Below are 57,671 nucleotides of genomic sequence, written 5' to 3'. Positions count from 1 at the left end.
TGACGATGTGCGTCAGCGCGTTGAACGCGAAGTTGGCCACGACAACAGTCACGACGAACTGGACGAAGCGCGGCGCAAGCTCGGGCATCCGCCACCAATCGGCAGCGCCGCCCCCAACAGCGCCGGCCTCCACATCCCGCTGACCAGTCACGATCGCCTCGCACCGCCGGGCGCGGTATCCGGTCTCCGCGCTGACCGCATCCTAGCCAGGACGGTTCCAGCCAGGCTCCAGCGCGCATTCCTAACGTCCGGGCCATGACTGCCGACGCAGCGACAGACGAGGTCGCAACCGCGATCACCCCGTTCCGGATCGACGTCCCACAGCAGGCGCTCGACGACCTGCGCGCCAGGCTGGCCAACACCCGGTGGCCCGGCGAGCCCGCCGGCAACGGGTGGTCACGCGGGGTCCCGCTCGATTACCTGCGCGAGCTGGCCGAGTACTGGCGCAGCGGTTTCGACTGGCGCGCGCACGAGGCGCGCATCAACACGTTTCCCCAGTTCACGACGTCGATCGACGGGCAGACGTTCCACTTCCTGCACGTGCGCTCCCCCGAGCCGGACGCGCTGCCGTTGCTGCTGACGCACGGCTGGCCGAGCGGCCCGGTCGAGTACCTGGACGTGATCGGCGAGCTCACCGATCCCCGCGCCCACGGCGCGCCCGACGCACGCGCGTTCCACCTGGTCATCCCGTCGCTGCCGGGCTTCGGGTTCTCCCAGCCGGTCGACGGACCGGGCTGGGGCGGCCTCTTCCGGGTGGCCGGGGCGCTCGACGAGCTGATGCGCAGGCTCGGCTACGACCGCTACGCCGCCCACGGCAGCGACATGGGCGCCGGGATCGTCGGCATGCTGGGGATGCTCGCGCCGCACCGGCTCGTCGGGTCGCACGTGGCCGGGCCCGGCCCGTTCCCGCTCGGACCGGCCCTCGACCTCGACGGGCTCTCCGAGAGCGACCGCGAGCGTGCCGAGCGGTTCAACACCTTCCGCGAGTTCGGCACCGGCTACCTGCAGATCCAGTCGACGCGACCGCAGACCATCGGCTACGCGCTGAACGACTCCCCCGTCGGGCAGCTGGCGTGGATCACCGAGAAGTTCCAGGAGTGGACCGACCCCACGAAGGCCCTCCCCGAGGACGCCGTCGACCGCGACCGGCTGCTCACCACCGTCAGCATCTTCTGGTTCACCGGCAGTGGCGCGGCGACTGCGCACATCCTCTATGAGGGCATGCAGGACTACCGGCAGTTCGCCGCGCAGGCGGCGTCGGGCTGGGGTGAGAGCACGTCGGACGCCCCGCCGGCGCCGCCCGGCCCGCCGTCGGGCGTCGCGGTGTTCGCCGCCGACCACAGCATCCGCTCCGTGATCGACCCTGGCGGCCAGCACTCGCACTGGGCGGAGTACGACTCCGGCGGCCACTTCCCGGCGATGGAGACCCCCGAACTCCTGGTCGGGGAGCTCCGCACCTTCTTCGGCCCGCTCGCCTGAACCGCCTCCGACGGGCCTGGCGGTCGGGGTGCCTGGAAAGCCACTTTCCCGGCCCCACACGCCGGGAACGTGGCGTTCCCGGCATCGTGTGCGTCCCGCACGCGAGGGCACGGTGGGTTTGCTGAACCTCTGTGCCACCCGCCAGGTGGCGGAGGGAACGCCCCGGACCGGGTCGGCACGGCGGTCGCGGCGTGGGGTCGGGTGGGAGCAACATCGATGTTGTCCCCGCCGCCCACCGCCACGGAGCTGCAGATGACCTCGATCGACTCCCCGCCGACCATCCCGCTCGACCCCGAGCTGGCCGCAATGGCGCCCGTCCTGCTCGAACGGTTCGCCGCGATCCAGAACGCGGACCTCGCCGAGACGCGAGTGCTCATGGAGCAGTTCCGCGTCGAACGATCGGCCGACCTCGACACATCGGGCGTCGAGATCGAGGAGCTGACCGCGCCAGGGCCCGCGGGCGATCCCGACATCGCGCTCACGGTCGTCCGGCCCCGCAAGCGCGCCGCCGGCGCACCGGGCATCTACTCGATCCACGGCGGCGGGATGATCATCGGGTCGCGGCTCGACTCCGTGCCCGAGCTGGTGCAGTTCGCGACGGAGCACGGCGTGGTGGGGGTGTCGGTCGAGTACCGGCTCGCCCCGGAGCACCCGGACCCGGCGCCCGTCGAGGACAGCTACGCCGGGCTCGTCTGGACCGCGGCGCACGCGGCGGATCTCGGCATCGACCCCGAACGACTGATCGTCATGGGCGCCAGCGCGGGCGGCGGGATCGCCGCCGGGGTCACGCTGCTCGCGCGCGATCGCGGCGGCCCGCACCTCGCCGGATCGGTGCTGATCTGCCCCATGATCGACGACCGGGACGCGACGCTGTCGACCCGGCAGCACGAGCAGGCCGTCGTCTGGGACCGCACGGCGAACCGCGGCGGGTGGGACGCGCTGCTCGGCGACCGGCGCGGCGGCCCGGACGTCTCGATCTACGCCGCGCCGGCCCGCGCTACCGACCTCTCCGGCCTGCCGCCGACGTTCCTCGACACCGGGTCCGCCGAGGTGTTCCGCGACGAGGTCGTCGAGTACGCGTCGAAGATCTGGGCCGCGGGCGGCCGTGCCGAGCTGCACGTCTGGGCGGGCGGCTTCCACGGCTTCGACGGGCTCGCCGCGCCGGCGGCGATCTCCACCGCGGCTCGCGAGGCCCGCGAGGCATGGATCCGCCGTACGCTCGGACTCTAGGACGACCCGGGAGGGCTCATGCGGGAGCTCGTCGGGCGGCTCTCGGGGCTCGACCCGACCGCCACCGAGACGCTGCGGGTGATCGAGTACTTCGACACGCTCGTCGAGGGGCACGTCGGGCTCGAGGCCTTCCTCCGCGGCGCGGCGGTGCTCAGCGGCGCGCCGGCCGGGCTCGTCGTGCCGGAGCGCAGGCTCGCGCTGCGGGTCGACGCCGGCGGCCGCCGGACCGGAGCGCGCACCACGGCCCTCGACGGGTGGTCGTCGCACCCGATCGGCGCAGGGGGCACGGTGTGGATCGAGCGCGACGGGCCTGCCCACGCCAACGACCGGATGGTGCTCGAACGGCTCGCGATGGGTGTCGCGGTCACGCTGGACCGGACGTCCCTCGCGGACGCCGACGTCGGCGGCTGCATCGAGCAGCTGATCGACATCCGGGTGCGGCTCGACGAGCGGCTCCGCGCCGCCGACCGCCTGCACCTGCACCGTCCGGTCCGGGTGATCGCCGCGGCGCCCGACGACCCCATCGCCCGCCGGGCGAAGCGGTCGACGCTGGTCAGCACGGTCGCCGGGGTGGTCTTCGCCGTGCTGGACGACGCGGAGCAGCCAGCACCTGAACGAGCCGGCATCGGACGGACGGTGCCGCCGACGGAGGTGGCAGCGGCCTGGACCGAGGCGCTGGTGGCGTTGCGCCTCACCAGCGCCCGTCGCCCGGTTGTCGCCGCCGACGAGCTGGGGGCGCTCACCGTGCTGGCGGCGGGCGTCGACGCGGGCGCGGCGGAGCCCCCGGACGTCGTGGCGCTCGGCCGGCTCGTCGCGGGCAACCCGGCACTGCTCGACACCCTCGACGAGCTCGCGGCGCACGAGAGCGTGCGCGGGGCGGCCGCCGCGCTCGGCGTGCACCACTCGACCCTCCAACACCGGATCGCCGCGGTCCGCGCCGAGCTGGGCTACGACCCCGGTGAGCACGGCGGCCGGCAGCGGATGGCGCTCGCGCTCGCCGTCCACCGGCTGACGCACACCCGCTTCGACTCCTGATAAACGTTCGGTAAGATCTCCTACCGGGCACTCGGGATCAGTCGCTTTGACATTTCAGGAGCATCATGTCGATCGTTCTGCGGGCAATGGCTTCCACGGGCGTCACCGTCGCTTTCATGGTCGGCGGCATCGTCGGTGTGACCGGATCGGCCGCAGCCGGGGAGGTGGGGGCGGCCGCAACTTGCGCCACTCAGCTCACCAGCCCGAACAGCTATCGGGTGAACTGCACCGGGATGGGCCCTGGCGTCAAGGTCCGCGCATGGGTCAGGTGCGGCAACGAGAACTACAAGGCCGTCGGCCCGTGGCGGGGTAATGGCGAGACCAGCGAAGCCTATTGCAACTGGGACGACGAGCTCCGCTCGAAGGGGCAGGAGTTCGCCCAGTTCTGAGCAACGATCGACGAGCGACCCCCGGGCGGAAAACCGCGCGGGGGTCGCCCGCTTTCGAGCGAACCGACCAGCGGAGAGTACTGGACCGTCCAGTTCCGCCCCTCTACAGTACTGGACGGACCAGTACTGAGGAGGCCGGCATGAAGATCACGTCGAAGGACGGGACGACGCTCGCCGTCGAGCGGTCGGGCAGCGGACCGGCGCTCGTGATGATCGACCCGGCGTTGGGGTTCTCCGGCTTCGACAACATCCGCAGACTCGGCGAGCTGCTGGCGGCGGACTTCACCGTCCACACCTACGACCGGCGCGGGCGCGGGAGCAGCGGCGACACCACGCCGTACGCCGTCGAGCGCGAGATCGACGACCTCGCGGCGATCATCGAGGCCGCCGGCGGCAGCGCGCACGTCTACGGCTTCTCCTCGGGCGCGCTGCTGGCGTTGCACGCCGCGGCGGCCGGCGTGCCGATCGAGCGGATGGCGCTGTTCGAGCCACCGGTCCGCGCGGAGGGCGAGCCGCCCGACACGGCGTTCACCGCGGGGATCGCCGAGCTGCTCGCGGCCGGCGACCGCGACGGCGCCGTGCGCACGTTCCTCACCGCGATCGGCGTGCCCGCCGAGATCCTCGCGGAGATGGCGCCGTTGCTGCCAGCGCTCGCACCGGTCGCGCCGACGCTGCTCTACGACTGCGCGATCTCCGACACGCTCACGTTCGACACGCTGCGCGCCGTACCGACGTCGACCGTGGTGCTCGACAGCACCGGCACCACCGAGGACATCACCAGCGGCACCGCGGCCGTCGCGCGAGCTTTGCCGGCCGGCATCCTCCGTCGCCTCGCCGGCGGCTGGCACGGTGTGCCGCCCGAGGCGCTCGCGCCCGTGGTCGCGGAGTTCCTGCTGAGCCCTGGTTGATCCGCAGCGCGACGACGCCCCGGTTGAGGCCCGCTGCCGTGATCGCGAGAGGATCCGGCTGAGCGACAGGCGACGGAACGGGGTCGAGGTGCGGGGGATCTTCATCGCTGCCGGCATCGCGTTGGCACTGTCCATCCTGCTGACCCCGTACGTGATCAGGTTCTTCGCGCGGCGGGGCTTCGGGCAGGAGATCCGCAGCGACGGCCCGGAGAGCCACCTGGGCAAGCGGGGGACGCCCACGATGGGCGGCGTCGGGATCGTGCTCGCGCTCTGGGCCGGCTACGCGGGCGCGCACCTCGTCACCGGCACGCCGATGACCTGGTCGGCGATCCTCGTGCTGCTGCTGACCACCGCGCTCGGCGCGGTCGGGTTCGCCGACGACTTCCTCAAGCTGCGCCGCAAGCACAACACCGGGCTCGGCGTGACGTCCAAGCTGGTCGGGCAGACGCTGACGGCAACGGTGTTCGGTGTGCTCGCGCTGCGCATCGCCGACGGCGGCGGGCTCACCCCGGCCTCCACCGCGATCTCGTTCGTCCGCGACATCCCCATGCTCACGCTCGGCGCGATCGGCTTCGTCCTGCTCTGCAACCTGATCGTCGCGACCTGGTCGAACGCGGTGAACCTCACCGACGGGCTCGACGGACTCGCAGCGGGCATCTCGGCGATGGCGCTGGGCAGCTACGTGATCATCGGGTTCTGGCAGTACCGCAACCTGTGCTCCCTGGTCGAAGCCCCAAGCTGCTACGAGGTGCGCGACCCGCTCGACATCGCCGTCGTGGCCGCCGCCGCGATGGGCGCCTGCATCGGGTTCCTCTGGTGGAACGCCGCCCCCGCCAAGATCTTCATGGGCGACACGGGCTCGCTCGCGCTCGGCGGGTTGCTCGCCGGGATCTGCATCGTCACCCGCACCGAGCTGTTGCTGCTCGTGATCGGCGGGGTGCTCGTCGCCGAGACGCTCTCCGTCGCGATCCAGGTGGTGATGTTCAAGAGCACCGGGCGGCGGATGTTCCGGATGGCGCCGTTCCACCACCACTTCGAGCTCGCCGGATGGGCCGAGACGACCGTCATCATCCGCTTCTGGCTCATGGCGGCGATCTGCGCGGCGCTGGGGCTCGGCCTGTTCTACAGCGAGTGGCTCGGCCTCGTCAGGTAGAAGTTCCCCACCGTTTTGGGTGGATGCGCGCCGAAAACGCGCGCAAGTGCACAAAACGGTGGGGAAGTTGGCGTCAGCGGTCAGCGGTCAGCGGTGACGGTGGTGCTGCGGCCGGCGACGAAGCCGGAGACGAGCTGCGCGGCGACGACGGCGAGCAGCGCGACCAGCGCCCACTGCCAGCTCCGGGTGGCGCTGTGCACGAGCCCGACGCCCAACGCGACGGCGGCGGCGATCGCGTAGCCGACGCCCTGCACGACCGACGAGAGTCCGGCACCGACGTCCCGGTCGCCGCCGCAGCGGATCGTGATCACCGTGAGGGCGAGCGCGACCGAACCCATCCCGATGCCCTGCAGGACCGTCCACAACCAGGGCAACTCGCTCGGCAGCACGAGCATCCCGACCACACCCAGCGCCGCGACCACGGCGAACCCGGCCATGTACCCGACCTGGTCACGGGCCCGCTTCGCGAGGATCGGCACCGCGAGCGACACCGGGATGCCGAGCACCATCACGACGGCGAAGTGCAGGTTCGCGATCCCGGCCGGCAGGCCCGCCCGGTCCTGCAGGATGCCGGTGAGCCAACCCATCAGCGTGAACGTCACCCCGGACAGCGCCCCGAAGTGCAGGGTCAGCGCGACAACCGTGCCGCGTGGGCGCAACGCGCGCGGACCGACGGTGGAGCCTGCGCGCGGGACGTCGTGCGGGTTGACCGCCTCGGCCGAGATCCGCCAGACGACCCAGCCGGCTGCGGCGAGCAGGGCCCAGCACGCGGCGCCCGTCTGCCAGCTGCTCTGTGCCGCGACCACGGGCGTCACCAGCGCGCCGGCCGAGCTCCCGACGCCCAGCGCGGTGGTCAGGCAGACCATGCGGGTCCCGCGCTCCTGTGGCGCGCCGGCCTGCACGATCACCGGCAGCAGCGCACCGAGCACGGAGATCGCCACGCAGGCGAGCACGGACCCGCCGAGCAAGAGCAACGGGCCTCCCGCAACACGCACGGCGAGCGCGACGGCGAGCGCCGCCAACGCGCCGCCGACCACCGGGTTCGTCCCCCACCGCGCACGCAGCCCCCATGCCAGGCTGCCGCCGACCGCGAAGCACCACAGCGGCGCCGAGACGAGCACGGCGTACGCCGCGGGTGACATCCCGGGCGCCGCCTGTATCTGCATGCCGACCGATCCGACGGACGTGATCGCCGGGCGCAGGTTCACGCTGAGCAACACCACCGTCGCGGCGCCCGTGATCGATACGTACACCCCGGAACGGACGAGCTGACCTGCCCCAGTCATTGGAAGCCCCCTATCCGGGACACGGGCATGAAACGCCCTAGTCAGAAGTTGCGGAATATGCACCGGATACCGAACGGCCCGGATGCGTGCGAAGGCTAACGATCAGCCGGGGGGCAACTCTGAACAGTTCCTATAAGCCACCTGACAGGTCCCTAGCGTTCTAGACCCGTGTCTGACCAGGCACGATGTGTCACTACAGGACAGCCACAGGCAAGTGTCTGGATCAAGTGCGGGTGGTTGCGCCCGCGGAAACGTACGCACCGCCTGGCTCATGGAGCAGTCCGAAAGGACAGCTCGTAGGATCGGTCGGCGCTGACGCAGAACAACGAAGGAGAACATCGCCGTGGGCCGTGCACGAGCAATTCCGATCGCGTCGACGCTCGTGGCGGCGCTGCTGCTCGCGGCCTGCACGACGCAGGTCGCCGGGCAGCCGGCCGCGACGGGGAGTGACCCCGCGTCGCCGTCGTCCGTCACCACCAAACCGGTCGAGTCGGTGCTGGTCGCGCTGCGCGCCGCCGACTACGAGTGCGGACCGAGCTCGCTCGAGCCCACCCCGGTGTGGCAGTGCTTCGCCCGGCTGAGCGGCGGGGTCTCGCACACCATCACGCTGCAGGAGCGGCCCGACGGCAGCACCGGCGGCATGATCGTCAACGTCTCCCCGACCGAGACGGACGGCGAAGGCCTGACCAAGCAGGCGATCGACGAGGTGATCTCCGGGATGCTCGCGAAGACGCTCGACGAGCCGCAGCTGGGTGCGGTGCAGGGCTGGGTGCGGCAGGACGCCACGCCGGACGCGACCGTCGAGGGATTGGCGCTGACCTACGCCCCGACGTTCGGGAAGGGCGGCAAGTTCGAGATGGTGGCGCCCGACGTGAAGGCGCTGACCATCTTCGACGCCACCGCCGCGATCACCACGACCATGCCGAAGGTGCAGATCTCGTCCATCAAGGCCTTCGCCGAGGCCAACGACATGACGTGCGAGGACAGCGAGAGCAAGTCGACCAGCTGCGCGCAGAAGCCGCTCTACTTCCGGTCGATCAACGCCTCACCGGTGATCGGCGGCGACCTGAGCAAGGGCACTTCCCTCGCGACGTTCCGCTTCCGCACCCCCGACCGGGCGGAGGCGGTCGAGCTGTTCGGCAAGTTCGCTGCCGTCATCTCGCCGGATGGCGCGAAGGACGTCTCCGCGTGGATCAGCCGCAAGCTCGGGAAGCCCGGCGAGCACAACACCGCGGCACCCGAGCGCGTGACGTTCACCCTCGAGATCAGCGACGGCGACGGCGCCGGGCGGGGTGTCGAGTACCAGATCGGGGCCGCCCCGTCGCTCTTCTGACCGAACTTCCCCACCGTTTTGCCAACCTGCACACCGTTTTGCCCATGCAAGTTGGCAAAACGGTGGGGGGCTTGCTGTCCGGTGTCCAGGATCTCCCCACCGTTTTGGGTGGATGCGCGCCAGATCGGCGCGCATGTGCCCAAAACGGTGGGGAAGTTGACGGGCGGCTAGAGGAAGTACTCGGGCGACTCGGAGTGGAAGGCGCCGAGCCGGTCGAGCAGGACGGGCGCGAGCGCCGCGGTGAGTGCTGGCGGCGCGTCGATGGTGCCGGTCCGCAGGCCGTCGGCGAGCGAGGCCACCCACGCCGCCGCCTGCTGGGGTGCCGGGAGCAGCCGGTCGGCCGGATCGTCGGCCGCCAGGTAGGCGGTGGGCCGCAGCAGCGGGCGGCCGAGCGCGAAGTCGAGGTAGTACCAACCGGTGTCGATCCGCCACACGACGAGCAGGTCGGGCGCACCGACGACCCGCAGGCCGATCTGGGTGGCGCCGAGATCGTGCTCCGCCCGGACGAGCCGGCCCGAGCGGTCGAGCCGCGCACAGACGGCTCTGCGGTAGGCGTGGATGGCGTCGCGGCCACCGTCGGGCAACTCCTGCAACAGCCGTGCCGCGGTCACGGACTCGTGTCCCTTGAGCCCGATCCGCTTGCTCACAACGCCACTTGCCATCACGTACTCCCGCGTCCTCGAGGGTCGGAACGTGTGGCTGTTCGCTCAACCAGCAACTGCCGACATCGTCCGCCTCGACCTTATTCACCGCAAGAGCACACCGTTGCGGCAGGGCCACTGCGCGTGAACGAACACAACGTGTACAGCTGATCCGAACGGGAAAGGATCAGACATGCGCATCGGCGACATCGACCTGCACCCCGTGGCCGACGGAACCTTCGTCGCCGCGCCGGGTTACTTCGGCACGCACGTCGGCGCCGACGCCCACCCGGAGCTCTTCGACCGCGACGGGACGGCCTGGCTGCCGATCGGCTGCTTCCTGGTCCGATCCGGCGACCGGGTCGTGCTCGTCGACGCCGGGATGGGCCCGCAGGCCGAGGACCTGCCGCTGGGCATGCGGCTGCTCGGCGGCCAGCTGCTGACGGGCCTGCGCGCGCTCGGCGTCACGACCGCCGACATCACCGACGTGATCTGCACGCACCTGCACACCGACCACGTCGGCTGGCTCTTCGACCTCGCCGGCACGCCGGTCTTCCCGCGAGCGACGATCTGGTTCGGCGCCGGCGACCACGCCCACTTCGTCGACGGCAGCGGCCACATGGTCCCGCACATCCGGAAGGGTTTTCTGCAGCACACCTCGCGGCTGCGGCCGATCGACCACAACCGGGCCGTCGCGCCGGGGATCACCGCGCAGCTCACGCCGGGCCACACGCCGGGCCACCTCTGCGTTGTCGTTTCGTCCGGCCAGGAACGGGCGCTGCTGCTCGGCGACGCCGTGACCTGCCCCGTCCAACTGGACGAGCCGACCTGGCACTCGCTCGCCGACGTCGACACCGCGCTCGCCGACCGCACCCGCGAGCTGCTCTGGCGGGAGCTGGAGCAGCCCGGCGTCGTCGGGGTGGGCGCGCACTTCCCCGAGCTGCGGTTCGGCCGGCTGCTGCGCGGCAACGGGCGCCAGTGGCACATCACCCCCTGACGGCCCGAACTTCCCCACCGTTTTGGGCACATGCGCGCCGATCTGGCGCGCATCCACCCAAAACGGTGGGGAGATCCTGGACACCGGGCAGCAAGGCCCCCACCGTTTTGCCAACTTGCACGGGCAAAACGGTGTGCAGGTTGGCAAACGGTGGGGAAGTTGGCCACCTGATCCGGCGATCTTGCGTGACAACGGCTCCGCGGGCGCTCTTGACTGCCACCCATGTCGTCGCAGCTGATCCCGGCCTTGCTCGCGGTGTTCGGCGGGACGCTGCTCGCCGTGCTGCTGCTCGTCCCGTTCGTCTTCCGCAGCTACCGCACCCGCGGGGAGGTCGGGTTCGGGCCGGCGCTCGTCGCGTTCGGGTTCGTGGTCTACGGGCTGGCGATCCTCACCTACACACTGCTCCCGCTCCCCCAGCTCGACGAGGCGTGGTGCGCGGCCCACCCCGCGCTGCGCCACCCGCAGCTCGACCCGCTGCGGTTCCTCGCAGACATCCGCAAGGAGCAGGCCGCCCCGGGCATCCACGGGCTGCTGGTGAACCCGGCCGTCCAGCAGGCGGTGTTCAACGTCGCGCTGTTCGTGCCGCTCGGCGCCTACCTGCGGCACTGGTTCGGGCGCGGGGTCGCGGCGACCGTCGCGATCGGGTTCGGCGTCTCGCTGCTCGTCGAGTTCACGCAGCTGACGGGCAACTGGTTCCTCTTCCCGTGCCCCTACCGGGTCTTCGACGTCGACGACCTGATCGCCAACACGCTCGGCACGGTCGTCGGGATCGTGCTGGCCCCGTTGCTCGGCCTGCTCACCCGCCGCCACCACCGGTTGCCGGCCGACGCGCCGCGGCCCGTCACCGCGGGTCGCCGCCTGCTCGGCATGGTCGTCGACATGATGTCGGTCGGGCTGCTCGGCGGTGTCCTCGTAGCGCTCACGAACGCCATCGCCCTGGTCTTCGGCGGGCCGGAGACCTGGCAGGAGCCGTACGACGCCCCGATCGCCGCAGTGCTCGGCTCATGGGTGCCGGCCGTGCTGCTGCTGGCAGTCCCGATGCTCACACCCGGCGCAGCGACGATCGGCCAGCGAGCCGTCCGGCTGCGCTGGACCCGGCTCGACGCCTCCCCGCCGGGCGCCCGCGCGGTGACGGCGCTGCTGTTCGGGTCGTTCGGCTACTTCCTGCTCAGCGGCCTCAACACGTTCGTGCCGGCCGCAGGCGGGTTCGCCGGCCTGCTGCTCTTCGTGAGCCCGCTCGCGGTGTTCTGGTCGCGCGGGCACCGCGGCCTCTCGGGCCGGGTGGCCGGTCTGCTGCTGGTCGACTCCCGCGCGCCCGACCCGCCGACGGCGCCCCCGCGCGAGCGGCGCGCCCCCGCGGGTTCCTACCGCCGCACCACGCCGAGAACACCCTCGATGGGGAAGTAGCCGAGCTGGCGGGAATCGCTGCTGGCCGCGGCGTTGTCACCGGCGACGACGAGCATGCCGCACGGCACGACGGTGTCACGGGCGGCGGACCTCGCCGGCACGGATCCGGGCGGCACCCGGTCGCCTGCGACCGCTACCACCCGTTTGATCATCCAGTACGCCGTGGACCGGTTCGTGGCGCGACCCGGTTCCAGTACGACGATGTCGCCCACCCGGACGGCGCTCATGTCTGCGCGGTCGGCCAGCACGCGATCACCGTGGCGGAGTGCCGGCTCCATGCTGTCGCCGCGAACGGTGACCACCACGAATCGCCGTCTCAGCCGGCCGACCAGCGCGGCAAGGGCAACGCACGCGACCGCGCCGACGGCCGGCCCGAGGCATGATCGGCGACTACGCCCGCGATCATCCCCGGCCGGGCTGTTCGGCGTGAACAGCGCTTCTGCTCGCCGCGTGCGTTTGAAGGTGCCGTTCACCCCGTTCCCTGAGGGTCTTCAGCAGGTCATTTGTCCACGCAGTAGCCGCAGTACGTCCCAGGAACGAGACTCCACGGCTCGCAAACCCCGCGAATGCAGTCGCGGTGGACGAGCCAGCCCTCACCGTAGTCGGAACACCGGACACAATTGACCTGGTAAGCGGCGCGTGCCGACAACCTCGGCGCCACGACGGCGACCAGCCTGTCGGCCAGTCGCCCCACAACTCCAGTCACTTCACGACCCCTTCTCATCCGGAAATCCGTTCTCAGGAATCCTCATGGAAGAAGCACCGCCTTCATGTCGGGCGAATGCCGGACAGGTCGCGGTGACTGCCTGACAGCAGCAGCGCGACGGCGGGAGCAGCAGCCGCACGGCCGCCGCCGCTGCGACGCACAACATGGTGACCAGCCCGAACACCGCGTGGTACCCGGCTGCCTCGCCCAGCAGGTTCCCGACGGGAACGCCGAGGACCAGCGAGGAGGCGAACCCGCCGAACACGATCGCGACCGCGCGGCCGTGCCGGTCCGGGCCGAGCAACCGGCTCGCGACGAGTGTCACGGCCGGGAGGTAACCCACGGCGCCGAGCGCGGTGACGGCCCGGCCGACGAGCAACAGGGCGTAGTCGGTGGCGAGCGCCGCGAGCACGTTGCCGGCGGGCCGCGGTCAGCAACGAGACCAGCAGTCGGTCATGTCGCCGAACTCGCTTCCCTCGGGCTCACCGCGACCGCCGGGTGCGCCGCCGCACCGTCCCGAACGGCCACCACAGCGCCGCGGAGGCGGCGACGGCGTGCGCGTCACGCCGATCCCGCGATCAGCGCGACGATCGCGACCACCACGAGCACGACCAGCACGACGCGAACCCCGCCACGCCACGGCAACGCCGCCAGCACCCGCCGCACGACGTCCCAGCCGGCCGGCGGCGCGCGGCCCGTCGTCGCTCCGGGCAGGGCGGCCAGGTAGGTGCGGATCTCCTGCGCGCGGCGCTGGTTCTCGACGATCGCCGCACGGACCCGGTCGCGAGCCCGCTCCAGGCGCGCCGCCCGCCGTGCCTCGACGAGGGTCAGCGCCCGGTCGAGCGCCGCCACGCGCAGCCGCGTCGCCACCCGTCGGGCGGGACCGGGGACGTACGGCCGCGCCAGCTTCTGCTCGAGCTCGCCGGCTCGCAGCAGCTCCACTTCGATCCGGCGCAGCAGCCGTCCGGCGTGCTTCGTGCGGTGTCGATCGGCCCGGTCGGCGTGCCACGCTCGCGCCCGCCCTCGGTACCGCGCCGGCAGCGCCCGGCCGATCAGTCGTCCCACCGCCGACAGGGCCCGCCGCACCACCCGTTCCGGGCCTTGGAAGAAGTCGATCCGGCGTTCCCGCCCCAGCACCCGCACGACCGCTGTCCGCAGCGAGCGTCGGAACTCCACCATCGGACCGTCCACCAGCCCGATGCCGAGACCCGACTGCCAGAACGGGTAGCCGTTGACCGTCTTGGTCGACCAGCCCCAGTCGTAGGAGAGCACCCAGCCGACGAACCGGCGCACGGGGTGGAAGCCGCTCACCTTCGGCGCCGCGACACCCGCCACCGGCGCGAGGTTGACCCCAACAAGGGTGAACTCCTGCACGAACAGCGCGATCCGGACGACACCGAACACGATCAGCGTCAGCGACACCCTGTGCACCGGGAGCACCGCGGCCGGCCACTTGCTGCGCACGTGCTCCCGCAACCCGATCGACTCCGAGTCGCCGACGTGGCCGAGCAGCAGATCACCGGACCCACTGATCTCCAGCTCCAGGATCGGGCCCAGCCGCACCCGCACCGCCGCCACCTTCCACAACGGCATCGACCAGGCGATCGCGCCACCACGCTCCCACCGCAGCTGCCGCACGTACCGCCAGGCCCGCTTCGGCCACGAGCCCGCCCTCAGCACGCCGTCCGGGCGCGGCAGCTTCCAGTGCGGGAACAGGAACACCAGGGGCAGGACGGCCGCCGCGGCAACAGGGCCGAAGAGCGTCCCGACGCCCAGAACGACAAGCGTCTGCAGGACGGGGAAGTAGGCCCGGCGCTCGTACTCGAACGTCAGCCAGCCCGGATGCCCGATGCCGGAGGCCACCAGCCGGCGTCCACCACGCTGCACCGCGCGCGGCAGCGCCACCCACATCCGCGCCGCCCACACGCGTGCCCGGGTGCCGCGCAGCCGGTCGGCGATCCTCGCGATCGGTCCGGTCCGGGCGGCCGGTCCCGCGGCCGCATCCCGCAACCCGGCGACGACGGCCGCGGCCAGCTCGTCCACCGGCAGCTCGCCGAGGTCGGGCCGGCCGAGCACCGCGGCCGGGTTGCGCACCAGCGCGGCCACGAACTCGGGCGGCGCGCGGGCCAGCAGGGCACGCAGCATGCGGGACGGCACGGCCACCCGGCCCTGCGCGTCCGACCGCACCGCGATCAGCCCGACGGCCGCCCACTCCCCGACCAGCCGGCCCAGCTCGCCGGCCGGCGAACCAGCCAGGTGCGTCGCCAGTGCGGCCAGCCGCGGTGACCCCGCGATCCGGGCCGGCACCCCACGCCGCGGGTCGCCGTCCAGCGCGAGCCCGGCGCCTCGGGCCAGGTGGACCGCCAGCACCGCACGCAGCACCAGGTCGAGCCCGCCCGGCGCCTCGGGCGTCCGGGCCGCCCGCTTCCAAGCCCGCCGCTGCCGCACCCCCGGCCACCACCCGGACGGCAGACCGAGCGGCCCAGCCACCGGCTGCCGACCGAGTCGCACCGTCGGCGCGCGCGGGTCCACCTCGCCCCGCAGACCCGGTGGGCCCAGCCTCAGCAGGTTCGCCTCGCCGGCTCCGGCCGAGGCCGTCAACGCCTGCGGCTGGTCCACCGGGCTCGCAGAGCCGTCCGGTTCCACCCGCACCCAACCACCGGCCGTCTCGACGGAAGCAACCCCGTGCTCGTCCGGGGCGGACACCCACACCTCGTCCGTCGGTGCGATGACCGGAACCCCGAAGACGGACGCCAGCGACCGTGCGGCCACGTCGATGTCCGCGCCGGCGGAACAACCGCACACCACCAACGCCCCGCCTGCGGCTTCCGGCTCCTCCCGCTGCTCGCCCCACCACCAGATCTCCGGTCGCGCCCCCAGCAGGTTCGCCACCTGCTCCGGGCTCACCCGCACCTGTCCGTCGCGCGCAGGCCAGAAGAACCCGTCCTCGTCGGCGTGCATGACCAGCGTCAGGTCGTCGCGGTGTCCCCGCAGGTCGAGCGCGTAGCCGCGCGCGGGGTCGTCCGCAGGCAGGATGATCACGCCGAGCCCGTCGGGGTGCACAACCATCTCGGCCCGGATCCGCGCGAGGTCGGCAGGAGTCGCGGACCACCTTCCCCGCGCGCCCGTGGAGGACGGGACCTCGCTCGGACCGGAGCCCAACGCCCCAGCGGCGACGTCCAGCCCGCTGGCTGCCAGGAAAGCGCGCACAGCACGAACACCCACCGCCGCGACGAACCGCTGCTCACCGAAGGGGTAGCCGAGAACGTCCTCGCCCCAGTAGACGCCGACGAGATGCTCGCGCGGCCCGTCGGCCCCGTCGACGCGGGCGATGACCGCACCGCCGGAGTTGCCCTCGACCGCCCAGGGGTTGCCCGTGGCGTAGAGGTTCAGACGGTGCACGGGCTCCCGAGCGGCCGTGTCCCTGCCGGCTTCGACGACACCGCCGGCGACGACGAGCTGCCGGCCACGGGTGCGGACGTGCTCCACTCCACCCCGATCCCCGACGACCGGGATTGTGGTGCTCGGGAAGCCCAGGAAGGTCAGCCGGGTGCCCGCCGCCGGCGTGTCCCCCAAAACCAGTGGCGTGAGGTCGAGCGCGGCCAGGTCCGGGTGCTCGATGCGCAGGAGCGCGAGGTCGACCTGGGCCGCGGCCCGCCCGACCTCGTGGCCGTACAGCTCGGTCAGGCCCTCCGCGCCTTCGGCGGCGCCCACGACCCGGACCGCCCCGCTCGTGACGAGCGCGTCGGCCAGCGTCGTCAGCGCGGGGCGGTCCACGGCCACCGCGGGGACCGCGATGATCCCGTCCGGACCCGCCAGCTCGACGAACAGGGCGTCGACCCGCTCGCTCGGGTCCGGTGTCGCGACGTGCTGGTTGGTGAGGACGTAGCCGCGCGAGCCCGCGACCGCGACCAGGAAGCCGGACCCGGTCCCGACGACCGCATGCCTCCGTCCGTCCATGCGGTGCCCTGTCACCCGGACGACGCGGCCGACGCCGTCCGGAGCGCGCTCCCCCAGATCGGGCGCCATCCAGCCATCGGGCCAGTTCGAGGACAGCGGTACGAAGGTGCGTGCGGCTCTGGCCCGGTGCAGCTCGGCGAGCAGGGCCTCGGCCTGCGCCCGCCGGTCGCGCTCGGTGCCCCTGCCCTCCACCCGGAAGGTGCGTTCGAACGCGAGCACCCGCTCCAGGAAGTCGGGGGCCAACCCGAATGCTTGCAGCTCGCGGATCTCGTCGTACACCTCGGCGAACATCACGACGACCGGCCTGCCGCCGCCGTGCCAGGTGTAGGCCACCACACCGGGCTCATCCGGGAAGGCGGCTCTGAAGGCCAGCACCAGGGGTGGGCCGCGCGCGCCGAACGGCTGCGCGCCGACGTCCAGCCGCAAGCCGGACGCGGTCCAGGCCCTCAGCCTGCGCTCGAACCTGCGTTTCGACCGTCCCGTGAGCTCGAAGCCCTTGACGTCGGCCAGCGATCCGCTGTTCGGTCCCTGCCGACGGCGGAGCCATCCGCCTGCCGTCCTGCGCCGAGGACCGTCAAGAGCGTTCGCGGTGACGTCCGCGCCGAGGCGGACGATCTCGCGCGAGAGCGGCGCGTACTGCGGGTGCTCGGCCAGCCACTGGAGGAACTCCGACCAGCTCGCGCCGCGCCCCGAAGAGCGCGTGTGCTCGACCGACGCCGCTGCCAGCCCGAGCGCGGCCTGCACCTGCTGCCGGTCCAGCGTGCTCGCGAAGACCCGCAGCTCGAACGTGTCGGCGTTCTGGCTGTTGATCCCCCGGTTCCGGGTCGACGCCCAGACGCTCACCCCTTCGGTCTCGGTGAGCCTCGCGTACCGGTCCGACGTGCGTCGCGCCAGCCTGGTCAGCTGGTCCCGGTTGCCGAGCAGCAGTGCGAACCAGCGGTCGACGTGCTCCGGCGAGTCGAACGCCGCGCGGCTGATGTGGACGTGCATCCCGAGGCCGGCGCCGCCTGCGCCCATCCGCTCCAGCTCGGGGAGCACGGCCCACGGGAAGTTCGCCAGCGCCCAGGAGTACGACATGGGGTGCGTGACGATCTCGAAGCCCTCGCCGACGGCGTCGATGGAGGCGTCGCGCTTGAGGTAGGCCAGATCACCGAGGTGGCTGGCGGCGAGTGTGCTGGCGCCGGGCACCGAGCCCGGTCGGGTCGTGATCTCCAGTTCTAGGCCGAGGTACAACGGGCCGGTGCCGTGGAACACCGGCACGGGCTTGTGGTCGTGGTGATGCACGACGGGCAGGCGAAGGCCGGGCCGCCATGCGGAACCCAGCACGGTGTCGCCCGTTCCGAGGAGCCGGCCGACCAGACGTGCGACGTCCGCGTCGTGCACGTCCTCGCGGTGGGCACGGCCGGACAGATGGAACCGGTTCTCGTGCCGCAACAGCTCGGCCCACCACGACCGGGTGAGCTGTCCGGCCCCGATCCGCCGGTCGATCTCGGCCAGGGTGTCGTCGAAGACGAGCACGACGCCGCCCTCGTACCAGCCGAACGCCAGCACGCCCTCCGCACCGGCGGAGCGCATCGCCGCCGGAACCACGACGATCGACGCGTCGGGGACTCCCGGCGGGCCGCGCGGCAGGTGTCGGAACCGCGCCCGGTTCAGCGGCACCCCGGCGGCCCGCAGCGCCGCGGCGTCCGCCGCCATCACCCGCGCGGCTCGGCGACCGTCACCGATCGCGGCGGTCCCGCTGGTCGAGTCGCCGCTGCCACCAGGCCCGAGAGCGATGACGGCGGCAACCGTGTGGTCGTCGCGGCCGCCGGCGGACCGGACGGCGTCGGCGAGCTGGCCGGCGGCTTCGACCGGCGTGGTGGACGCGCCATCGGACAGCGCTCCGACGAGGTCGCCCGGAGTGCGCAGGTGGCGCCACAGCCCGTCCGTCGCAATCACCAGCAGCCCCTGCTGCGACGCCGCGAACTCGGTGACGGCGGGGTCTGGCTGGAAGTCGCTTGCCGCCCACCGGGTCATGACGCCGCCGTCGGTGATGTCCCCGCCGCGGGTGTGGTCGGCCGTCAGCTCTCGGCCGCCGGCCGGGTCGTCGGTCAGGAAGTAGGCGCGCGCGGTACCGGCGTGGATGGTCGTCACGGCGTTGTCGGTGCCGACGTACGCGGCCAGGTAGGCCACGGCGGCGTGGCCTCGTTCCTCCGTGTACCGGCTGGTCATCGCCGCCAGTGCGGCCTCGTGCGCGGCGCGCAGCGCCTGCCGGGGCGTGCGGCCCGCCACGGCCGGGTTCGTGATCTCGGCCCGGAAGGCTGCAGCGAACCGGGTGGCGGCGCCGTCCGAATCGGGGTAGCTGGAGACGCCGTCGACGACGATCGCGAACCGGCTACCGTCCGGCAGGGTCGCCAGCGCCGCGGCGTCCTGGTTGGCCCGCCTGCCCAGACCGCGCCGGGAGGTCGCGGCCATGCCCGGCTCGGACCGGGTCACATCGCCGGCCGGCAGTGCGCCCGGCCGGAACAGGTCGGCGTTCGCGGCTCGTAGCTTGCGGGCCGCCTTCCGGGCCGCCTCCATGATCAGCCAACCGCCGAGGTCGCGGTTGAGCTTGGCGTCCCAAGCCCGGTCCTGCAGCAGATCGTGGCGTTCGAGCAGCACCCTGGCCGCCACCAGCATCGCGCCCCGGTCCGCACCGGGCCGCAGGTGGGCGAGACGGCGGCGGGCGGAGCCGAGCTCGCGGGTGCTCTCCCGCAGCGCCTGCGCGACGGTCGGCGGCAGCGGGTCGGCTCCCGGGGCGTGTTGGAGCGCCGCGTTCGCGCCGTGCAGCGCCCCGCTGATCTGGTGCGGGTACGAGCCGACCTCCACCATCTCGGCCACGGCAGCCGCCCTGGCCTCGGCGAGCCGGGCGTACGCCTCGACCTGCCCGAGCCGGGCGGACTCCAGCGCCTCGCGCTCCGCTGCCGCACGCAGCGCCACGACGTAGCCGCGGTCCGCCGCAATCGTCGCCCGCACCAGCGCATGCAGCCGGAGCTGCCACCGGCCGGGCACCACCGCGTGGCGCCACCGCTGCCGGGCTACCTCGCCGATGGCGACGGCCATGCGGATCGGTGCCGCGGCCTGATCGGCGGGCCGGGGCCAGCTGCGCCGGCCGGCCGAGTGCAGGAACACGTATCCCAGCCCACGAACGCGGCGCCAGGCGATCCCGGCGTCGTCGACCCAGCCGTCCCGCCAGTGCCGGAACGCCAGGTCGCCGGCGCGCAGGAGATCCTTGAGCCCGTCGACGTCCTTGCCGGTCAGCGGCGCGCCGCCGGGCAGCAGCAGAGCGTTCGACCGGATCGCGTGCCGCAGCCGCGGCTGCGCCGTCCGCCACAGCTCCACCAGCACGGGGTCGGCGCGGTAGCCGACGGTCGGATTGCCGACCGCCGCCTCGGTCGCGGCGAGCGCGGCGAGCGATCCCGCCCAGTCCGTGCCGCCGTGGCGGTCGGCCAGCTCGGTCGGGGTGAGCGCGCGCTGCTGGCCGGCCAGCAGCAGCAACCGCTCCAGCAGCGTGCCCGGCTGTGAGCTCGGGGCCGTCCTGACGGCCGCGCTCATCGCCTCCCGCCACCGTTCGCGCAACTCCCGTCGCTGACGCCGGCTGAGCTCGACCTCCTTCACGAGCAGCGCCGCCGAGACCAGCAACCGCATCCCGGCCGCGAGCGGCCTCGCACCCGGCCACGCCGCCGAGTTGCCGTCGATGCTGCGCGCATGCTGCGCGGCCAGCTGGGCGACCGCCTCCAGCGGATCGGACCGCGGCCTGTCCCGGCCCCGCATCTCAGGGTTCAGCACGCGCAGCGCGATGCGGGCCCGTTCCAGGTTCGGGTGCGTGTGTTGATCGGTGTCCAGGTAGTGCCGCTTCAGCACCACCAGCAGCGCCCGCCACGGGCCGGCGAGGTGGTCCGCACGCAGTTGCTGCCGTTCGGCGAGCTTTGCCACCAGCCGCTCCCACCAGATGCGGCTCGACGCCGGATCGGCACCGTCGAACCGCTTCCACAGCTCCTCGCCGAACATCCGCTGGAAGTCGACGATCTCGGCGTCGCCCGGCCGCCCCTCCCGCCGCAGGTGCTCGGCCAGCAGCGCCAACGCCGCGGGATCCGCGGCCAGCACCGGCACCACCCGGACGATCGTCTCGACGTGCTGCTCCCGACGAACTCTCGCCGCGGCCCGCTCCCGCTCCACGGCACGCCGGATCTGCGACGCATCCGGGAGCGGCTCCCACTTGCTCGCCGGCTCCGCCAGCTCGGCCGTCATCGACGCCCACAGCGCCGCGGCCAGCCGGGCGGCAAGGTCCCGGTCGAGGCCGCCGGTGATGCCGGTGGCCGCCAGCAGCGCGTCCAGGGCTTCGGCGTACGCGACGACACGCTGGTGCAGCCGGTCGCCGCGCCACCACAGCCACCGCGACGGGCGGTCCGGCTGCCGCAGCTGCCGGGTGCTCTTGAAGCCGTAGAACCCGGCACGGACCTCGTCCGGGTCCCGGACCAGCTTGTTGATGGCCAAGACGCTCACCGCGACCGCCGTGAACCGCAGCAGCACGGCCGTCCACGACTCGTGCGCCACGGCGTCCGGATGCAGCCACGCCAGGTTGATCACGACCAGGGAGAGCCGCGACAGCACCGAGTCGAGCCCCTTGCGCCACAGCAACCGGGTGTCGATGGGCGGGAACGCCCGCCACTCGACCCACGCGACCAACGCGCTACGCAACTGGTCACCGGCCCCGGTCCGTTCCGCCCGGTCGGCGTTGCGGCGGCTGACCCGCTCCCCGATCGGGCCGACCGCGCTGTTGACGTACTCCGCGAGAACGGTCGGAGACGCCGCCGCCATGGCGACCGCGGAGACCGCGGCCGCCTCGATGAGCGCACCCCAAGCGCCCGGCCCGGCCGTACCGCCGAGCCACCCGGCCACAACCACGACCACCGCCGCCTGCGCACCCGACACGACCGACTTGATCCCCCGCGTGCGGCCGATGTCCTTGCTCTGCACGCCGGCGACCGCGATCCCCACCACGACCGGGACCAGCCACGGGATCATCGGCGCCAGCCACGCCGGCACGAACGACCAGCCGAACGCGGTCGCAACGCCGTACGCGGCGGTGATCAGGTACACCGCGGCGGCCGACTTCCACGCCGCCCACCGCGGCCGGGTCTGCATGCCGTCGGCCTGGTTCGCGTGCTGGCGGCGCAGCACATACCGGTACACCAGCCCGGCCGGGATCAGTGGGTAGAGCAGCGCCTTCAGCCCGGTCAGACCCGACTGCCCGGCCAGTACCGGCCCGGCCCGGCCTGCGACGTCCCACGCGGCGAGTGCGCCCAGCACGGCGGCGAACCCGACGGCCGCCCACAACGCGAACGGCGGCGCCCGCGGCCGCCACGGTGTCCGCGCCGGCCGCACCGCGGCCAACACGGCGGTCGCCGCCACGACCGCACCCGCCAGCACCGCCGACCCCGGGGATCCGAATATCCCCGACAACCCACCGGTCAGCAGTCCGGTGCCCGCCCCCGCGACGAGCCCACCGATCCGGCCGCCACTGCCCGGCCCCGCAGGCGATCGGCGTGCGCGGTTGCGCAGCGCCTGGACGCCCGCGAACGCGGCCGCCAGCAGGAGCGGTCCGGCGAACCCGGCGAGGCCACCAGCGGCCGACCCGACCGGCTGCTCGTCCGCATCGGTCGCCGATGTCCCGCCGGTCGGCTCCTCGATGGCCGGTGTCCAGGTGTGCGGCAACGGGGTCTCTGCGACAGTTGCCGCGGATTCGGCCGGCGCCGGCGCCACCCGGTGCTCGTCGTCGGGGCGGATCAGCTCCGGGTCGGCGTCCCGGCGCAGTGCCAGCTCGTAGCCGGTCGGGTCGGCGAACCGCTCGACGTAGATCCGCCAGTAGGAGTCACCCGGCTGCGTGATCCACACGCCGGACCAGCTCGCCGGCGCAACCAGCGACTGGCCGCCGATCTGCTCGTCCGGCCCGCTGAACCGGCCGTCGTTCGCGGCGTCGAGCTCCGCGAAGCTGACCCCGAGCCCGGCGGCTTCCACACCTGCCGTGGTGTTCGCGGGCGCCGTGAACTCAGGCCCGACGGCGCCATCGGCGTGCGCGGGCGCGCCGACGGCCAGCACCGCGACCAGCAGCGCTGCCCCGACAGCGATTCCCACGGCCCGCGCGGCCCTGCCCCAGAGCCCGATCCAGGTGCGGACGACCGCCGGCGGGCCGCGCGGCACCTCCGGGCGCCACAGCCGGCCGGTCGCGCTGCGCGGCGTCGCCACCCGTAGCAGCGGCCCTTCCGGCGCGGCTCCCCCGCGAACGCCCCCGTCGGTGGCGGGCCCGCCCGTCGAGCCGCGCGCCGGGCCGCTGCCCGACGGCGGGCCGGCCCCGGTCCGTCCACCGCGGGTGGCGGCGACCCGAGTCGCCTCCCGCACGAGCGGGCCGTACTCGGGCCGTTCGCGCAGCCAGGACAGGAACGCCGGCCACTGCCAGCCCTGGCGGTGCACGATGTCCGCGACCGACAGCTCCCGCGTGTACTCGACCGACGCCGCCGCCAGCCCCAACGCGGCCTGCACCTGCTGCGGGTCCAGCGAGGCGGCGAAGATCCGCAGCTCGAACGTGTCGCGGTTGTTCGTGTTGATCGCCCGGTGGCGTTTGGGGCCGCGCAGACCCTCGGCGTAGGCCTTGACGTTGCGCCGGGCCTCAGGGTCGAACTTCGCGTAGTCGGAGCGCCGCCGAGCCAGTCGGATCAGCTCGTGCTCGTTGCGATACAGGAGCTTCATCCACCGGTGGACGTGGGCCGGGGAGTCGAACCCGGCACGGCTGAGGTGGACGTGCAGCCCGACACCACTCGCGTCGCCCCCCAGCTGGGCCAGCTCGATGAGGACGTCCCACGGGAGGTGCTCCATCGCCCAGTCGTAGGTCATCGGGTGCGTGACGATCTCGAAGCCGCGCCGGATGGAGGAGTCGTGCTTGAGGTAGGCGAGTTCACCGAATCGCCGGAGCGCGTGGGTGGCGGCCGTGCGGCGGGAGCCCCGCCGGGTGTTCATCTCCAGCTCCAGGCCCAGGTGGAGCCGGCCCACACCGTGGAAGACGGGCGTGGGCTTGTACGTGTACGGGTGCACGAGGGGCCGCCACAGCCCGATGACGATCCCGCCCGCGGTGCCCGCGACGACCGCCGTCCCGACCGACCACACCAGTGTTGCCGTCTCCGACGACGCATTGGCCGACGTCACCCACACCACCGATGCGATCAGCAGCGTCGCGACGGAGACGCCCACGACCCACGCCGCGATCCGCAGCGGCCACGGCAGCGGCGCGTCCAGCTCGTCCGCGCGCCCAGCACGGCGCTGCTCAGCACGGCGCTGCTCAGCCGCCGCTCTGTCAGCCGCCGTCCCGGTCGTCCGGGTTCCGACGGTCCGGGCGGCCGCTCCCGACTGCCTGTCCGGGGCGGACGCCCGACCGCCCCCGGGTGGGCCACGGGGCCCGCGGTCGCCGTCATGGGACGCACCGGACGGTTCGTCGCTCATCGGCCAGAGCGCGGTCAGGCCGAACAGCGCCATCAGCTGAACGACGCGGATCTCCTCGGGGAGCACGTACATGCTCGCCGCCAACGTCGCAGGTCCGACCAGCGCGGCGATCACCCGCAACGCCGGGCCCACCCGGGGCGCCGACGGATGTCCCGTCCAGGCCAGCATCGTGAGCCCGACTGCGAAGGCGAGCTCGCTGACGCTGGTGTAGCCCCCCAGGAAACCGATGTGGTACCAGTTCGGGCCGTCCAGCAGACCGGTCGCAATGCCGTGCAGCCACGCGCCGACCCCGCCGGCCGCCAGCCCCGTTCCCACCAGCCGGGACCATGCGGGTACGCCCTCGCCCTGGAATCCCTTCACGTGCAGCGCCACGACCGCGGCCGACGACAGCAGCACCACCGTCCAGAGCAACGGCAGGAACACCCCGACGTCGACCCACACCACACCGACCACGCCGGCCTTGGCCACGAGATCGACGAGCACGACGATCATGGTGATCAGCAGCGCGACACCGGTACCCAGTATCGACCGGACGTTGGTTTCCGACGCCGTCGAATCGGTCCGCCGCGCCGTTGGGGCGGGCGGGCCGCCCGGCTCGCGCGCGGATGTCACCGCCTCCCGATCCCGATCTCCTCGGACCGGCGCTGTCCGGGCCGGGCGCCGCGCCCCGGTGGCTGGGCCGGTCAGCTCGCCCCGCGCCGACCGCCCCGAACTGACCGCGGCCAGCACGCCGCCGGCCACGACGCTGTAGACGAGGTCCAGCGGGTCCGGCGTGCCGGGAATCAGGCCGATCGCATCGAGGAGGCCCGCCCCCCACCGGGTCTCGGTCATCGCGTTGATCGCGGCGGTGACCACCATGACCGGCGGGACCCAGATCCCCGCGCCCGACGACAGCGACCACCTGGTCCGGATCCGGTACGCCGCGTAGGCCACGACCAGGCCACCGATGAGGTTCCCGGCATGGGAGAACAGGTCGAACGGCTCCGGCAGCAGGCCGCGCAGCTCCGGGTTGATGCCGACCAGCCCCTTGAGGAACACCACGACGAAAGCGCCGACCGCAAGGCCGGTCGGCCAGCCGCGGCGCAGCTCGTCGAGGATCGCGGCGGCGTGCCTGTCGTGCGCACGCCGGTCGGACTGGGTGTTCGGGTCGAGGTGGAACGTCCGCGCGTGCTCGACGGCGCGCCCCAGCAGGCCCCGCCGAAGCAGCTCGTCCAGCCGGTGCACCGGAACGACGATCACGCCGATCCCGGTCGCCGCGTCCCGCCAGGAGAACTCCACGAGGCGACGCGCGAGATCGGCCGCCCGCTTGGCCGGCACACCGCTGCTGCGCAGCTGCGCGACGATCTCGGCGACCGGCAGCACGACGAGTTCCTCGTCGTCGCGCAGCCCCGCCTCCGGCGGGCCCCTGGTGTGCTCCGGCCCGCCGCCCCGACGCTCGAGCCGCGCCTGCCACAGTGCCCGCAACGCCCCGCCCACCAGGCGGTTGTCCCCCGGGCTGTATCCCCTCTCGGCGATCGGGCCACCCGCGACACCGCCGCCGCCCGTCGTACCGCCGACGTGCATCGTGACACCCGGCCCGAACATCGCGACCGGCCAGGTCACCTCGGGCGCGGTCAGGGTGTGGCCTGCGGCGGCGAGCCGATCACGGACAGCGGCGGCGAGCGTCCCGCCCGCGGGCACGGACGCGAACAGCGCGCGCAGATCGAGGCGATGGCTGTCAGCGGCGGCGAGCAGTTCCGGCGGGAGCGTCGCCAGCGCCGCGGCGTAGCCGCCGTCGCGGTCACCGTGCAGGGTGCCGTCCGGCTCGACGAGCATGCGGTCGGTGCCGCGCGGGGTGGACAGCTCAAGGACGATCGGGCGGCCCAGCTCCCGTGCGATCAGCCGGACGCGGGTGATCACCGCGTTCGTGCGGCCGTCGGTGGCAGCCGCGGTCACGACGGGCCGGGCCGCAGTCAGTTCCGAGGCCATCGCCCGGTGCTGGTCGAGCGTGAAGCCGACCGGGTCGATCCGCTCGGTGGCCGCGGCCAGCTCCACCAGCCCGATCGCCTGCCCGCCTGCCCACGCCGCGAACGGCAGGCCGGCCCCACGCCCGGAGAGCAGCCAGCCGCGGTCGTGCGCAGCCGGGATCTCCTGCGCCGCCTTGGCGGCCGCGAGATCGCGGTCCCACAGGGTGAGGTAGGCGGTGCCGGACGCGCGCACCGTACGGGTCCGGCGGACCCGCAACGTGCCGTCGGCGCGCAGCCGTCCACGGCGCAGCTCCACGTCGAAGACCATGTCGGTCGCGATCGTGGCGCCGTTGCCGGCCACGTAGAGCGTGGTCTCGGTGCGGGCACCCGCGGTGCCGCCGATGCGGTGGGCCACCTGCTCGCCGCCGGACAGGGCGACGTTGACGCCCGACCCGGCATGTGAGCCGCCGGCGCCGCGCCCGAGTGCCAAGAGTTGCGCGTCGGACAGGCCGAGGGTGATCCGGTTCTCCGTGCGGTTGATCGTGCGCAGTTCCAGCGGGCGGCCCTCCACGAGCGGCCGCGTGCCGGACGGGCTTGCCGACACCACGACGTCGATGTACTGGCTGCCGCGGACCGGGATGCGCAGCACCTCGTGGTCGCCGGCGGTCATGCCGCGCAGGAACGCGCTGCGCGCGTGGGCCGCGAGCGCGTGGGCGATGTCGGCGCGGGCCTGCTCGCCGCGGCTGCCCAGCAGCCCCCACCGGCGCAGGCCCGCGACCACGGTGTCGACGAGCGTGTCAGCGACGGTGGTCTCGACGCTGAACTCGGTCGGCAGCGGCAGCGTGCGCGGGTCGGCGGGCCCGGCCGGGCGCGCGCCGCCGGGCTGCAGCAGCCTGGTCAGCCCGTCCGGCAGGAGGCGCACCGCGGTGCCCTCCAACACGATCGGGCTCGCCGCAGCCGCTCGTTGGCCCGGACCAGCCTCACGCCATGCCTGGACGGTGATCCGCACGCCCTGGCCGATCCGGTCGGCGCCGTCGAAGGAGGCGGTGCCGTCGACGTGGGTCCGCTGCCGCACAGCACCGCCGGAACCGCCGCGGGAGTGGTCCGTCCCGGAGTTGGCGGCACCGCTTGCGACCGGCCAGCCGGCACTGCCGTTGGCCCCGCCCGAACCGGTGACGCCGGTGCCGGCACCGCGCTCGCCCTGGCCGTAGCCGTAGTCCTGGATGATCTGGACCACGGTGTCGGTCTCGTCCAGCCGCACCGGGTCGTCGGCCAGTCGAGCCGCGATCCGCACCGTCACCCACGTGATCCGGGCACCGCCGGGGAACCAGCGCCAGGTGCGGACGGGGATCCGGACCTCGACGCCGCCGCGGTCCAGCATCGGGTCGAGCTTGCCCCACCAGCGCTTGCCGGCCAGGTCGTTGGCCAGCCGATGCCACAGCACCGGATCACGGTCCAGCGCACCCGGTACGACCTGCTCGACCGCCCGCCGGGCGGCGTCGAACACCCGCAACGCCATCCCGTCCCGCCCGGTGACCGACTCGATCGCCGACTGGCCCAGCCCGACGCGCAGGTGTTCGGGCATCTCGACGTACTGCGGCCGCGCGGCCCGCGCCACGCCGGAGGCGATCCGCGCATCCAGCGAGCCCCGCTCGCCGGCGGCCGCATAGCCGGGCCGGTCGCCGAACAACGTGTCCAGCCGCGTCGCCAGCGCCCTCGCCTCGCCCCGCTCCCACGGCGTGCCGCGCTCGTCGCGGTGGCGCTGCAGCAGCCGGTGGGCGAGCGCGTCGTCGAGCAGGAGCGTCCCCTCGCGGAAGCGGGTCACGACGTCGGCGACCAGCGCCTGCGGCAGGTCCATGGTCCCGCGGGCGTACAGATCGATCGCGTCGCGCTCGGGCAGCGCGTACACCACGGTCGCGCCCGCGGCGCCGGCCTTCCTGCCGGCCTGCACCTCGACATCGAGCGGCATCGAGAACAGGTAGTGAGGCCCGACCTCGATGGTCAGCCGCTCCCGGCCCCAGATCCGCAGCCACGACCGGCTGAACCCGGTGTTGCGCGCCCACCCCGCGCCGCCGCCCGCCCCTCCGGCCGGCACGGCATCCTGCCGCCACCCGAACGACCCGTTCACCGAGGCGGACAGTCCGCGCGAGACCGAGGCGTCGGCGCCGTGGCTGCCCAACGTCAGGTTGATGTCGCCGGTCACCGGGTCCGCCACGGTCAGGAACGTCGACGCGTGCGGGGTGGCGGACATCCGCAGCTGCGTGCGCCTCGACCCGCCCTGGCGGTCGCGGACGGCCAGTGAGGTGCGGTAGCCGTCCTGGATCAGGTCCAGCAGGTGCGCCCGCACCCCGTCCACGCCGACCAGCTCGCGCAGGTGCTGCCCCGCCGGGGAGTCCGGGCGCATCCCTCGCGGTGCCAACCCGGCGACGACGTCGGCGAGGTCGCCGGTGTCCAGCGCCAGCGCGGTCATCCGGTGCACCACCGCGTCGGTCGTCGCCACCGGCGGGCCGCGGATCGGGTTGGCGTCGGGCAGCCAGTCGGCCGGCAGCAGCAGCCGCGCCGTGCCACCGGCCCGACCCAGCTCCACCCACCCGCCGCGCGCGGTCCCCCGCTCGACCACGATCGTGTGCCGCACGAGGAACTCGGCCGTTGTGGACGTGCCCTCGACCAGCGTGACCTGGTTGACGGTGTCACCGGCCGAGCTGCCCCAGCCGCGACCGAACCCGGCCCTGCCCTCGACACCGCCACCGACGACGCGGTTGCCCTGCACACCATCCGCGAGCGGGTCGCCGTCCGCGCCGATCGCGACCGACAACCCGCCACCGGCGGTCACACCCCAGTTGCGCGAGTGCGACTGGGAACGGCCGGAGGTGTTGGAACCGATGTCGAGCCCGACGACCGTCCATTCGGTGCCGTGGCCCTGGTAGGCGAGGTGGTCCCAGTCCGCCTCCACCCGCACCCTGATCGTGACGTGCCGCGGTGGGTGGAAGCGGCGGTAGCGCACCAGCGACAGCACCAGCCCCTGCTGCGCCGCCTGGTCGTAGGAGGCCGCGATCCGCGTCGGCGAGAGCAGCTCCGCGATCTCGCGGGCGTTGGCCCACTGCGCGGCCAGCTGCAGCCGGTCACCCGACCAGTCCTGCGGGTCGAGCGGCGGGAGCAGGCCCTCGTCGCGCAGCTTCGTCGCCACCGTGTCTCGCAACCTGCTCAGCTCGCCGACGTCGCGCACCAGGCCGTGCCCGACGCCGCGGACCTGGCCCGGCTTCGACCCGATGAATGTGGGCTGCTTCGCCAGCCTGCCGTGCGGTGCGGCGGTGGCGATGTCGTCGCGCAGCATCGTCGTGCCGTCGGCGGCGAAACCGGTGACCGCATTCGCGTCCACCGCCAGCCCGTAGCGGTAGGCGGCGGACTCCGACATCCGCACCAGCGCCGTACCCGTGCCGGCCACCGACTCCATGGCCCGGCCGGGCTCGTTCAGCCACCGGATCCGCACCTGGTGGTCGAACGCCAGCAGCTGGCCCTGCGTGTGGCCGGAGAACCGGTGCACCCCCGGATGGATCGCCACGCTGCTCGCCGAGGAGCCCACCGTGCGGGAGAACCCGGCCGAGACCGACAGTCCCAGCGTGGCGGTGAGCCGCCGCCACGTCCCCTTCGGGATCAGCCCGCCCACATCCAGCCCGAACCCGAACGAACGCCCCGCCGAGGTCGACCCCGACACCGCCGAGAACGCCACGTGCAGGTCCTCGATGTGCTCCTTCGCGCTGGCGGTGCCCAGCAGCTCGCCGCCGGTCACCGTCGAGGAGATGGTCAGAACCGCCAGCGGCCGGCCGCCACGATCGGTCACCACCCGCTCCAGCCCGCCCGGCTCCGCCGCCGCGGAGAAGCGCGCGGGCAGGTCGTGGGCGAGCAGGGCGCGCAGCTGTTCGCGGGTGAGCGAGCCGGGCGGCGCCCGCTTGCCGAGCGTGGCGGCGACGGCGTCGACCAGCTCCTGCAGACCGGTCGTGGCGATCACCGCGTGGTTCGGCAGCGCGCCGGTCGGACCGCCGTCCCCGATGGTGATCGTCGCCGGCGGTGCCCGCGCGGCGTAGGTGTGCGGCACCCACAACCGCAACCCCTCCTCCGGCGAGCCGGTGACCTCCACCGGGGCACCCCATGCCGGCTGCTTCCGCGTCCGGACGGACACGGCCCAGGTGGTCCCGACCTCCAGCAGCACCGAGTCGCCCCGGTTGTCCACCACGCCACCACCGACCGCGTAGCCCGCGGTGCCTCCGGTCGTCGCCGCGGAGCGGCCGATGTTCGTGGTGACCTTGATCCCCGGCGCCCCCAGCTGCAGCCCGCCCGAGAGACTCAGGCTGCGCAGCACCGCGGCCGAGACCGACGTACCGCCCTGCGGCAGGCTGCCGATCATCACCTCGGTGGCCTTCTCCTGCGGGACCACGTCCTCGACCGCCGCTCCGGCCCGCCACCGGATGCGCAGCTCCGCAGGCCGATGCCGCGTCCCGACGCCGAGCACCAGACCGTCCTCGGACGCGACGGCACGGAACTCGGCGCCGATGGTGTCGGCCAGCTCCAGCTCGGTGAACCGCCTGCGCACCCCGTTCTCTGCCAGCTGCTGGTCGACGGTCGCGGTCAGCTGCGCGAGGTACGGCAGCACGCCGGTCGGCACGCCGGCCGGAAACGCCTCGACCGGGGGCAACGCCAGCGCCTGCGCCTCCCGGTAGGCATCGACGGCGGCCGTCGCCGCGGCTGCGGCCCGCTCCACGGCGTTGGTCCAACGGCCGTCCGCCGGATCTGCCGGCGGACGCGCCAGCAGATCCGCCAACACCGCTACCCGTCGCTGCGCGGTGCCGGCGCGACGCGCGGCCTGCCGGTAGGCGTCGCGGCTGCGGGCCAGCCGGAGCCGCTTCTCCACGGAGATCGCCGCGTCCCCACCGGCCTTGCGGGCCCGCTCGGCCGTACCCCGGTCGGTCCGGCGGCCTTCCTTGCGCTGCTTCGTCATCGCCTTCGCCGTGGCACGCTGCGCGTCGCCCGCAGCGGCGGCCTTGGCGTCGGCCCGCTCGGTCAGCGCCGCTGACACGTCGACCAGCAGCGCGGCGAAGTCGGCCACCCGACCGGGTAGCTGCGGGTCGAGCGAGCCGCCGCGCAGCCCGGCGAGGCCGTCGGCGATCTCGGCGGCCGGCGCGCCGACGTCGACCAGCAGGGGCGCAACCACGCCGGCCGCGGAGCCGGTGGGCTCGAGCGCGGTGACGAGCTGGGTGCCGGCGGCGGTCAGCTCCACCCCCACGAGCGCAGCCCGCCCGCCGTTGACCGCCAGCACAACCTCCACCACCGCCGTCGCATCCGCCGTCGCCAGCTCGGCCAGCGCGTTCACGACCCCGGACAGCGGCGCGACACCGGAAGCCGCCCCGACGTGGGCACCCCACCACGCGGTGGCCTCGGCCAGCACCCGGTCCGGCGTCGCGCCGGCATCCAGCCGCGCCGCGAAGCGCGCGAGCGCGTCGCGCACCTCGGCTGCGGGAACCCGCACCTGGCTGCCTCCCGCCAGTGGTGCGACGAGGCCGCCCGCCGTCCACGAGTGGGTCGCGCCGGCCGCGGTCAGCGCGCGCTGCAGCACGTCGAACCCGGCTGACGCGCCGTCGCGGTGCGCGCCCACCTCGACGATCAGCTCGTGCACGCGGCCGAGATCGGCGGCGCCGGCTGCGTCGGCACTGCCGGAACGCAGCGCGTCGAGGCGGTCGACCAGCTCGGCGACCAGCGGTTCGGCGGGCACCGGCACCTCCGCGACCAGCGCGGCCGCGGCGGCACTCGCCTCGATCAGCTCGGGCGACCAACCGGTGATCCGCGCAAGCACGTCGAGCCCGACACCACCCTCGACGGCGGCGGTCACCGCATCGACCAGCGTCGCCGGACCGGCCGCCACGACCACCCCCACCAGCCGCCGGCGCTCGCGCCACACGCGCACGCCGTCCACGGCGGCGCCCGGCGCGACGCGCACCCACCCGCCGAGCCGACCGGACGGGCGTCCATCCAGCACCCGGCGCACGTCCGCGGGGTCGACGCCGTCCAGCGCCGCCCGGTCGAGCGCCACGAGGAGCGCGGCACGCTCGGCATCGCCGACGCGATCGGCGTCCCCCTCCGCACGCGCGGCCAGCGCCGGGGCGAGCAGCCGCTCCACCCGGCCGCGGCCGCGCCAGCTCAGCGGCAGTTTCGCGACCAGCCACCGGACGGGTCCGCGCGTGCCGGCCAACGCGGCCCAGATCGCGGCCCTGGCGCCGCCGCTCGCGATCAGCAGCAGCTCGACCGCCGGACGGTGATCGAAGGCGGCATCACCCAACGTCGCAACCGGGTTGGCGACCAGCGCCGTCACGAACTCCGGTGGGGCGCGCGCCAGGAGCGCACCGAGCGGGCCGCCCATGGCGAAGCGGCGCTCGCCGCCCCGGCCGGGCAGCTCCACGAGCAGGCCGGCTCCGACCAGCTCGTCCAGCACGTCGACCACCGCCCCCGGTGCGGCGACCTGCACGCGCTCGGACAGCGCAGCGAGCCACGTGGGCCCACCGGCCGCCGCCGTGCCGCTGCGCAGATCGTTCACGCTGATGCCGGTGCGCCCGGTGATGACCCCGGATGCCGTGACCACGCGCCAAACGATGCTGGCGAGCGACTCCGGGCCGGCCGCCGGCAGCACGGTGGGCGCGGTGGCGATCCAGCTGAACCGCTGCCGCTCCCACGCCAGCCGCGGCGGCGCGCGCTGGCGGGCCAGCCGGCGCAGCAGCCACCGCACGCCGAGCGCGGCGACCAGCACGATCGCGCCGACCAGCGACGGGGTACCGGCGGCAAGGTCCACCGCCACACCCAGCAGGTCACCGCCGCCACCGGGCAGCGCCCGCGGGCCACCGGCCTGCGACGAGGTGAGGATCGTGTTCAGCCCGACCGCGCCGAGCAGGAGCACGACAATCCGGCGGACGCCCGGCCCGCCGGTCCCGATCCGCCGCTCGCGGTCCTCGTGCACCCGTGTGCCGGCGAGGTCCGCAGCAGCATCCCCGCTCGACGGCGGGCCGCGGTTGCGGACCAGCCCGACGGCCGCGACCGCCGCGACCGCGAGCCCTGCGCCGCCGAGCGCGAGCCCGGCCACGACCACCGCCGCAGCGTCACCCACGATGCCGAGCAGCCCACCGGCAACAGCACCCAGCGCAGCGGCGGCAGCGAACGTCCACCGAGCGCCACGCGGCGCGGCGGGTTCGACGCCTGCCGGCGCTGCGGGGTCTGACAGGGGCATCACGACCAGATCGATCCGCTCCACCGGCGCACCGGCCGGGTTGAGCACGGCGGCGAGCCGGTCCGCGGCTCCCCGCTCGCGGGCCTCAGCTGCCTGGGCACGCAGCTCGTCGACCTGCTGCTGCAGCCGCGCCGCTTCCTGCCGGTTCCCGGCTCGCCCGCTGAGCACACCCGCGCCGTCCTGCTGGATCCGGCCGGCGGCCCGGTCGAGCCGGTCGGCCAGCTCGTCCCACGGGCTGTCCACCTCCCCGGCAAGGCGCAGGGCATCGAGTAGGGGGTCGGCCTCGCTGGGCCCGGACCTGGCCGGGACGGCCTCCGGTGCCACCGTGCGCAGCGCGGCCAGCAGCCGGCGCTTGGTCGCCCTGCTCGAACGCCAGCTCAGGTCGTGCCGGGCGGCGAACGCGCCTATCATCTGCGCCGCCCGGCCCGGACCGGCGCGGCCGGCCTGCAGCAGCCACCGGATGTCCTCGGCGCTCAGCGCTCCCGCCGCGGCCAGCCGGTGCAGATCCGCCACCACCTCGACCGGCGCACCGGACCCGTGCAGCCGCTCCAGCTGGGCGTGCGCCGCCGCGCCGGCCAGCTCGGCGCTCGCCTGCCCCCACGCCGCCGCGGGCAGGGCCGCGACCAGCGCGTCCAGCACCGCCATCGCCCCGTCCAGCTCGGCGAGCTCCGCCCCGATGCCGTACCGCTCGGTGCCGCGCCCGGCGACGCGCTGCAGCGTGGCCGCTGCCTCGCCGGCGACGGTGTGCACCCACGAAGCCGTACCGGCCCGCTCCTCTCCGAGCAGGCTGAGCAGCTCGGCGGCCTCCATGACGGACTCGAGCGTGGTGATCGCGGTGGCGTGGTCACCGGCCTGGATCTGCTGCCGGGCCCGCCGCACCGCCCCGGGGCCGGCCAGCTCGGCCGCCATCGCATCGAACCCGGCCGACGTGACGGGCCGGGCGACCGGCGCGCCGACCGGCACAGCGGCCGGCGCAAGCAGCGCGCGGTACCCGGCCAATGCGCGGAACAACCGGCTCTCCGCCCGGCACAGCTGCGCGCACCTGTCCTGCAGCTCGTCGGGTGTGGCGGCGGCGAGCGCCGACCTGGCATCGCGCAGCTCCATGTGCAACCGCTCGACCCGGCGGGATGCCGCGGCGATCCGCGCGTCGACACCCCGCAGCGGCACGGCCTGCACAGCCCCGGTTGTGCTCCCCCGCCGGCCGTCGATCCCGCGAACCACCTCGGTGGTCGCCTCGTCCGCGCCCCGGACGACCCGCTTCAGCTGCCTCGCGCGCGCCTTCTCCGCCCGCTGCACCGCCTCCGCCACCAGGTTGTCCACGAGGTGCGCCGGGATCGGCTCCGCCGAGCCCGCGTACTGCTCCCGCAGCCGGGTCAGCGCCTGCCGGTCGCCGAACTCGATCAGGATCGGGTCGTCGAGGGAGAGCAGCTCGCCGGCCGAGCCGGGTTCGCCCTGGCGGCCGGCCCGGCCGAAGGCCTGCCGGGTGGCGCGGGCCGACTCGAACTTGCTCGCCACCGTGACCCGCAGGCCGCCCGCCTCCAGCACCAACGAAGCGGCCCGGCTGCCGCGGGCTCCGCCGAGGATGATGTCGGTGCCCCGGCCCATGATGTTGGTCGCCACCGTGACCGTGTACGGCCGCCCGGCGGCCGCCACCACCTCCGCCTCCCGACCGGGACGCAGGCGGTGGTCCAGCGCGTCGAGCACCTGCACGTGGATCCCCTCGCCGTGCAGCAGCGCGGCGAACCGCTCGGCCTGCTTCGGCGTCCGGATGATCACCAGGTGCGGCGCGGGATCGTTCCGCCGGGCGACGATGTCCGCGCGCAGCGCCGCCAGCTGAGCATCGCTGTCGACGTAGACCAGCCGGTCGCGCTCGACCAGCCGGCTCGGCTTCGCCGTCGGGATGCGGACCACGTTCATCCCGTACAGGCCGCGGAACTCGGAGCGCGCCATCCACGCGGTGCCGGTCATGGCCGCGACACCGCGGTACCTGCGCAGGTACTCCACCATCGTGCTCTGGGTGATCGTCCGCTGCGCCCGCCCGACCGGGACGCCGTGCTTGGCCTCGATGGCTTCGTGCAGCCCCCGGCTCCAGCGCATTCCCGCCAGCGCACGGCCGTTGGGATTGTCGAGGATCTCCACGCGGACCCGCTCGGCGATCTTGTAGTCGACGTCGAGGTGGAGCGTGTCGGCCCACAGCGCGTTGGCCAGATCGGTGCGCTGCTGCGGTGTCAGCGCCCGTCCGGTGCGCTGCTCGAACCGCCGGGCCTGCGCGCCACCGATGACCGGACGCCCGCGCACGAGTGCGTACTCGCCCGGGTACAGCCGGCGGGCCGCGTCCCGCGCCCACCGCAGCTCGGCGTCGCGCACCGCTGCCGGCACGGCCTCGGCCAGCCTGTGCGGGCTCGCACCCCAGTCGAGCAGCACCATGTCGGCCTCGTCGATCAACGCGAACCCGTGCCCGCGCTGCACCCGCTCCGCGGCCGGCCGCAGCTCGTCACCGAGCAGGTCGAACACGGCGTCGCTGGCCGCGGCGACGGTGACATCAGCCTCGTAGGACCAGCGCACGAGTGCCGGGTGCGCCGTGCCCTCGGGACGCAGCCGGACGGTGAGCCCCAACTTCTCGGCAACCTCCCGGTACACCTTGAACGTCTTGTCCGCCTCGGACCAGCTGTGCGTCAGCACGTGCAGGCCGTCGGCGGGCTTGCCCCGACGGCGCATCTCGAACGCGCGCTCCAGGGCCAGCAGCATCCCGGTCAGGGTCTTGCCCTCACCGGTCAGCATCTGGACGACCGTGCCGCGTCGGCCGGACGCCGCGGACAGCATCCGCCGGACCAGCGGCCCGCCGCTCATCACGATGGCACCGGCCAGCTGCACGTCGTCCAGCGAGATGTCGGTCGAACGCCGGATCTCGTCGACGATCAGCGCGACGTACTCGGCCCGCGTGAGCCGCTCGTTGGCGGCGAGCCGGACGCGCAGAGCCCGCAGGCCGTCCGCATCCGAGAGCAGCCGCTTGTTCCGTCGGATCTCCGACCGGAACGGCCGGAGCGTTCGCTCCTTCCACAACGCGTACTCGGCCGCCTCGACGGCGCTCTTCGCCTTTGCGATCGATCCTTCGGTCCTCGACCGGGAGCCAAGCAGCTCGCTGCGCCGACCGGCGTCGGTGGTGTATGCGGCCATGTGCAGCCGCTCCTCGACCTCAGCGAGAGCTCGCCTCGCCGCGGTCAGCTCCTTCTTCAGCGCTCGCCGACCCGACGGCGGATCGCCGCTGCGCACCTTCCCGTCGTGCTTGCCCGGCCCGACCGCGGGCCCGGACTCGGCCGCGGCCGATGCGTCGACCGGCCGCGGGTTGGGCTGGTCGGGTCCGGCGCCGGGGTCGGGCAGGTCGGCGCCGCCGTCGCCCGTCTTCCCACCGGATCTACCGCTGTGGGCGTGCGAGGTGATCGCCAGCGGTTCCTTGACGGGGGCGAGCGGCGGAGCCGCCGGGCCGTCGCCGATGCCGGAGCCGGCGCTGCGCACGGTCGGCCGCACGGTCACCGTGCCGGCGCCGTCCACCACGAACACCTGCCCGTTCGGCGTCGGCGCCACGGTCGTGTCGGTCACCTCGCCCGCCCCGTCCACCACGAACCGGGCGGGCGGCGCGGTGTCGAGCGCGGTCGCCGCCTTCGCCGCGTCCTTCGCCGCGAACCGGGCGGCGATGCGCTCACGCTGGTGCACCACGATCCGCAGCGACCTGTCGAGCCCCTCGATCCGGCCGAGCCGGACCGGGTCGGCGGCCGGGCCACGGAGGAACGGCTGGATCCGCGCGGTGTGGGCCTCCGCGATAGTGCGGGTCGGCGCGATCCTGCTGACCTCGAGGTTGCGGTAGGCGCCGGCCACCCCCGCCGCTCCGGCCACCCCGAAGCGGGTGGTCATCCGCGCTGCTTCCGCGACCCGGCCGAGCGTCTTGCCCGCCCATTCGAGCCGCGGCGAGGCCCAGCGCCAGAACGGCATCGTGCCCGTGTCGGCGATCCCGGCCCCGATCGCGCGGTAGGTCGCGGCGTCGCCGGCGGCCAGCACCCGGCGCGCAGCGGGCGCCGCCACCGCCCGCACGCCCGCGGCCGCGGCGCGCACCGGAAGGCCCATCGCGTAGATCGGCGCCGACGTGACGTGCACCGGCACGGCGGCGATCCTGCTGGCGACGTCGAGCCCCCGTGCCCGCGTCTCGTAGCGCGTCGCGCTGCGCAGCGCCTTCTGCCCGGCCGCGAGCGCGCCGGCCTGCACCAGTCGCTGCCCCGCCGCGGTGGCCATGCCGCCCCGCACGGCCGCGCGCATCGACGCCGCACGGAGGCCACCGGCGATCGGGGCGAAGACGAGCAGGACCGGCAGACTGTCCTCCATCAGCGTCTCGACGGGCCGGTCGTGGTAGTCCCGGGCTGCGTTGCCGTCGCCGAACCACCGGTTCCACGAGTTGTTGAGCGGTGTGACCAGCATGTTCCCGGTCAGCGGGTGCAGCCGCGAGTAGTACTCGACATCGGACTCGCCCGGCAGCTGCGGCGCCTCCAGCTGCTGGCGCAGGTTCCCGATCACCGGGTTCTGTCCACCGAGCCCGGTGTACTTCGCCAAGTTCCAGGCCTCGACTGCGCCGTCGCCGACGACCGTTGCGGGCAGGGTGATCAGGCCGGCGCCGAGGGTGACCAGCCCGCGCCCGATGTTGCGTCCGAGGTTGTTGGTCTGGTGCCCGAACTGACCGTTGTACCAGCGCACCATCTCGCCCTGGTGGGCCCGCGAGCCCTCGCCGAGGAAGCGGAAGAAGCCGATGACGCTCTTCGGGTCGGTCTCGTCGACGATGTTGTCGAGCGCGTCGTCCTGCGACTGGGACAACGTCGACTTGAGCGCGTCGATGATGCCGCCATCAACCCGGTTCACCTGCCGGAAGATGGCCTCCTTCGCCTCCTCGAAACCCTCGCTGCCCTCCGGGCCGGCCAGCCATTCGACGGCCTCTTCCGCCGTCGCCGGCGAGCTGTCGAGCCGGGCCAGCTCGGTGAGGCTGCGCGGGTCGCCGTAGGCCAGCGTCGCGGCCAGGTTCGCGATCTGATCCCGGCTGTACTCGCTGCCGTCGACGTTGATGAACGGGGTGTTCTTGGCGTCCACCAGCGCCTCGGCGAACTCGTAGCCGCCGGCCGCGCGCAGCGCGAGCGCCAGGTCGGGCGCGCCGGTCGAGGGCAGCCGCAGCTCGGCCAGCGCGCTGTCGGGGTGGCGCGGCGCCTCGATGGCGGCGTCGTAGCCGATGGCGGCGGCGTTGGTGAAGTCGACGATCTTCTGCGTCGCTGCGATCGCGGCCGCGTCGTCGCCCGGGTCGGGCAGCGCGGCCGCGATGCCCTCCACCGCCTCGAAGTTCGCCAGCGCCCGCTGCGCGTCGGCGAGGAACGCAGCGTCGCCTGCGATGCCCGCGGCGGCCATGTCGACGGCCCGCAGCACGTCCTGCGACTCGGCCAGCTGGTCGCGGTAGGGCTGCTGTTCCGCCGCCAGCTCGTCGTACGCGGCTTCGATCGCCGCCCACTCCGCGTCGAGCGCATCCGGATCGCCGCCGAAGCCGAAGTTGTAGGCGCGGACGGCGTCGTTGTAGGCCGCGACCCGGTCCTCCAGCTCCTGCTCCCGCCCCGCGAACCCACCTAGCGCCTCGATCGCCTGCGCGGAGACCTCCTGCTGGTCCAGCAGCGCGTGCCGGGCCTGATCGACGTCGCCGGAGGTGGTGCCGAGGATCTCGGCCATCAGCTCCGGCTCCTCCGCGAGCAGCCGCTCGGCGTCGTCGGTGGTCAGCTCCTGCGTCCCGAGCACGGTCAGCACGGTGTCGAGGGCGTCCTCGGTCCGCCCGGCCCGTTCCAGGGTCGTGGCGGGCAGGCCGTCCACCAGCTCGGCGAGCTGCGACACCTCCTCCGCGCTCACACCGCCCTCGGCGATCGCGGCCATCTCCTCGGCGACCGGCGCGATGTCGTAGTTGCCGACCTCCGCGATCCAGCGCACGTGCGAGAGCCCGCCGGTGAACTCGAACACCGCGCGGGCGCGGTCGAGCAGGGTCGTCGAGCCCTCGCTGCGGCCCGGCGCACCCGGCCCGGTGAGCCAGTCCTGCTTCGCCTCCTGCGACTCCTCGCTGTACATCCCGAGCGCGGCCGTGACCTCCGCGGTCGGGTCCACCCAGGTCAGCCGGCGCTCGTCCGACGCGGACCCGACGCACGCGCCGCCCTCGCCCGCGACGCAGGCCTGCCCCTCGTTGTAGCCGTCGGCCTCGGCGTAGAGCAGCGCCATCCCGCCACCCTCGCCCGAGGTCTCGATCCAGTTGCCGTAGCGGTCGGCGCCGTAGGCGTAGCCGGCGCCGGTGGTGAACGCGACACCTCCGCCGCCGGTGCCGTCGGTGCCCGGCAGGAACTGCACGAACTCGGCCGAACCAGACTCGCCCGCGGCGAGCGATGCCACCTGGAGCTCGCCGCCCGGGCCGCTGCCGCCGCACCAGGCGTCGCTGCCGCTCGCGCTGGAGATCGAGCAGGTGCTGGTGCCGCCCGCGCCCTCGACGGTGGGCAGGTAGTGGGTGGCCTCGTCGCAGTTGCGGCAGTCGAGCACCGCCCCGTCGGCGCTGGTGATCGTGCCGGTGACCTTCGAGTTGAGGGCGCTCGCGCCCGAGATGCTGAAGTACCCGCCGAGCCCGTCGGCATTGCGCGTGACGATCGTCGCCGACCAGACCTCGACGTCGGCCGGCTCCTGGATCGGAACCAGCCGGTCGCCCCAGTACATGTCCAGCTCGTCGCCCTCGGCCGAGGTGAACCCGCCCGATCCGGTGAACGTGATCAGCGCCGGGTTGCCGTTGGCGTCGCGCCCGGTGATCTCGCCGGTGGCGATGTTGCCCGCCTCGACGACCAGGTGGTCGCGGCCCAGGTCACCCGGCAGGTCCGCGCCGAAGTACTCGCAGCCGCCGGTGCACTCGGAGTAGAACGGCGAGCCCTGCGGGTCGGTGAGTCGGAAGTCGTTCACGACGCCGGGCGAGGCGTAGTCGATGGTCTCCCCGGTGCTGCCGTTGACGACCCCGCCTTGCCCCTCGACCCAGCCGCCGCCGTTGCCGTCTGCGTCGCGGCCCCAGCCGAAGCCGTCGCTGCCCGCCGGCGCGGTGACCACGTCCCGGTCGTCGCTGCCCGGCTCCACCGGCATCGACGACGTGAACCCGTCCTGCGGGTCGTAGGAGACCTCGATGCCGTCGTCGCGGCCCTCGATCGTGATGCCGTCGGCGCACGGGTACTCGCACGTGTAGGTCTCGACCTCACCGCCCTCGGGTTTGACCTCGACGATGATGTCGCCGGTCTCCTCGTCGACACCGACCTCGACGCCCTGGTCCTGCTCGCCCATCTCCTGGATCGGGATCGGCTCACCGTCCGGCCCGACCAACCCGCCTGCGGCCGGGGTGAAGGTGAGGCTGCCTTCGAGGGCGTTGCGGGTGAAGTTCGAGCAGTCGCCGAAGCACTCGGCGCCGCCCCCACCGCCGGGCGCGGCCACCGCGAACGCGGACACCCCGCAGCCACCCGAGCCGCCCGAGCAGCGTCCCCAGCCGAGCGCGTCCCACGCGCCGCCCGGCACGTCCTGGTGGTCGCGCGCCTCGGCGTAGGCGGAGAAGCCGCAGTTCGCCGCGCCGGAGCAGGACGCCGACGCGAACGCCTGGTTGCCCTGCGCCCAGGCTTGCGCCGACACCGCGACCCCGCCGCCACCCATCCCGCCGCCACCGGAGCCGTGCGCGTACGCCTCGGCCCACGAGCCCGTCGCCTCGTCCTTCGCGTACGCCGACGCCGTCGCCGCGTAGAAGTGGCTGCAGCTGGTGCCGGCCGAGCCGGTGCACGACGCAGCCGCCTGGTAGTTGCCGGCCCCGCCGGAGGCCTGCGCGGTGACGGTGACGTACCCGCCGCCCGTCCCGCCCGAGCCGCTGCCGTTCGCCGAGGCCGTGGCCGAGCCGCCGCCGGCCGACGCGGAGACCGCGGCCGAGTAGGAGTAGCGGCAGTTCGAGCCGCGTGTCCCGGTGCAGGACGCGGACGCCTGCGCGTAGCCGGGCCCGGCGATCGCGCTCGCCGTAGTGACGACCTGGCCGCCGCCGGTGGTGCCGGAGTCCCCGCCGGTCGCGCTGCCGCGCGCACCGGCCGCGGCGGCGCTCGTGCGGGAGCGGTAGGAGTAGTGGCACGCGGCGCCGGCGCTGCCCGCACACATTGCGGATGCCTGCGCGCCGGCCTCCGTCGCGCCCACCCCGGTGCTGCCCGCGCAGCGCCCTCCGGTCGCGGCGGTGCAGCGGGTGCTGGAGGTCGCCGTGGCCGTGCCGCCCGGCACCGACGCGCGGGCGGTGCCGTCGGTTCGGGTGCGGCAGGCGCTGCCCACGCAGTCGGCGGAGACCTCGGCGAGCCCGGGCGTGGCGAAGCCCCCGGTGGCGGATCGGCAGCCGAGTGCGGCGCGGCAGGTCGCCGAGGAGTCCGCGCGCACGGCCGCGGCTCCGGCCACCGACGTGCGGCTGGACGTACGGGTGGCGCAGCCTGCCGCAGAACCGTCGTCGCAGGCCGCGGTGACGGACGTGCTGGTCGTCGCGAAGCGCTGCGCGCCGGTCGAGCCCGCCGTGCTGGAGGACACGCTGATCCCGGCCAGGCACGCGGTGGTGCCGTCGCATCCGGTCGAGCCGGTCGCCGTGCTGCGGCTGCGCAGGTTCTTCCCACCCGCGACGGCATCGGCGGTGCCGGTGACGGTGGCGGTGCAGCCGGCCTCGGGGCAGTCGACCTGCGAGGCGGCCTGCCCGGTGCCTACATGACCGGGCACGGGGGTGCCGTCGCCCCTCGCCCGTCCGGAGTCGCGGCCGGTGGTGGCGGTGGCGTTGCTCGCCGTGGCGCACCCGGCGCCTGCCGCGGTGCAGGTGGCACCGGTGCGGGTGGTTCCGGGCGTCCCGGCGGTGCCGCCGGTGGTGGCGGCCGTGCAGCCGGCGCCCGCGCACTGTGCCGTTGCGTCCGACTCGGCGAGCGTCGCAGGGGCATTGGTGACCGGCTTCGCGGCCTGCTCGGCTGCGTCGGTCGCGGCCTCGCGCAGCTGGTCGGCGAGCTGGGTGGCCTCAGTGGCCCGAGCCAGCTGCTCGGCGGTGGCGCCCGGTCCCGATGCTGCCGCGGCGGCTTCGGCGGCGAGCTGCTCGGCCAGGTCGGCGTCCGCTTCGGCCTGCTCCGCGGCGGACACGATCTTCGCCTTGATCGTGTCGGCGACGACCTGGCCCGATCCGGCGGTGGAGTTGGTGAACGCCTGGCAGCCGCTCTGCGCCGTGGTGCAGCTGCCGCTGGTCTCGCTGGTGCCGGCCGGTGGGCCGCGGGCCCCGGTGCCGCCGCTCGTCGAGCGAGGACCGTCGCTGCCGGTGGCCGCGCTGCGCGCGGTGCCTGAGCAGGGTCCCGATGCGCCGGCGCAGTCCAGCGTCGCGGAGGCGTTGGACCAGCTCGACGCACCGGGCACGGTGGGCGCGCCCGCGGTGGCGCCGGCGCCGGGCGAGCCACCCGGTGGCAGCGCGGGTTCCGGATCGGCGCCACCGGCCGGCGGGTCGACCGGCTCCTCGGTGGTCGAGCCGATGGTCGCGTTCGCCGTGCTCGCGGCCGTCATGACCGGCGCGATCACCGAGGCGTCGGGGCCGCTGGAGGCGCCCGAGTTCGTCACCGCCTGGCAGCCGCCGCCCGTCACGTCGGTGCAGGAGCCTGTCGCGGTGGTGCTGCGCGCGTCCGTCGAGACACTCGGATCCAAGGCGGAGGCGGTGCTGGTGACCGAGCCGTCGCACGAGCCGTCACAGGTGAGCAGGGCGCCCGCGGCCGACGCCGCCGAGGGCCCCGAGACCAGCCGCGCCGTGTTCGCTGCCGGGTCGGTGGCCAGCTGCTGCGCGGCGCCCGGCGCGGTCGAGGCGACCGACGTGGTCTGTGCGCTGCAGCCGCCACCGGTGCTCGTGCATGTCACCGCGCCCGACGACGAGCGCACGAGCGTCCCGACGGTGCCCGTCGTCGAGGTCGACGCGCTGCCGGTGCAGCCCTGCGGGCAGTCCAGCCGGGCCGAGGCGCTCGCCGTGCTGGACGGGCCGGTGGTGGGCTTCCCGGTACGCGGGTCGATCGGCGTGAGATCGGGCGCCGAGGACGCGGCCGAGGTCGCCGACCCCGCGCACCCGCCGCCGTCGACAGAGCAGGCCGTGCGCGCCGACGTGCCCTTGCGCTGCGGGCTCACCGCGGTGTCACGGGCGCTCGTGGTGGCAGAGCCGGTGCCGGCGCACGCGCCCTCGCAGGTGACGGTCGCGGCAGCGTCCGATGTGGCCACCGGACCGGCCATCAGATCGATGCCGCCGACGGTGCTGGTCGAGTCGGCGGCGCAGCCCCCGCGTGCGCCGCCGACCGTGCACGCCGCCGTACCGGCGCTGTCACGCACTCCGGTGACGTCACCGGAGGCCGAACCCTTCGTCGCGGCCGTGCCGGCCCCGGCGCACCCGGCCACCTCGCAGGTGACGTCCGCGCCGGCCCGGCTCTCCGCGGTCAGCACCCGCTTCCCGAGGTGCGCGGGCTCGTCGTCCGCCCGGGAGACGGCATCGGCGACGCACCCGCCCGCGGTCGACCCGCAGCGGCTCGACGCACTGGTCGTCCTTGTTGCGATCCGAGTGGCGACCGGGCCGGTCACGCTCGCCGAGGTCGACGTGGTCGCCGAGCCCGTGCAACCCGTTGCGGGGCATTCGACGTTCCCGTCGACGGAGCTGCGTGCAGAGCCGGAGCCGCCGCCGTCGGTGAAGGTCCACGCGAGCACCGGGCGCACGTCGCCCGTGACCTCGGTCGTGGACCGCGATCCGCACTCCCCACCCGCGATCGTGCAGCCGCCGGCGGCCTTGCTGGAACGGACCACACCGGGCTGGGCGCCGGTGGTCGTGCCGCTCGTGGCGGTCGTACCGGTGCCGGAGCACCCGCCGCCGCACTCGACGGTGACGATCGCCGTGCCCTCCGCGTCGACGTCGGCCTCGGCGGCGCTCTCCGCGCGGCAGGCGCCCGCGGTCACCGTGCAGTCCGCGGCACCCCTCCCGGTCGCGGTCGGCACGGCGGTCTTCTTCGTGGCCGTCTTCGTGGTGGTGGCAGGCGCTGTGCCCGCTTCGCCCTCGGTGCCCGCCGCGCCGCGGCACCCCGTGGCGGCGGCGCCGCAACGGGTGTCGGCGACAGCGGTCACGCCCGTGGTCCAGCCGTCGCCGACGTCGACGGCCGCGCGGGTGTCGCACCCGCCGCTCGTGGTGGAGCAGGTCGCGTCGGCCGTGCCGCCGCGTTCGGCGCGCGTCCCGTCGGGCTCGTCGGGCACGGATCCGCTGCTTCGGCAGCGCCCACCGCTCGTGGCGCAGTCCGCGACCACTCCTCCGGCGTCGGCACGCGCGTTCTGCGTGCAGTCCGCGCCGGTCGAGCACCAGGCCTCCGCGGTGCGTTCCCCGCTAGTGGCCGTGCTCCGGCAGCCCTGGTCGGCGCCGCGCAACGTGCACTCCGCCTTGCCGGACGTCGTGTCGCCGCTGGTCTGCGCCGTGCAGCCGGCCGAGATACCGGCCAGCGCGACACACCTGTCCTGCTCGACCCGTCCGCGCTCGTTCGTGCTGATGGCGCCGCACTCGACGAACACCCCGCTGGTGCCGCAGCCCGCCGCCGACCCGCGCCCGCCGCCGCCGGACAGGTCGCCCGGCAGGTCCCGGCCGGTCGCCTCGCGCAACTCGTCGGTCGCCGCGTACAGCTGTGCCCGGTCGGTCTCGAACGCTTCCACGCGCCGCTCGAACTTCGCCTCGGCCGCGGTGCCGGCCGCGACCTTCTTGCCCTCTGCGGCGAGCGCGGCCTCGCGCCCCGCCAGCGTGCGGTGCCCGCTCACCACCTGGTCGACCAGTTCGGCGTGCTCCGACGACAGCCGCTCGGCCGCGGCGTCGGCCTTCGCGACACGGTCCTTCTGCACGGTCTGCTTCTTGGCGTACTGCGCCTTCGTCAGCTTGCCCGCGTCGAGCTTCTTGCGGTCCTTCGCCAGCGCCGCCGCACCCTCGACGGCGTCGATCCGCCGCTCCAGCGCCGTCTCGACCTCGCCGGGCGAGTCGTCGTCCGCCCAGCGGTCGTGCCGCTGGTCATCGTTCCCGTCGTGCTTGCCATCGTGCTTCTGGTCGGGGTACGGCGGGCCACGCGGCCCATGCGCACCGGTCCGCGTGTCCTGCAGCGCGCTCGCCCACCCGTCGCGGGCGGCCCGGCCGAGGAACTCCGACATCGCGTCACCGTCCGGCAGATCGGCCAGCACGTCGCGCAGCTCGCGGTGCTCGTCGGAGCCGGACAGGCCTTCGACCAGCTCCCCGACGAACGCGCGCAGCTGCGCGGCCGACACCTCTCCGTCGCGCTCACCGTCGCGCCCGGCGTGGTCGCGCACGGCATCCCGCAATGCGCGCTCCGCTCGTCCCTCGTCCTTCGCGGTGGTCCTCCCGGTGTCGGTGCTCGCCTTCCCGCGGTCATCGGTCGAGTCGCTGTTCCGCGCCGGTTTCTCGTCGTTGTCGGGCTCGTCGTCCTGCGTGCCGCGGCGGTTCGTCGACGCCTTCTGCGGGGACGCCGGCTTCTCGGAATCGGAGCGCGCGCCGTCCTGGTACCCGGTGAGCACCACCGACGGGGCATCCGACTCGCGCTGCTTCTTCTTGGCAGGCTTCTTGGTCTTGCCGGCATCCTTGGCGCCGGAGCCCTTGGCCTGTGGTTCGGTGTCGGCCGTTGCGGTCTTCTTCTTCTGCTGCGGCCGGCTCGGCGACTTCCGCGCGGTTTCCTGTTGGGTGTTCTCCCGGTCCGCGGTTTGCCGCTTCTCCGTGGCCGGCTTCCGCTTGGGCTGCTGATTCCCCTCGCCCGGATCCCGAGCTGTGCTTCGCTTGCCGGAATCGTCGCCGGAATCGTTGCGGCGGGAGCTCTTTTCGCCGGAATCGCCGCGGTCGGATTTGTTGCTCGGTTTGTCGCCGCCATCCTTCTTCTGCGCCTTGCCCGCCGACTTGTCGCCGCCCTTGCCGCTCTTGTCCGCCGCGGGCCTCATGACACCTCCCTTCAGGAGGCCCTGCTGGCTCGTCGACGCAGCGGGCAACGCCGCCGCCGACGCGGGTGTGGCGAGCAGCGCCCCACCCATCCAGAGCACGACCACCGCTCCGGCGACGCCCAGCGTCCACCGCAGGAGCATCAGCGCCCGCCCGCCCCAGGACATGCGCAACCGGACGGGGGCGCCCGCGCACACGGCGAGGCCGAAGGCCTCACCGTCACGCTGGAATGGCGCACGCATCGCGGATCGCTCCCGGTAGGTCGAACGAAGGTGGTGATCGAGGATTCGGCCACGTGAAGGGCCACCGGGACCGTCAGGAGCCTCGAACGGGCCGCACGTCGCGCCAGTGGCAAGCGACCCGCGCACCCGGTACGGCAGTCCCGGACCCGGTCCCATCGGTCGAGCGAACGCCGTTGCGCCTGAGGCCAGCAACTGCGTCGGGGAGGACGTTATGGGCGGCGCGGCCCGTCCGGTATCCGGTGAACACCTGACACGAGCGGCGCTGCACCCGACACGCCGCATGTGACCCGTTCGGCCTCGACGCCGGTGCTGTGACCTGCGAGCATCAGAGCGATGTCCCAGGCAGCGACCCTCCGAGCGCGCCGCCACGTCGACCTGCGTCGGCAGGCGAGCGCGCTCTGTGCCGCGCCCGTCGCACGCGCCTGACCGCTGAGGTCCCGCGCGTCGATGGTCACCGCCCGCACAACCGCATGAGACCACGCGCTGGCAGGGACACATGGACACGCTGCTCCGCACCGACCCGACCCCCACCGACCCGACCCTCGACGACCAGAGCCCGATCGACACCGGGCCTGCAAGGCGATCGACCACCGCCGCCGCGGTGCTGCGCGCGACGCTCGACCACGGGCCCGTCGCCCGCAGCACGGTCGCGCAGCTGACCGGGCTGAGCGCGGGCGCGGTGAGCCGCCAGCTCGCCGACCTGCGCGCCTCGGGCCTGGTGCGGGAGCGTCCCGCGCTCGGCGCTCGGCGCTCGATCGGGCGCCCGCACGTCCCGGTCGACATCGACACCCGTCGCCACGTGGTCGCCGGCATCCACATCGCCGTCGGCCACGCGACGTTCGCGCTCATGGATCTGCGCGGGCGGGTGCTCGCCGAGCACCGCGCGCCGTTCCCGACGTCCGACGCCGCGGCGGCGCTCGACGGCATCGCCGACGACATGTCGGCCTTCCTGGCGACGCAAGCCCGCCGGCCGCTCGCCCTCGGCGTCGCCACCGGCGGTTGGGTCGATCCCGGATCCGGGGTCGTCGTCCGACATACGCCGCTGAGCTGGAGCGACGTCCCGGTCGGGCAGGTGCTGGCGCGCCGGCTCGGCCTGCGGGTGCTGGTCGAGGGGCACGCCCGCGCGCTGGCCCGCGCCGAGCAGCTCATCGGGGCGCAGCGGCAGCGAGCCAGGCGGAGCATGGTGCAGCTGTTCGTCGGGAACGTCGTCGATGCGGCCTTCGCGACCTGCGGTGACGTGCACGCCGGGCCGGGTGCGAGCGCGGGCGACGTCAGCCACCTCCCCGTCGGCGGCGACGCCGCCTGTGCGTGCGGCCGGACCGGGTGCTTCGAGGCCGAGGTGTCCTCGCGGGTACTGGCCGAGCGCGCGGTCGCCGACGGGCGGCTGGCCGCGCCGCACGTCCCCGATGCGCTGGCCGCGCTGGAACGCGGCGAGCCGTGGGCGCTCAGGCTCTTCCGGTCCAGGTCGCGCGCCGTCGGGCGGGCCGTCGCGCTGCTGCTCGACGTGATCAACCCCGAGGTGCTCGTGGTGACCGACTCCGCGACGGCCCGCCGCCCCGAACTGCTCGCCGATCTGCACGAGGAGGTCGCGCGCCGCTCGCACGTCTGCGCCGATCCCGCCGGGACGGTGGTCGCCGGCTCGTTCGGGACGGGCGCGCTCGCGGTGGCGGCCGGCTCCGTGGTGCTCTCCGATTTGTTCGCCCGCCCACTCGACCTACCTGCGCGGACTTAATTGTCGGCGACGGAAAATTGACTTCGGCGGATCGCCGACACACGATGAATGACATGAGCGCATCCCAGCTGACCAGGCTTTGCCGGTGCAGCTGTTGTCGCGGCTGCTGACCGCGCGCTCATCGCCGGACGCCGGCCACTCACTGAAACGCCCGGACATTTCGTCCGGACATTTCTGCAGCTCGTTTCCACCCCTTTGTCGCGTTGCGCACGGCAACGCATTCGAGAGGATCGTCATGACCATCGCACCCGAACGCGTCACGCTCGATGTCCGACCGGTCGCCGGGCACATCGGCGCCGACATCAGCGGCGTCGACCTCAGCGCTCCGCTCCCCGCGGAGACCGTCGCCGCCATCACCGAGGCACTGCACCAGCACAAGGTGGTGTTCTTCAGGGGCCAGCAGCTCGACCACGCCGCGCAGATCCGGTTCGGCCGGCTCTTCGGCGAGCTCACCTACGCCCACCCGCACGACGACGCCCCGCCGGCGGGCCAACCGGAGATCTTCACGATCGACCCCGAGCGCTACAAGCAGCGCTACGGCGACGACTACGCGGTCCGTCGCCGCAAGTACAGCTACGTCGCGGGCTGGCACACGGACGTGACCGCCGCGGTCAACCCGCCCGCCGCGTCGATCCTGCGCGCCGACGTCGTCCCCGAGATCGGCGGCGACACGACCTGGACGAACCTCGCCGCCGCGTACGCCGGCCTCTCGGCCCCGGTCCGCGCGTTCGTCGACGGGCTGCGCGCCGAGCACCGGTACGGCGGCCCGGACAAGCCGAAGGGCGACGGCGCGTACGCGCGGCGGATCAACGACAACCTGCTGGTCTCGGTGCATCCCGTGGTGCGGGTGCACCCGGTGACGGGCGAGCGCGCACTCTTCGTCAACCCGGGATTCACCAGCCACATCGTCGACGTCGAACCGCGCGAGAGCCGCGCGATCCTCGACCTCCTCTACTCGGAGATCACCCGCCCCGAGTACACGGTCCGGTTCCGCTGGGAGGCCGGCAGCGTCACGTTCTGGGACAACCGCGCCACCGCCCACCTCGCCCCCGCCGACCTCGACCACCTCGACGTCCGCCGCACCCTGCACCGGGTCACCGTCATCGGTGAGCGACCGGTCGGGCCGGACGGGTTCGAGTCGCAGATCGTCGAGGGCAGGCCGTTCACGGCCGACCACGCGGTCGTCGTCGACTGATCACGCGCCCGACCACCACGGAGAGAGCTGACATGAACACACGACGATCCGCGCGGCAGCTCGCCGCCGCGGTGGTCGGCGCGCTGCTGCTGGCGGCCTGCGCCGGCGGCCCGTCCGGCGGCGGGCTCGCCGCGACCGACGTGCTGCCGGCGCAGGTGCCGCCAGGAACCACACTGGTGATCGCCGACCAGTCCGAGGCCCAGCAGGTGGCGCTGCGGGCCTCCGGCGAGCTCGACAGGCTGCCGTTCACCGCCGAGTTCGCGAACTTCACCGGCGGGCCCGCGATCCTGGAGGCGTTCCGGGCGGGCGCCGCGGACATCGCCTCGGTCGGCGACACCCCGCCGATCCAGGCGCTCGTCGCGAAGGCGGACGTGCCGATCGTGCTCGCGAAGCAGAACGATCCGTCGAGCACGCTGCTGGCCGTCGCACCGGGCGTGCCGGCGCGGAAGCTCGCCGAGCTGCGCGGGAAGAAGATCGCCTATGCGGAGGGCACCGCGCAGCAGGTGATCGTGCTGCGGGCGTTGGAGAAGGCCGGGCTCGCGACCGACGACGTCACGCTCGTCCGGCTGCAGCTCGCCGAGTTCAACGACGCCGTCCGCACCGGGCAGGTCGACGTCGCGCCGCTGAACGAGCCCCGCCTGACCCGGTTCCTCAGCGAGGCTGCGCCGCGCGGCGGGGGCGTGATCGACCCGGCGGAGACCGCCGGCACGTCGTCCGGGCTGGCGTTCCTCTACGCCCGGCGCGAGGTGCTGCAGGACCCGGCGAAGGCCGCCGCGGTGCGCGCGTACGTCGAGCACTACGTCCGCGCCCAGCAGTGGATCAACACCCACCAGGAGGAATGGGTGCTGCTGTACTACGTGCAGAACCAGGGCGTCAGCGCCGACGACGGCCGGCGGATCCTCGCCTCGCTCGGCCCCAGCTCGTTCCCGCGGCTGGACCAGGCGCTCGTGCAGCGCCAGCAGGACACGATCGACGCGATCCAGCGCGCGGGCCAGCTGCCGCGTCCGGTGCGCGCCTCCGACGGCTTCGACCTGCGGTTCGACGAGGTCGTCGGCTCGGTCGTGCCGGCGGTCGGGGCGTCGTTCGAGCCGGTGGTGGTACAGCGATGACCGAGGTCTCGATACCGGCACCGCGGACGCGAGAGGCACCCGCTGCGCAGCGGGACGTGCGGCTCGCGCCACGGCCGCCGACCGGGCGGCGGCTGCGGCCCGGCCCGACCTCGGCGCGCGCGTTGGCCCTCGGCCCGTTGCTCCTGCTGGTCGGGTGGACCGGCGGCTCGGCTGTCGGGTTGATCGACCCGGCGACCCTCTCACCACCCTGGACGGTTGTCACGACGTTCGGCGAGCTGGCGGCCGACGGACGGTTGCAGTCGAACCTGCTGACGTCGCTGCAGCGTTCGGTCGCGGGGCTCGTGCTCGGCGTCGGCGCGGGCGTCGGGCTCGCGCTGCTGGCCGGTCTCACCCGCACCGGGGAGGCGATCATCGACGGTCCGGTGCAGGTCAAGCGGGCCGTCCCGACGCTCGCGTTGATCCCGCTGGCGATCATCTGGTTCGGGATCGGCGAGCAGATGAAGATCATCGTGATTGCGACGAGCGTGCTGATCCCCGTCTACGTCAACACCCATGCCGCGCTGCGCGGCGTCGACGCCCGGTACGTCGAGCTGGCCGAGACGGTCGGGCTCTCCCGGCTGCGGTTCGTCCGGCAGGTGGCGCTGCCCGGCGCCCTGCCCGGGTTCTTCGTCGGGCTGCGGCTCGCGGTGACCGTCTCGTGGACGGCGCTGGTCGTCGTCGAGCAGGTCAACGCGACCAGCGGGATCGGCTACCTCATGACCCAGGCGCGGACCTACGGCCAGACCGAGATCATCATCGCCGGGCTCGTCGTATACGCCGTGTTCGGGCTCGTCGGCGACACCGCGGTCCGGGCGATCGAGAGGAGCGCGCTGTCATGGCGACGGACACTCGGGAGCTGACCGCGGTCCGGGCGACGACGCTGACCAGGGGTTTCGGGGCGCGGATCGTACTCGACTCGCTCGACCTGGAGATCGCGGAAGGCGAGTTCGTCGCGTTGCTGGGGCGCAGCGGCTCCGGGAAGTCGACGCTGCTGCGGGCGCTGGCCGAGCTGGACGACGGCGTGGCGGGTTCCGGCGAGCTGGCCGTGCCCGTCGAACGCTCGGTGGTGTTCCAGGACGCGCGGCTGTTGCCCTGGGCGCGGGTGCTGGACAACGTCGTGCTCGGGCTCGACGGGCCGCAGGCCCGCGAGCGCGGCCGGGAGGCGCTCGCCGAGGTGGGTCTCGGTGGGCGGGAACGCGCCTGGCCGAACGAGCTCTCCGGCGGAGAGCAGCAGCGGGTGGCGCTCGCCCGCTCGCTGGTGCGCCGACCGGCGCTGCTGCTCGCCGACGAGCCCTTCGGTGCGCTCGACGCGTTGACCCGCATCCGCATGCAGGAGCTGCTGCTGGAGCTGCACGCCCGGCACCGGCCGGCCGTGCTTCTCGTGACGCACGACGTCGACGAGGCCGTAGCGCTCGCCGACCGGGTGATCGTCCTGGACACCGGCCGCATCGTCGTGGACCGCCCGATCCCCCGCGGCGCGTCCGACGCGGCGGCGCACCGCAAGCACCTGCTAGCCGCACTCGGCGTCGGGTAGCCGTCGACAACGACGTTCTGGCTGTTTGTTAGCGCTCACAACAGCCAGAACGTCGTTGTCGACGGTCACACCAGCAGTGCGCCGCCATCGGCCGTGATCGTGGTGCCCGTGGTGAAGTGCTGCTCCATCAGGTGGACGTAGACCTGGGCGATGTCGCCCGGCTCGCCGACACGGCCGACCGGCAACGCCTTGGCCGTGTCGGCATACATCTGCTCGCGCGCGGCGTCGTCCATGCCCGCCCAGAGCGGGGAGCGCACGATCCCGGGCGACACCCCGTTCACGCGCAGCGGTGCCAGCTCGACGGCCAGGGCGCGCACCAGCGACACGACGGCGCCGCAGATGCTGGCCGCGACCGACCAGCCGGCACCGGGACGCTCCGCCGCGATGCCTGTCGTGAGCGTGATCGATCCGCCCGACCGGACGTGCCGCGCACCGACGCTGACGGCGTTCAACGCGCCGAAGAACCGCAGCCCGAACGCGGCCCGCGCGGCGTCCATGTCCATGCCATCGACGGACATCAGCGTCAGCGGCTCGCCCGCCGTGAACACGAGGTGGTCGACCGCGCCGACCCGCTCGAACAACGCGGCGACGGCGGCCGGATCGGCGAGGTCGGCGACCTCCCCCGTGGTCCCGGCCGGCAGCTCGGCCAGCGCACGATCGATGCTCGTCCGGCGGCTCGACGCCACTACCACCTGCGCACCCTCGGCGGCGGCGAGCGCGGCAGTCGCCTGCCCGATCCCCGACGTCCCGCCGAGGACGAGCACCCGTTCACCGATGAGTCCCATGTGACTTCCCTTCCCTCGTACCGTTGCTACCGACGATGCGTCGCGCCCGCGGCACGCGTCCAAGACCTGTGCGGTCGGCTGTCATACCCTCGAGGTATCTCCGCTGCTCGGTAGCGGATCGGAGGGCCATGGACCTGGACATGCGCAAGCTGCGCTACTTCGTCGCGGTGGCGGAGGAGCTGCATTTCGGGCGGGCGGCGCAGCGGCTGCACATCGCCCAGCCCGTGCTGTCACGCCAGATCAGGGCGCTGGAGAAGGAGCTGCGGGTGCAGCTGTTCGACCGCGACCACCGCTCGACGTCGCTGACCGACGCGGGCGCGCAGCTGCTCGCCGACGCGCCCGCGCTGCTGCATGCCGCCACCGCGACCCAGCGCAGGGTCCTGCAAGCCGCCGGCGAGCACGCCCACTTCACGGTTGCGTTCATGCCGGGGCTGACGGTCACCGAGCCGGTGCGGGCGCTCGCCGACCGGCACCCCACGCTGACGGTCGACCTGCTGCGCACGACCTGGGACGACCAGGTGGAAGTGCTGCTCGACGGGCGGGCCGACGTCGGGTTCGTCCGCCTGCCGATCAACCAGCGCGGCCTCGTCGTGCGGCATTGGCGCTCCGAGCCGCGGGTCGCGATGCTGCCTGCTGACCACGCCTTCGCGGGCAAGGACTCCGTCCGGATCGGCGACCTCGCCGGCGAGCACCTGCTCCAGCACCCTGACGCCATCCCCGAATGGCGCGACATCGCTCTCGAACTGCGGGACCGGTCGCGCCGGCCGGCGCCCACGATGCACAGCGTCGAGGAGAAGCTCGAACACGTCGCGGCCGGCCACGGCTTCTCCGTGCTGCCGCTATCGGCCGCGCAGTACTACACGCGCCCGGACGTCGTGGCGGTGGCGATCGAGGACATCGGCCCGAACCACGTCTGCCTCGCGTGGGCGGCGGGGAACCGGTCCGCCTTGATCATGGAGTTCGCCGGGATCGTCGACTGCGACTGACCAGATGATCAGGCCGGGTGATCGGGATCAGGGCGAGAGCCACTTCCGCATCGCCGGCAGACACGCCATGACCACGGCGTCGGCAAGCGGTTCGGCGAGCTCCGGGTCGACGTGCTTCCACTCCGCGGCGCGCTGGACGGCAGTACGGGCAGCGTGCAGAACCTCGAACGGGACGTCGTGCAGCGGGTGGGCGGGGAAGTCCTCGTAGCCGGTGCGGGGAACGGGCTCGGACATGGCCGGCATCTTACAAACGGCCTCGGTCGTATGAGTCGCGATGAAGCCAAGACGGTACCTGCCGAGGTCTGAGGCCCTTCTCGCTCTACTACAAGTAGAGTCGTCACGTGACTGTGGCGGATCCGGCGTGGGGCGAGTCGGAGGAGCGGCTGCGCAGGTTGGATGCGGTCACCGATGCCGACCTTGCCCATCTCGACCTGGAGGACCTGCTCAACGAGCTGCTCGAGCGGGTACGCAACCTGCTCTCCGTCGACACCGCGGCGGTGCTGCTGCTGCCTCCGTCGCGCAAGCACCTCGTCGCGACGGTCGCGCTCGGCATCGACGAGGAGGTCCAGCAGGGCGTCTCGGTGCCGCTCGGGAAGGGCTTCGCCGGCCGGATCGCCGCCGAACGCCGGCCCGTCGTGCTCACCGAGGTGAGCCCCGCCACCGTGCACAACCCGCTCCTCGTGGAACGCGGGATCCAATCGTTGCTGGGTGTGCCGCTGGTGGTGGGCACCGAGGTGCTCGGTGTGCTGCACGTCGGATCGCTCGCGCCACGGACCTTCACCGACGACGACGTCAACCTGCTGCAGCTCGTCGGCGACCGCATCGCGCTGGCGACGCAGGCGCGGATCTCGCGGAGCCAGCTGACCGCGGCGACCACGCTGCAGACGGCGCTGCTGCCGACCGAGCTGCCCGTGCTCGACGGTGTCGAGTTCGCGGCGCGGTACGTGCCGGGCGAGGGCGCGGTCGGCGGCGACTGGTACGACGTGTTCGTCCTGCCCTCCGGATCGGTTTGCATCATCGTCGGTGACGTGGTCGGGAGCGGCCTCGCGGCCGCGACGACCATGGGCTGGCTGCGCACGGTGTTCCGCGCGCATGCGCTCGGCAGCGCGCGCTCGCCGGGCGTCGAGGACCCGGCCGAACTGCTCACGACGGTCGACCACCACCTGCGCTACTACGAGCCGTCGACGATGACGACCGTGGTGTGCGCGATCCTGGACACCGCCACGTCGAGGATGTCGATCTCGACGGCCGGACACCCACCACCGGTGATCGCAACACCGCTCACGCCGGCCGCGCTGCTCGACATCCCGCCCGACACGCTGCTCGGCGTCGAGCCCCGGATGCCGCGGCGCACCAGCCGATTCACGCTCGAACCGGGCACGAGCATCTGCTTCTACACCGACGGGCTGGTCGAGCGGCGCAACGCCTCGATCGACGACGGCCTCGACAAGCTCCTTCGGGCGATGCCGGTGGCCCCTCCCGAGATCGTCTGCGCGACCGTCATGGCGCAGATGGTCGGGCGCGAGCAGGTCAACGACGACATCGCAGTGCTCGCGATGTCCATCCAGCTGACCCGCTGAGCAACTTCCCCACTGGGGCCGTCCTCGCGGGCACGCCGACACAACGTCGAAGGTCCCCACCGTTTTGCCAACCTGCACACCCGAAACGGCGTGCAGGTTGACAAAACGGTGGGGAAGTTTCACGGGGTCGGGACGCGCTCGTCGATGACGAGGGTGCGGCGCAGCTGGCTGAGCGTGGTGGCCAGCAGCCGCGAGACGTGCATCTGGGACAGGCCGACCCGGTGTGCGATCTGGGTCTGCGTCATCTCACCGAAGAACCGCAGCACGATGATGGTGCGCTCGCGCTCGGGCAGGGTGTCCAGCAGCGGGCCCAGCGTGTGGCGGAACTCGACCTTCTCCAGCTCCTTGTCGGCGAACCCGACGACGTCGGCGAGCGGCTTGTCGACGCCCGCGGTCAGCTCGTCGAGGGAGCCCGCGCGGTAGGCATTGTTTGCGTCGAGCGCTTCGAGCACGTCGTCGACGGGCAGGTCCAGCTCGGTCGCCAGCTCGCTCGGGCGGGGAGCGCGGCCGAGCTGGTGCGAGAGCCGGTCGGTCGCGGAGTTGATCGTCGACTGGAGGTCGCGCAGCCGGCGCGGCACCCGCATCATCCAGGTGTGGTCGCGGAAGTACCGGCGGATCTCGCCGGTGATCGTGGGCACGGCGAAGGAGAGGAAGTCGCTCCCGCGGTCGGGCCGGAAGCGGTCGACGGCACCGAGCAGGCCGATCGTGCCGGCCTGTTCGAGGTCGTCGGTCGGCTGGCCGCGGCCGGCGAAGCGGCGCGCGATGTGCCGGACGATCGGCAGGTAGCCGGTGACGATCTTGTCGCGCAGCGCCTGCCGGTCCGGGTCGTCGTCCGGGAGGTCCGCGAGCTCGTCCAGCAGCGGGGCGAGATGGTCATACTCGTCAGGCATGCTCATCGCCGCCTTACTCGGCGGCACCGCGGCTCGGTCATGTAAAGGCATACCCGGTCGGTCCGGATTCGAATCCCGTTGCCGCGACCGCCACCGTCCGCGACGCTCGTTCGATGGGGGCCAGACCGCTCGGCGGCGACTTCACCCGCCTGTGGACGGCCGGAAGCATCTCCAACATCGGCGACGGCGTTGCGCTCGCGGCCGGGCCGCTGCTGCTCGCCTCGATGACGTCCGACCCGGCGCTGGTGGCGGGCGCGTTATTCGTGCAGCAGCTGCCGTGGCTGCTGTTCTCCCTGCCGGCCGGGGTCTTCGTCGACCGGTGGGACCGGCGCCGGATCGTGGTGCTGGCCAACATCGTGCGCGCGGCGGCTGTCGCAGGGCTGACGATCGCGGTCGCCACGGAGTAGGCGAACGTCGCGATCGTCTACGCGACGTTGTTCGTGCTCGGGACGCTGGAGACGCTCGCCGACAACGCCGTCTCCTCGCTGATCCCGTCGATGGTCGCGCCGGATCAACTGCCTCGGGCCAACGCCCGGCTCCACGCCTCGACGATCGTGCTCAACCAGCTCGTCGCGCCGCCGCTCGGAGCCGCGCTGTTCGTCATCGCCGCGGCGATCCCGTTCGGGGTGAACGCCGCGTCCTTCGCGCTCGCCGCGCTGCTGATCGCGACGCTGCGGGTCGCGCCGCCGACCGACCGGGCTCGTGCCGGAGCCCGATTCGCGGCTCGATGCGACATGACATCGCAGTCGGGGTGCGGAGCCTGTTCGGCCATCGGGTGCTGCGGATGTTCGCCGTCTGCCTGTGCTTCATGAACGTCACGCTCATGGCCGCGTTCGGCATCCTCGTGCTCTACGCGGGAGCGGCTCGGGCTCGACGAGATCGGGTTCGGGGTGTTGCTCGCCGCGCTCGCTGTCGGTGGGCTCATCGGCACGGCCGCCGCGGCCCGGCTGCAGCAGCGGTTCGGCGCGTCGGCACTGGTGCGGGCGGGACTGGTGATCGAGACGTGCACGCACCTCTCGTTCGCGCTGGTGACCGCACCGTGGGCCGCGATGGTCACGCTCGTCGTCTTCGGCGCGCACGGCAGCGTCCTCGGCGTGATCATCACGTCCTGGCGCCAACGGGTGGTGCGCGACGCCCTCCGCGGCCGCGTGAACAGCGGGTACTTCCTCTTCTCCATCGGCGGCTCCGCGATCGGCGCGCTCGCCGGCGGGTTCGTCGCGCAGGAGGGTCCTGAACGACTGGGGCCGTAGCGAGCGACGTCCAGGCGGTGTCCTCGCAAGGCGCGCGGATACGGCGA

At 73.6% G+C, this 57,671-nt stretch carries 28 protein-coding genes and 1 pseudogene (1 of these 29 running past the window's edge); 20 read left to right on the top strand and 9 right to left on the bottom strand.

Annotated elements, in window-relative coordinates; translation table 11 throughout:
* On the bottom strand, positions 1–88 hold the 5' end (the start) of the coding sequence (locus LL648_RS33805) for a sensor histidine kinase (RefSeq protein ID WP_232666882.1). Its footprint begins 2,168 nt before the window's first position; only the first 88 of its 2,256 coding nucleotides appear in the window; it begins with the start codon at positions 86–88; its stop codon lies beyond the left edge, outside the window.
* A 167-nt stretch (positions 89–255) separates the two neighbouring features.
* Between LL648_RS33805 and LL648_RS33800 the strand changes: the two genes are divergently transcribed.
* The 6 genes from LL648_RS33800 to mraY all read left to right on the top strand — a co-directional run bounded on the left by LL648_RS33800 (position 256) and on the right by mraY (position 6,194).
* Positions 256–1,479, top strand: a complete 1,224-nt coding sequence (locus LL648_RS33800) for an epoxide hydrolase family protein (protein ID WP_232666881.1) — start codon at positions 256–258, stop codon at positions 1,477–1,479.
* A gap of 252 nt (positions 1,480–1,731) precedes the next feature.
* The gene (locus tag LL648_RS33795) at positions 1,732–2,709 is read left to right on the top strand and encodes an alpha/beta hydrolase (RefSeq protein WP_255687103.1); all 978 of its coding nucleotides are present in this window, start codon (positions 1,732–1,734) and stop codon (positions 2,707–2,709) included.
* Positions 2,710–2,727: 18 nt separating this feature from the next.
* A complete protein-coding gene (locus LL648_RS33790; RefSeq protein WP_232666880.1) occupies positions 2,728–3,744 on the top strand; it encodes a helix-turn-helix domain-containing protein in 1,017 nt (338 codons plus the stop codon).
* Between the two features lie 65 nt (positions 3,745–3,809).
* The gene (locus tag LL648_RS33785; RefSeq protein WP_232666879.1) at positions 3,810–4,133 is read left to right on the top strand and encodes a hypothetical protein; all 324 of its coding nucleotides are present in this window, start codon (positions 3,810–3,812) and stop codon (positions 4,131–4,133) included.
* Positions 4,134–4,273: 140 nt separating this feature from the next.
* Positions 4,274–5,041: an alpha/beta fold hydrolase gene (locus LL648_RS33780; protein ID WP_232666878.1), complete on the top strand. Its 768-nt coding sequence runs from the start codon at positions 4,274–4,276 to the stop codon at positions 5,039–5,041.
* A gap of 88 nt (positions 5,042–5,129) precedes the next feature.
* Positions 5,130–6,194 (top strand): phospho-N-acetylmuramoyl-pentapeptide-transferase, encoded by a 1,065-nt coding sequence (mraY, locus tag LL648_RS33775; RefSeq protein WP_232666877.1) that lies wholly within the window; start codon positions 5,130–5,132, stop codon positions 6,192–6,194.
* 80 nt (positions 6,195–6,274) lie between these two features.
* Here the strand turns inward: mraY and LL648_RS33770 are convergent, their stop codons facing one another.
* The gene (locus tag LL648_RS33770) at positions 6,275–7,480 is read right to left on the bottom strand and encodes an MFS transporter (protein WP_232666876.1); all 1,206 of its coding nucleotides are present in this window, start codon (positions 7,478–7,480) and stop codon (positions 6,275–6,277) included.
* 343 nt (positions 7,481–7,823) lie between these two features.
* On the opposite strand from LL648_RS33770, the gene LL648_RS33765 reads away from it, so the two are divergent.
* On the top strand, positions 7,824–8,813 hold the full coding sequence (locus tag LL648_RS33765) for a hypothetical protein (RefSeq protein WP_232666875.1): 990 nt from the start codon (positions 7,824–7,826) through the stop codon (positions 8,811–8,813).
* A 167-nt stretch (positions 8,814–8,980) separates the two neighbouring features.
* On the opposite strand, the gene LL648_RS33760 is transcribed toward LL648_RS33765, so the two are convergent.
* Positions 8,981–9,475: a hypothetical protein gene (locus LL648_RS33760; protein ID WP_232666874.1), complete on the bottom strand. Its 495-nt coding sequence runs from the start codon at positions 9,473–9,475 to the stop codon at positions 8,981–8,983.
* Positions 9,476–9,647: 172 nt separating this feature from the next.
* On the opposite strand from LL648_RS33760, the gene LL648_RS33755 reads away from it, so the two are divergent.
* A complete protein-coding gene (locus LL648_RS33755; protein ID WP_232666873.1) occupies positions 9,648–10,451 on the top strand; it encodes an MBL fold metallo-hydrolase in 804 nt (267 codons plus the stop codon).
* Positions 10,452–10,673: 222 nt separating this feature from the next.
* A complete protein-coding gene (locus tag LL648_RS33750; protein ID WP_232666872.1) occupies positions 10,674–11,858 on the top strand; it encodes a VanZ family protein in 1,185 nt (394 codons plus the stop codon).
* Here the strand turns inward: LL648_RS33750 and LL648_RS33745 are convergent.
* From LL648_RS33745 to LL648_RS33735, 3 genes are all read right to left on the bottom strand, one after another.
* Positions 11,816–12,190 carry a S26 family signal peptidase gene (locus LL648_RS33745; RefSeq protein WP_255687106.1) on the bottom strand — a complete coding sequence of 125 codons (375 nt, stop codon included), beginning with the start codon at positions 12,188–12,190 and terminating at the stop codon, positions 11,816–11,818. The genes LL648_RS33750 and LL648_RS33745 overlap by 43 nt on opposite strands.
* Positions 12,191–12,565: 375 nt before the next feature.
* Entirely contained in the window at positions 12,566–12,976 is a 411-nt protein-coding gene (locus tag LL648_RS33740; RefSeq protein ID WP_232666870.1) for an MFS transporter, read from the bottom strand.
* 149 nt (positions 12,977–13,125) lie between these two features.
* Positions 13,126–46,563: a preprotein translocase subunit SecA gene (locus LL648_RS33735; protein ID WP_232666869.1), complete on the bottom strand. Its 33,438-nt coding sequence runs from the start codon at positions 46,561–46,563 to the stop codon at positions 13,126–13,128.
* A 333-nt stretch (positions 46,564–46,896) separates the two neighbouring features.
* Between LL648_RS33735 and LL648_RS45880 the strand changes: the two genes are divergently transcribed.
* The 6 genes from LL648_RS45880 (at position 46,897) to LL648_RS33710 (ending at position 52,133) form a co-directional block, all read left to right on the top strand.
* Positions 46,897–46,989, top strand: a complete 93-nt coding sequence (locus LL648_RS45880) for a putative leader peptide (RefSeq protein WP_374112146.1) — start codon at positions 46,897–46,899, stop codon at positions 46,987–46,989.
* 70 nt (positions 46,990–47,059) lie between these two features.
* On the top strand, positions 47,060–48,295 hold the full coding sequence (locus LL648_RS33730) for an ROK family transcriptional regulator (RefSeq protein WP_232666868.1): 1,236 nt from the start codon (positions 47,060–47,062) through the stop codon (positions 48,293–48,295).
* Positions 48,296–48,530: 235 nt separating this feature from the next.
* The gene (locus tag LL648_RS33725; RefSeq protein WP_232666867.1) at positions 48,531–49,490 is read left to right on the top strand and encodes a TauD/TfdA dioxygenase family protein; all 960 of its coding nucleotides are present in this window, start codon (positions 48,531–48,533) and stop codon (positions 49,488–49,490) included.
* 32 nt (positions 49,491–49,522) lie between these two features.
* Positions 49,523–50,599 (top strand): ABC transporter substrate-binding protein, encoded by a 1,077-nt coding sequence (locus LL648_RS33720; RefSeq protein ID WP_232666866.1) that lies wholly within the window; start codon positions 49,523–49,525, stop codon positions 50,597–50,599.
* On the top strand, positions 50,596–51,459 hold the full coding sequence (locus LL648_RS33715) for an ABC transporter permease (RefSeq protein WP_232666865.1): 864 nt from the start codon (positions 50,596–50,598) through the stop codon (positions 51,457–51,459). The genes LL648_RS33720 and LL648_RS33715 overlap by 4 nt, the downstream gene beginning before the upstream one ends.
* Positions 51,435–52,133, top strand: coding sequence for an ABC transporter ATP-binding protein (locus LL648_RS33710; protein WP_232666864.1), 699 nt, complete (start codon positions 51,435–51,437; stop codon positions 52,131–52,133). The genes LL648_RS33715 and LL648_RS33710 overlap by 25 nt, the downstream gene beginning before the upstream one ends.
* 65 nt (positions 52,134–52,198) lie before the next feature.
* Here the strand turns inward: LL648_RS33710 and LL648_RS33705 are convergent, their stop codons facing one another.
* Complete coding sequence (locus LL648_RS33705) at positions 52,199–52,918, bottom strand: SDR family oxidoreductase (protein WP_232666863.1); 720 nt, start codon at positions 52,916–52,918, stop codon at positions 52,199–52,201.
* A gap of 128 nt (positions 52,919–53,046) precedes the next feature.
* Between LL648_RS33705 and LL648_RS33700 the strand changes: the two genes are divergently transcribed.
* Positions 53,047–53,904: a LysR family transcriptional regulator gene (locus tag LL648_RS33700; protein WP_232666862.1), complete on the top strand. Its 858-nt coding sequence runs from the start codon at positions 53,047–53,049 to the stop codon at positions 53,902–53,904.
* Positions 53,905–53,931: 27 nt separating this feature from the next.
* Here LL648_RS33700 and LL648_RS33695 read toward each other — a convergent pair whose 3' ends face one another.
* Positions 53,932–54,138 carry a hypothetical protein gene (locus tag LL648_RS33695; RefSeq protein WP_232666861.1) on the bottom strand — a complete coding sequence of 69 codons (207 nt, stop codon included), beginning with the start codon at positions 54,136–54,138 and terminating at the stop codon, positions 53,932–53,934.
* A gap of 107 nt (positions 54,139–54,245) precedes the next feature.
* Between LL648_RS33695 and LL648_RS33690 the strand changes: the two genes are divergently transcribed.
* Complete coding sequence (locus LL648_RS33690; RefSeq protein WP_232666860.1) at positions 54,246–55,484, top strand: PP2C family protein-serine/threonine phosphatase; 1,239 nt, start codon at positions 54,246–54,248, stop codon at positions 55,482–55,484.
* A 119-nt stretch (positions 55,485–55,603) separates the two neighbouring features.
* Here LL648_RS33690 and LL648_RS33685 read toward each other — a convergent pair whose 3' ends face one another.
* Positions 55,604–56,380 carry a SigB/SigF/SigG family RNA polymerase sigma factor gene (locus LL648_RS33685; protein WP_232666859.1) on the bottom strand — a complete coding sequence of 259 codons (777 nt, stop codon included), beginning with the start codon at positions 56,378–56,380 and terminating at the stop codon, positions 55,604–55,606.
* 107 nt (positions 56,381–56,487) lie between these two features.
* On the opposite strand from LL648_RS33685, the gene LL648_RS33680 reads away from it, so the two are divergent.
* From LL648_RS33680 to LL648_RS33670, 3 genes and pseudogenes are all read left to right on the top strand, one after another.
* Entirely contained in the window at positions 56,488–56,781 is a 294-nt protein-coding gene (locus LL648_RS33680) for an MFS transporter (RefSeq protein ID WP_232666858.1), read from the top strand.
* A 33-nt stretch (positions 56,782–56,814) separates the two neighbouring features.
* Positions 56,815–57,186, top strand: coding sequence for a hypothetical protein (locus LL648_RS33675; protein WP_232666857.1), 372 nt, complete (start codon positions 56,815–56,817; stop codon positions 57,184–57,186).
* 54 nt (positions 57,187–57,240) lie between these two features.
* Positions 57,241–57,624: pseudogene (locus LL648_RS33670) on the top strand (MFS transporter); the annotation flags it as partial.
* Positions 57,625–57,671: the final 47 nt, after the last annotated feature.

It is taken from the genome of Pseudonocardia sp. TRM90224 (assembly GCF_021245725.1).
Classification (GTDB): domain Bacteria; phylum Actinomycetota; class Actinomycetes; order Mycobacteriales; family Pseudonocardiaceae; genus Pseudonocardia.
The sequence above is the reverse complement of the archived record's forward strand: the minus strand, read 5'-3'. Positions and strand labels throughout refer to the sequence as shown.

Coding starts and splice junctions, on each gene's coding strand:
- LL648_RS33800 (WP_232666881.1), top strand. CDS start 256: ATGACTGCCGACGCAGCGACAGACGAGGTCGCAACCGCGATCACCCCG.
- LL648_RS33795 (WP_255687103.1), top strand. CDS start 1,732: ATGACCTCGATCGACTCCCCGCCGACCATCCCGCTCGACCCCGAGCTG.
- LL648_RS33790 (WP_232666880.1), top strand. CDS start 2,728: ATGCGGGAGCTCGTCGGGCGGCTCTCGGGGCTCGACCCGACCGCCACC.
- LL648_RS33785 (WP_232666879.1), top strand. CDS start 3,810: ATGTCGATCGTTCTGCGGGCAATGGCTTCCACGGGCGTCACCGTCGCT.
- LL648_RS33780 (WP_232666878.1), top strand. CDS start 4,274: ATGAAGATCACGTCGAAGGACGGGACGACGCTCGCCGTCGAGCGGTCG.
- LL648_RS33770 (WP_232666876.1), bottom strand. CDS start 7,480: ATGACTGGGGCAGGTCAGCTCGTCCGTTCCGGGGTGTACGTATCGATC.
- LL648_RS33760 (WP_232666874.1), bottom strand. CDS start 9,475: ATGGCAAGTGGCGTTGTGAGCAAGCGGATCGGGCTCAAGGGACACGAG.
- LL648_RS33755 (WP_232666873.1), top strand. CDS start 9,648: ATGCGCATCGGCGACATCGACCTGCACCCCGTGGCCGACGGAACCTTC.
- LL648_RS33750 (WP_232666872.1), top strand. CDS start 10,674: ATGTCGTCGCAGCTGATCCCGGCCTTGCTCGCGGTGTTCGGCGGGACG.
- LL648_RS33735 (WP_232666869.1), bottom strand. CDS start 46,563: ATGCGTGCGCCATTCCAGCGTGACGGTGAGGCCTTCGGCCTCGCCGTG.
- LL648_RS45880 (WP_374112146.1), top strand. CDS start 46,897: ATGTCCCAGGCAGCGACCCTCCGAGCGCGCCGCCACGTCGACCTGCGT.
- LL648_RS33730 (WP_232666868.1), top strand. CDS start 47,060: ATGGACACGCTGCTCCGCACCGACCCGACCCCCACCGACCCGACCCTC.
- LL648_RS33725 (WP_232666867.1), top strand. CDS start 48,531: ATGACCATCGCACCCGAACGCGTCACGCTCGATGTCCGACCGGTCGCC.
- LL648_RS33720 (WP_232666866.1), top strand. CDS start 49,523: ATGAACACACGACGATCCGCGCGGCAGCTCGCCGCCGCGGTGGTCGGC.
- LL648_RS33715 (WP_232666865.1), top strand. CDS start 50,596: ATGACCGAGGTCTCGATACCGGCACCGCGGACGCGAGAGGCACCCGCT.
- LL648_RS33710 (WP_232666864.1), top strand. CDS start 51,435: ATGGCGACGGACACTCGGGAGCTGACCGCGGTCCGGGCGACGACGCTG.
- LL648_RS33705 (WP_232666863.1), bottom strand. CDS start 52,918: ATGGGACTCATCGGTGAACGGGTGCTCGTCCTCGGCGGGACGTCGGGG.
- LL648_RS33700 (WP_232666862.1), top strand. CDS start 53,047: ATGGACCTGGACATGCGCAAGCTGCGCTACTTCGTCGCGGTGGCGGAG.
- LL648_RS33695 (WP_232666861.1), bottom strand. CDS start 54,138: ATGTCCGAGCCCGTTCCCCGCACCGGCTACGAGGACTTCCCCGCCCAC.
- LL648_RS33685 (WP_232666859.1), bottom strand. CDS start 56,380: ATGAGCATGCCTGACGAGTATGACCATCTCGCCCCGCTGCTGGACGAG.
- LL648_RS33680 (WP_232666858.1), top strand. CDS start 56,488: ATGGGGGCCAGACCGCTCGGCGGCGACTTCACCCGCCTGTGGACGGCC.